This is a genomic window from Megasphaera sp. UBA4233, assembly GCF_002395615.1.
GTDB classification, from domain to species: domain Bacteria; phylum Bacillota; class Negativicutes; order Veillonellales; family Megasphaeraceae; genus Megasphaera; species Megasphaera hexanoica.
Window position 1 is genome coordinate 172,162 of the sequence record NZ_DGXL01000025.1, and the last position, 57,351, is coordinate 229,512.

Annotated in this window: 59 protein-coding genes and 1 pseudogene (1 of these 60 only partly in view); 59 read left to right on the plus strand and 1 reads right to left on the minus strand. The window is 50.9% G+C overall.

Annotated features, from left to right (window positions below; translation table 11 throughout):
* The 22 genes and pseudogenes from B2U90_RS09050 to B2U90_RS09155 all read left to right on the plus strand — a co-directional run.
* On the plus strand, positions 1 to 400 hold the final stretch of the coding sequence (locus B2U90_RS09050; RefSeq protein ID WP_075582488.1) for an aldehyde dehydrogenase family protein. The gene continues 1,127 nt to the left of window position 1, outside the view; only the last 400 of its 1,527 coding nucleotides appear in the window; its start codon lies off the left edge, out of view; it ends in the stop codon at positions 398 to 400.
* Positions 401 to 1,537 (plus strand): 1-propanol dehydrogenase PduQ, encoded by a 1,137-nt coding sequence (locus B2U90_RS09055; RefSeq protein WP_292017617.1) that lies wholly within the window; start codon positions 401 to 403, stop codon positions 1,535 to 1,537.
* Between the two features lie 23 nt (positions 1,538 to 1,560).
* Positions 1,561 to 4,125, plus strand: coding sequence for a choline trimethylamine-lyase (gene cutC / locus B2U90_RS09060; protein WP_059076807.1), 2,565 nt, complete (start codon positions 1,561 to 1,563; stop codon positions 4,123 to 4,125).
* A 94-nt stretch (positions 4,126 to 4,219) separates the two neighbouring features.
* The gene (gene cutD, locus B2U90_RS09065; RefSeq protein WP_292017618.1) at positions 4,220 to 5,179 is read left to right on the plus strand and encodes a choline TMA-lyase-activating enzyme; all 960 of its coding nucleotides are present in this window, start codon (positions 4,220 to 4,222) and stop codon (positions 5,177 to 5,179) included.
* A 20-nt stretch (positions 5,180 to 5,199) separates the two neighbouring features.
* A complete protein-coding gene (gene eutS, locus B2U90_RS09070; protein ID WP_059076749.1) occupies positions 5,200 to 5,550 on the plus strand; it encodes an ethanolamine utilization microcompartment protein EutS in 351 nt (116 codons plus the stop codon).
* A complete protein-coding gene (locus tag B2U90_RS09075; protein WP_059076750.1) occupies positions 5,547 to 5,990 on the plus strand; it encodes a EutP/PduV family microcompartment system protein in 444 nt (147 codons plus the stop codon). The genes eutS and B2U90_RS09075 overlap by 4 nt, the downstream gene beginning before the upstream one ends.
* A gap of 26 nt (positions 5,991 to 6,016) precedes the next feature.
* Positions 6,017 to 6,688, plus strand: a complete 672-nt coding sequence (locus tag B2U90_RS09080; RefSeq protein ID WP_075582004.1) for a hypothetical protein — start codon at positions 6,017 to 6,019, stop codon at positions 6,686 to 6,688.
* The gene (gene eutJ, locus B2U90_RS09085; RefSeq protein WP_059076752.1) at positions 6,685 to 7,527 is read left to right on the plus strand and encodes an ethanolamine utilization protein EutJ; all 843 of its coding nucleotides are present in this window, start codon (positions 6,685 to 6,687) and stop codon (positions 7,525 to 7,527) included. Before B2U90_RS09080 ends, eutJ begins: the two co-directional genes overlap by 4 nt.
* Before the next feature lie 10 nt (positions 7,528 to 7,537).
* Positions 7,538 to 7,846: a BMC domain-containing protein gene (locus B2U90_RS09090; RefSeq protein WP_059076753.1), complete on the plus strand. Its 309-nt coding sequence runs from the start codon at positions 7,538 to 7,540 to the stop codon at positions 7,844 to 7,846.
* Positions 7,843 to 8,103 carry a EutN/CcmL family microcompartment protein gene (locus tag B2U90_RS09095; protein WP_059076754.1) on the plus strand — a complete coding sequence of 87 codons (261 nt, stop codon included), beginning with the start codon at positions 7,843 to 7,845 and terminating at the stop codon, positions 8,101 to 8,103. Before B2U90_RS09090 ends, B2U90_RS09095 begins: the two co-directional genes overlap by 4 nt.
* Before the next feature lie 19 nt (positions 8,104 to 8,122).
* Positions 8,123 to 9,463 (plus strand): 4Fe-4S dicluster domain-containing protein, encoded by a 1,341-nt coding sequence (locus B2U90_RS09100; RefSeq protein ID WP_292017619.1) that lies wholly within the window; start codon positions 8,123 to 8,125, stop codon positions 9,461 to 9,463.
* The gene (locus tag B2U90_RS09105) at positions 9,456 to 10,004 is read left to right on the plus strand and encodes a BMC domain-containing protein (protein ID WP_059076756.1); all 549 of its coding nucleotides are present in this window, start codon (positions 9,456 to 9,458) and stop codon (positions 10,002 to 10,004) included. Before B2U90_RS09100 ends, B2U90_RS09105 begins: the two co-directional genes overlap by 8 nt.
* A gap of 30 nt (positions 10,005 to 10,034) precedes the next feature.
* Entirely contained in the window at positions 10,035 to 10,667 is a 633-nt protein-coding gene (locus tag B2U90_RS09110; RefSeq protein WP_292017620.1) for a cupin domain-containing protein, read from the plus strand.
* Between the two features lie 27 nt (positions 10,668 to 10,694).
* A pseudogene (locus B2U90_RS09115) lies at positions 10,695 to 10,961 on the plus strand (BMC domain-containing protein); the annotation flags it as partial.
* Between the two features lie 446 nt (positions 10,962 to 11,407).
* Positions 11,408 to 12,895: an acetaldehyde dehydrogenase (acetylating) gene (locus B2U90_RS09120; protein WP_059076759.1), complete on the plus strand. Its 1,488-nt coding sequence runs from the start codon at positions 11,408 to 11,410 to the stop codon at positions 12,893 to 12,895.
* Positions 12,895 to 13,533 carry a phosphate propanoyltransferase gene (locus B2U90_RS09125; RefSeq protein ID WP_292017621.1) on the plus strand — a complete coding sequence of 213 codons (639 nt, stop codon included), beginning with the start codon at positions 12,895 to 12,897 and terminating at the stop codon, positions 13,531 to 13,533. Before B2U90_RS09120 ends, B2U90_RS09125 begins: the two co-directional genes overlap by 1 nt.
* A 33-nt stretch (positions 13,534 to 13,566) precedes the next feature.
* Positions 13,567 to 13,863: an ethanolamine utilization microcompartment protein EutM gene (eutM, locus tag B2U90_RS09130; RefSeq protein ID WP_059076761.1), complete on the plus strand. Its 297-nt coding sequence runs from the start codon at positions 13,567 to 13,569 to the stop codon at positions 13,861 to 13,863.
* 198 nt (positions 13,864 to 14,061) lie between these two features.
* On the plus strand, positions 14,062 to 15,129 hold the full coding sequence (locus B2U90_RS09135; protein WP_292017622.1) for a hypothetical protein: 1,068 nt from the start codon (positions 14,062 to 14,064) through the stop codon (positions 15,127 to 15,129).
* A gap of 4 nt (positions 15,130 to 15,133) precedes the next feature.
* On the plus strand, positions 15,134 to 15,400 hold the full coding sequence (locus B2U90_RS09140) for a hypothetical protein (protein ID WP_059076763.1): 267 nt from the start codon (positions 15,134 to 15,136) through the stop codon (positions 15,398 to 15,400).
* A gap of 154 nt (positions 15,401 to 15,554) precedes the next feature.
* Entirely contained in the window at positions 15,555 to 17,975 is a 2,421-nt protein-coding gene (locus B2U90_RS09145) for a CehA/McbA family metallohydrolase (protein WP_170087617.1), read from the plus strand.
* Positions 17,976 to 18,158: 183 nt separating this feature from the next.
* Positions 18,159 to 19,442, plus strand: a complete 1,284-nt coding sequence (locus B2U90_RS09150; protein ID WP_075582010.1) for an O-antigen ligase family protein — start codon at positions 18,159 to 18,161, stop codon at positions 19,440 to 19,442.
* 84 nt (positions 19,443 to 19,526) lie between these two features.
* The gene (locus tag B2U90_RS09155) at positions 19,527 to 20,165 is read left to right on the plus strand and encodes a redox-sensing transcriptional repressor Rex (protein ID WP_059076766.1); all 639 of its coding nucleotides are present in this window, start codon (positions 19,527 to 19,529) and stop codon (positions 20,163 to 20,165) included.
* 182 nt (positions 20,166 to 20,347) lie between these two features.
* Here the strand turns inward: B2U90_RS09155 and B2U90_RS09160 are convergent, their stop codons facing one another.
* Complete coding sequence (locus B2U90_RS09160) at positions 20,348 to 21,124, minus strand: transglycosylase domain-containing protein (protein ID WP_059076767.1); 777 nt, start codon at positions 21,122 to 21,124, stop codon at positions 20,348 to 20,350.
* 216 nt (positions 21,125 to 21,340) lie between these two features.
* On the opposite strand from B2U90_RS09160, the gene B2U90_RS09165 reads away from it, so the two are divergent.
* From B2U90_RS09165 to B2U90_RS09345, 37 genes are all read left to right on the plus strand, one after another.
* Positions 21,341 to 22,573, plus strand: a complete 1,233-nt coding sequence (locus tag B2U90_RS09165) for an argininosuccinate synthase (RefSeq protein WP_059076768.1) — start codon at positions 21,341 to 21,343, stop codon at positions 22,571 to 22,573.
* A gap of 14 nt (positions 22,574 to 22,587) precedes the next feature.
* Positions 22,588 to 24,021, plus strand: a complete 1,434-nt coding sequence (argH, locus tag B2U90_RS09170; RefSeq protein ID WP_150824599.1) for an argininosuccinate lyase — start codon at positions 22,588 to 22,590, stop codon at positions 24,019 to 24,021.
* Positions 24,022 to 24,209: 188 nt separating this feature from the next.
* Positions 24,210 to 25,043 (plus strand): UDP-3-O-acyl-N-acetylglucosamine deacetylase, encoded by an 834-nt coding sequence (gene lpxC, locus B2U90_RS09175; protein WP_292017623.1) that lies wholly within the window; start codon positions 24,210 to 24,212, stop codon positions 25,041 to 25,043.
* A gap of 15 nt (positions 25,044 to 25,058) precedes the next feature.
* Positions 25,059 to 25,517 (plus strand): 3-hydroxyacyl-ACP dehydratase FabZ, encoded by a 459-nt coding sequence (gene fabZ / locus B2U90_RS09180; RefSeq protein WP_113855460.1) that lies wholly within the window; start codon positions 25,059 to 25,061, stop codon positions 25,515 to 25,517.
* Between the two features lie 175 nt (positions 25,518 to 25,692).
* Entirely contained in the window at positions 25,693 to 26,505 is an 813-nt protein-coding gene (lpxA, locus tag B2U90_RS09185) for an acyl-ACP--UDP-N-acetylglucosamine O-acyltransferase (protein WP_059076772.1), read from the plus strand.
* Positions 26,506 to 26,642: 137 nt separating this feature from the next.
* Positions 26,643 to 27,458, plus strand: a complete 816-nt coding sequence (locus B2U90_RS09190) for an LpxI family protein (RefSeq protein WP_113855461.1) — start codon at positions 26,643 to 26,645, stop codon at positions 27,456 to 27,458.
* 11 nt (positions 27,459 to 27,469) lie between these two features.
* Positions 27,470 to 28,612, plus strand: coding sequence for a lipid-A-disaccharide synthase (gene lpxB / locus B2U90_RS09195; RefSeq protein WP_292017624.1), 1,143 nt, complete (start codon positions 27,470 to 27,472; stop codon positions 28,610 to 28,612).
* Complete coding sequence (gene msbA / locus B2U90_RS09200; RefSeq protein WP_292017625.1) at positions 28,609 to 30,360, plus strand: lipid A export permease/ATP-binding protein MsbA; 1,752 nt, start codon at positions 28,609 to 28,611, stop codon at positions 30,358 to 30,360. The genes lpxB and msbA overlap by 4 nt, the downstream gene beginning before the upstream one ends.
* A 32-nt stretch (positions 30,361 to 30,392) precedes the next feature.
* Positions 30,393 to 31,706: a 3-deoxy-D-manno-octulosonic acid transferase gene (locus B2U90_RS09205; protein WP_059076808.1), complete on the plus strand. Its 1,314-nt coding sequence runs from the start codon at positions 30,393 to 30,395 to the stop codon at positions 31,704 to 31,706.
* Positions 31,707 to 31,710: 4 nt separating this feature from the next.
* The gene (gene lpxK, locus B2U90_RS09210) at positions 31,711 to 32,856 is read left to right on the plus strand and encodes a tetraacyldisaccharide 4'-kinase (protein WP_113855463.1); all 1,146 of its coding nucleotides are present in this window, start codon (positions 31,711 to 31,713) and stop codon (positions 32,854 to 32,856) included.
* Complete coding sequence (gene kdsB / locus B2U90_RS09215) at positions 32,853 to 33,593, plus strand: 3-deoxy-manno-octulosonate cytidylyltransferase (protein WP_059076777.1); 741 nt, start codon at positions 32,853 to 32,855, stop codon at positions 33,591 to 33,593. The genes lpxK and kdsB overlap by 4 nt, the downstream gene beginning before the upstream one ends.
* Positions 33,590 to 34,429 (plus strand): 3-deoxy-8-phosphooctulonate synthase, encoded by an 840-nt coding sequence (gene kdsA, locus B2U90_RS09220; protein WP_059076778.1) that lies wholly within the window; start codon positions 33,590 to 33,592, stop codon positions 34,427 to 34,429. The genes kdsB and kdsA overlap by 4 nt, the downstream gene beginning before the upstream one ends.
* 17 nt (positions 34,430 to 34,446) lie before the next feature.
* Entirely contained in the window at positions 34,447 to 35,418 is a 972-nt protein-coding gene (locus B2U90_RS09225) for a KpsF/GutQ family sugar-phosphate isomerase (RefSeq protein ID WP_059076779.1), read from the plus strand.
* Positions 35,418 to 35,951, plus strand: coding sequence for a KdsC family phosphatase (locus tag B2U90_RS09230; RefSeq protein WP_113855465.1), 534 nt, complete (start codon positions 35,418 to 35,420; stop codon positions 35,949 to 35,951). The genes B2U90_RS09225 and B2U90_RS09230 overlap by 1 nt, the downstream gene beginning before the upstream one ends.
* Before the next feature lie 19 nt (positions 35,952 to 35,970).
* A complete protein-coding gene (locus tag B2U90_RS09235) occupies positions 35,971 to 36,912 on the plus strand; it encodes a lysophospholipid acyltransferase family protein (RefSeq protein ID WP_072235730.1) in 942 nt (313 codons plus the stop codon).
* The gene (gene lptC / locus B2U90_RS09240; protein WP_234995341.1) at positions 36,881 to 37,441 is read left to right on the plus strand and encodes an LPS export ABC transporter periplasmic protein LptC; all 561 of its coding nucleotides are present in this window, start codon (positions 36,881 to 36,883) and stop codon (positions 37,439 to 37,441) included. The genes B2U90_RS09235 and lptC overlap by 32 nt, the downstream gene beginning before the upstream one ends.
* 3 nt (positions 37,442 to 37,444) lie before the next feature.
* A complete protein-coding gene (locus B2U90_RS09245) occupies positions 37,445 to 38,179 on the plus strand; it encodes an LptA/OstA family protein (RefSeq protein ID WP_059076781.1) in 735 nt (244 codons plus the stop codon).
* An 8-nt stretch (positions 38,180 to 38,187) separates the two neighbouring features.
* Entirely contained in the window at positions 38,188 to 38,907 is a 720-nt protein-coding gene (lptB, locus tag B2U90_RS09250) for an LPS export ABC transporter ATP-binding protein (RefSeq protein WP_059076782.1), read from the plus strand.
* A 12-nt stretch (positions 38,908 to 38,919) separates the two neighbouring features.
* Positions 38,920 to 40,008 (plus strand): LPS export ABC transporter permease LptG, encoded by a 1,089-nt coding sequence (lptG, locus tag B2U90_RS09255; RefSeq protein WP_059076783.1) that lies wholly within the window; start codon positions 38,920 to 38,922, stop codon positions 40,006 to 40,008.
* A gap of 137 nt (positions 40,009 to 40,145) precedes the next feature.
* On the plus strand, positions 40,146 to 41,387 hold the full coding sequence (locus B2U90_RS09260; RefSeq protein WP_059076784.1) for a DUF3084 domain-containing protein: 1,242 nt from the start codon (positions 40,146 to 40,148) through the stop codon (positions 41,385 to 41,387).
* 14 nt (positions 41,388 to 41,401) lie between these two features.
* On the plus strand, positions 41,402 to 41,818 hold the full coding sequence (locus tag B2U90_RS09265; protein WP_059076785.1) for a hypothetical protein: 417 nt from the start codon (positions 41,402 to 41,404) through the stop codon (positions 41,816 to 41,818).
* Positions 41,815 to 42,654, plus strand: coding sequence for a YitT family protein (locus tag B2U90_RS09270; RefSeq protein WP_292017627.1), 840 nt, complete (start codon positions 41,815 to 41,817; stop codon positions 42,652 to 42,654). Before B2U90_RS09265 ends, B2U90_RS09270 begins: the two co-directional genes overlap by 4 nt.
* Before the next feature lie 129 nt (positions 42,655 to 42,783).
* Positions 42,784 to 43,014: a YdbC family protein gene (locus tag B2U90_RS09275; RefSeq protein WP_059076787.1), complete on the plus strand. Its 231-nt coding sequence runs from the start codon at positions 42,784 to 42,786 to the stop codon at positions 43,012 to 43,014.
* Between the two features lie 147 nt (positions 43,015 to 43,161).
* Positions 43,162 to 43,704 (plus strand): transcription factor FapR, encoded by a 543-nt coding sequence (gene fapR, locus B2U90_RS09280; RefSeq protein WP_059076788.1) that lies wholly within the window; start codon positions 43,162 to 43,164, stop codon positions 43,702 to 43,704.
* A gap of 13 nt (positions 43,705 to 43,717) precedes the next feature.
* On the plus strand, positions 43,718 to 44,743 hold the full coding sequence (gene plsX, locus B2U90_RS09285) for a phosphate acyltransferase PlsX (protein WP_075582019.1): 1,026 nt from the start codon (positions 43,718 to 43,720) through the stop codon (positions 44,741 to 44,743).
* Entirely contained in the window at positions 44,727 to 45,719 is a 993-nt protein-coding gene (locus B2U90_RS09290) for a beta-ketoacyl-ACP synthase III (protein WP_059076790.1), read from the plus strand. Before plsX ends, B2U90_RS09290 begins: the two co-directional genes overlap by 17 nt.
* 21 nt (positions 45,720 to 45,740) lie before the next feature.
* The gene (fabD, locus tag B2U90_RS09295; RefSeq protein WP_059076791.1) at positions 45,741 to 46,682 is read left to right on the plus strand and encodes an ACP S-malonyltransferase; all 942 of its coding nucleotides are present in this window, start codon (positions 45,741 to 45,743) and stop codon (positions 46,680 to 46,682) included.
* Position 46,683: 1 nt separating this feature from the next.
* The gene (gene fabG / locus B2U90_RS09300; RefSeq protein WP_059076792.1) at positions 46,684 to 47,427 is read left to right on the plus strand and encodes a 3-oxoacyl-[acyl-carrier-protein] reductase; all 744 of its coding nucleotides are present in this window, start codon (positions 46,684 to 46,686) and stop codon (positions 47,425 to 47,427) included.
* Positions 47,428 to 47,466: 39 nt separating this feature from the next.
* Positions 47,467 to 47,712, plus strand: a complete 246-nt coding sequence (locus tag B2U90_RS09305) for an acyl carrier protein (RefSeq protein WP_059076793.1) — start codon at positions 47,467 to 47,469, stop codon at positions 47,710 to 47,712.
* 73 nt (positions 47,713 to 47,785) lie between these two features.
* The gene (locus B2U90_RS09310; RefSeq protein WP_172793345.1) at positions 47,786 to 48,742 is read left to right on the plus strand and encodes an NAD(P)H-dependent flavin oxidoreductase; all 957 of its coding nucleotides are present in this window, start codon (positions 47,786 to 47,788) and stop codon (positions 48,740 to 48,742) included.
* 31 nt (positions 48,743 to 48,773) lie between these two features.
* Complete coding sequence (gene fabF, locus B2U90_RS09315; protein ID WP_059076795.1) at positions 48,774 to 50,027, plus strand: beta-ketoacyl-ACP synthase II; 1,254 nt, start codon at positions 48,774 to 48,776, stop codon at positions 50,025 to 50,027.
* A gap of 14 nt (positions 50,028 to 50,041) precedes the next feature.
* Positions 50,042 to 50,755, plus strand: coding sequence for a ribonuclease III (gene rnc / locus B2U90_RS09320; protein ID WP_059076796.1), 714 nt, complete (start codon positions 50,042 to 50,044; stop codon positions 50,753 to 50,755).
* 45 nt (positions 50,756 to 50,800) lie between these two features.
* On the plus strand, positions 50,801 to 51,892 hold the full coding sequence (locus B2U90_RS09325; protein ID WP_292017628.1) for an elongator complex protein 3: 1,092 nt from the start codon (positions 50,801 to 50,803) through the stop codon (positions 51,890 to 51,892).
* 509 nt (positions 51,893 to 52,401) lie between these two features.
* Positions 52,402 to 53,736, plus strand: coding sequence for an MFS transporter (locus tag B2U90_RS09330; protein WP_075582020.1), 1,335 nt, complete (start codon positions 52,402 to 52,404; stop codon positions 53,734 to 53,736).
* 103 nt (positions 53,737 to 53,839) lie between these two features.
* The gene (locus B2U90_RS09335; protein ID WP_075582021.1) at positions 53,840 to 55,246 is read left to right on the plus strand and encodes an FAD-binding oxidoreductase; all 1,407 of its coding nucleotides are present in this window, start codon (positions 53,840 to 53,842) and stop codon (positions 55,244 to 55,246) included.
* A 154-nt stretch (positions 55,247 to 55,400) separates the two neighbouring features.
* The gene (locus B2U90_RS09340; RefSeq protein ID WP_059076799.1) at positions 55,401 to 56,174 is read left to right on the plus strand and encodes an IclR family transcriptional regulator; all 774 of its coding nucleotides are present in this window, start codon (positions 55,401 to 55,403) and stop codon (positions 56,172 to 56,174) included.
* A 163-nt stretch (positions 56,175 to 56,337) separates the two neighbouring features.
* Positions 56,338 to 57,351: 4-hydroxyphenylacetate 3-hydroxylase N-terminal domain-containing protein (locus tag B2U90_RS09345; protein WP_292017629.1), on the plus strand; the 1,014-nt coding region annotated here is incomplete at its 3' end.

Below are 57,351 nucleotides of genomic sequence, written 5' to 3' on the forward strand. Positions count from 1 at the left end.
CATTCATTCGCAGAATGAAGAAGTCATCCGGGAATTTGCCCTGAAAAAACCTGTTTCCCGCGTACTGGTCAATACGCCGGCAACGGTCGGCGGCATGGGAGCGACAACTAATCTGTTTCCTGCCTTTACTTTAGGACTGGGAGCGGCCGGCGGCACCATAACGTCGGATAACGTATCGCCCATGAATCTGATTAATATCCGAAAGGTTGGATATGGTGTCCGTAACCTGGGCGAACTGGTACAGGATATTACCGGAACCGGCCAGATGCAGCAGCGGACGAACCCGGCCCGGACAATGGACCGGATGAGGAATGAACAGGAAAAAGCAGCCGTTTCAGGCCTGATAGAAGAAATCGTGAGTGAATTGAAAAAACAAGGGATATATGGAGGCGATAGATAAATGAAAGAATTTGAGATCAAGCCCAGAATCTATTTCGACGAAGGCTCCCTCGAATATTTACGCGAAGTAAAGAGCAAGAATGCATTTATCCTGTCTGATGGCATCATGGAAAAATTAGGCTATCTGAAGCAGGCTGTTGATTTTCTTGAATCGGCCGGTGTCCAGTGTGATGTATATACCAATATCAAACCGGAACCGGACTTGTTGGCAGTCATGGATTCGCTGGAACATTACATGGTACATCAGGGGCATACGGTCATCGCCCTCGGCGGCGGGTCTGCCATGGATACAGCCAAGGCTATGATTTATTTTCTCCATCAGGCCGTGTCCAAGACCGGTAAATCCTTTAATAAACCTCAGTTCATAGCCATTCCGACGACGAGCGGTACCGGATCGGAAGTGACGGATTTTTCCGTTATTACTATTAATGGAAAGAAGACGGCATTGATTGATGATCTCATGGCACCGGATATTGCCATCCTCGATTCCACCTGCACGAGAAGCCTGCCGCCACAAGTCATTGCCGACACGGGACTGGATGCGCTGGTTCACGCAGTAGAAGCGTATGTATCCAATAAAGCAACGGACTGTACGGACGCTCTGGCTGAAAAGGCCGTTTATATCCTCTGCCATAACCTGGTCCGTTTTTATCGTAATTCAGAAGATAAGGATGCACGGGAATGCATCCAGCGTGCATCCTGTCTGGCCGGTATGGCTTTTACTAATGCCAATCTGGGAATTACCCACAGTATGGCCCACGCGTTCGGCGGCACATTCCACCTCTCCCACGGCCGTTCCAATGCTCTTTTGATGGAGAAAGTCATCGAATATAATGCCAATCTCAAAGATACATCGGATCAGCAGGTTGCGGCCAAGTACGGCCAGCTGGCACGGATCCTGGGACTTCCTGCCCGGACGACCCGCGAAGGGTATGTCAACTTTCTGCAGGCTGTACGCCAGCTGAAACGAGATTTGCATATTCCAGCGTCTATCAGAGCGGCGGGGATTCAGGAAGAGGAATTCATGGCTGCGACAGGGAAGATGGCGGAACAGGCCCTGGCAGACCGCTGCACGCCGTCGAATCCCCGTACACCTGCAAAGGAAGATATTATAGCTATTTATAAAGCGGCTTATTAAGAGAGAAAGTGAGGGAATATACATTGGACGAAAAAGAATTCTCCAGTAAATTTGCACAGGCGACGGCCCATTTGTCGCCCGAAGAAAAGAAAGCAGTTATGAAATTGTTTGCTGGTATCTCTGCGCAGCTTTCAGGCGGCAAAACCAGTGTGGCAGTCACGGCTCCGGCAACACAGACGTTCCATAATGCTGTCGATGACGATGAAGAAATTACCGGTCTGACACCACGACTGGAAAGGCTGAAAGCGGCCTATCTGAAAGTAAAGCCCAGCGTTTCCGTACAGCGTGCTGTCGTTACGACGGAAGTGTACCGGAACAATGCCGGCCTGCCGCTGAAGATGCTTCGCGCCCTGGCTTTTAAAAAAGCCTGCGAAACGGCACCGCTTCTCATTCAGCCTGATGAACTGATCATCGGTCATCCCTGTGGCCGTCCCCGCGCCGGCAGTGTTTCTCCGGAAATTGCATGGCGCTGGATCCGCGACGAACTGGATACCATGTCTACCCGGCCTCAGGATCCGTTCCAGATCAGCGAGGAAGATAAACGGACGCTGCGGGAAAAAGTATTTCCCTTCTGGGAAGGCCGCAGCCTCGATGAAATATGCCAGAAACAATATGAAGATGCCGGCGTATGGTCTTTTTCCGGCGAATCCTTCGTCAGCGATCTGTCTTATCATCAGGTAAATGGCGGTGGCGACACCTGCCCGGGTTATGATGTCATCCTGGTAAAAAAGGGTGTCAACGGCGTGCGGCAGGAAGCTGTTGAAAAGCTGAAGACGCTCAATATGGACCGGCCGAAAGACATTGATAAAATTTACTTCTATAAAGCCGAAATCATGGTCTGTGACGGTGTCCTTGCCTATGCTAAACGCCTTTCTGATTATGCCAAGCAGCTTGGCGATCAGGAAAGCAATCCCCAGCGCCGCCAGGAATTATACCAGTTGTCGGATATTATGGCCCATGTACCGGCCAATCCGCCCCGTACCTTCCATGAAGGGCTCCAGTCCGTATGGACCATGGAATCTCTGTTCAACATTGCTGAAAACCAGACGGGTATTTCCCTGGGCCGTCTCGACCAGTACTTATATCCCGTCTACAAAGCGGATCGTGAAGCCGGACGCATTACGAAAAAAGAAGCTTTTGAACTGTTATGCTGCTTCATCATCAAATGCTCGGAAGTCATGTGGCTTTCCAGCGAAGCAGCGGCAAAATATTTTGCCGGTTATCAGCCTTTCGTAAACTGCACCATAGGGGGTCAGAAACGAACTGGCGGAGATGCCTGCAACAATCTGACTTATCTCATCATGGATGCCGTCCGCTTCATTAAGATGTATCAGCCATCCCTGGCCTGCCGGATTCACAATCAGTCGCCGCAGAAATACATGAAGAAAATCGTCGATGTCGTCCGCGCCGGCATGGGCTTCCCGGCCTGCCATTTTGATGATACGCATATCAAGATGATGCTGGCAAAAGGGTTCTCCCTGGAAGACGCCCGCGATTACTGCCTCATGGGATGTGTTGAACCACAGAAATCAGGCCGCATTTATCAGTGGACCTCGACAGGCTACACCCAGTGGCCCATTGCCATTGAATTCGTATTTAATCACGGCGTCATGAGATGGCATGGTACGAAGCAGGGCCTTGACCTGGGCGATCTCAGTCAGTTCAAGACCTATGAGGATTTCGATAAAGCCGTAAAAAAACAAATTCAGCATATTATCCGCCTTTCGGCTATCGGCACGGTCATCAGCCAGCGGGTACACCGCGATTATGCGCCAAAGCCGTTCATGTCCAGCCTCGTCGAAGGATGCATGGAAAAAGGTCTGGATGTTACTGAAGGCGGCGCTATGGTCAACAGCGGCCCAGGTCTCATTTTCTCCGGCCTCAGCACGTACGCCGATTCTATGGCTGCCATTAAGAAGCTGGTATACGATGATAAAAAATATACACTGGAACAATTCAAGGAAGCACTGGATGCCAACTTTGAGGGCTTTGACCAGCTGAGGACAGACTGCATGAATGCACCGAAGTTCGGGAATGACGACAATTATGTCGATTCTATCGCCGCCGATATTGTCAACTGGACGGAAGATGAACATAATAAATTCGATATGCTCTATGCCAAGTTCAGTCATGGTACATTGTCTATTTCCAATAACACTCCTATTGGCGAGCTTACCGGTGCGACGCCGAACGGGCGCCTGGCCTGGACACCGCTTTCAGACGGTATCAGTCCGACACAGGGGGCGGATAAACTGGGGCCGACGGCTATCATCAAGTCGGTCAGCAAGATGAATTGTGACGCCATGACCATCGGCATGGTTCATAATTTCAAGCTTCTCAAAGGCATACTGGAAACGCCGGAAGGGGAAAATGGCCTGATTACGCTGTTGCGTACGGCGTCGATTCTCGGAAATGGACAGATGCAGTTTAGTTACGTCGATAATGAAGTGCTCAAGAAGGCGCAGAAAGAACCGGACAAGTACCGGGATCTGATTATCCGTGTTGCCGGCTACAGTGCGTACTTCGTCGAATTGTGTAAAGAAGTACAGGATGAAATTATCAGCCGTACCATGCTGGATCATTTCTAAACCTTACGACCGGAAGACTGGCGGTCCGGTTTTCTGGACCGGGCCGCAGGTTCCGGAATGTATGGCCGATAATTCCTGAAGGGAAAGTGTGAGTATGAGATTACAACAGTTCCGGAGGTTGGAACGAAAAGCAAGAATCTTCAACATGCAGAAATATTCCATCTATGACGGACCTGGCATACGCACCATCATATTTTTTAAAGGCTGCCCGCTGCGATGCCGCTGGTGTGCCAATCCGGAAGGGCTGGAGCGGAAGTATCAGGTCATGTTCCAGCAGGAATTGTGCATTCACTGCGGTAAATGTGTTCCCGGCTGCCCCGTCCAGATTCATTATTTAGATGAATCTGGTGACAGGCCGGAGCATAAATTACACCGCGATATAGACTGTATAGGCTGCCGGACTTGTGAAAGCGTTTGTCCCAGACAGGCTCTCAACGTAGTGGGCCGGGATCTGACTCTGACGGAGGTGTTGGATTTTATTCAGCAGGATGCCGCCTTTTACCGGAGTTCTGGTGGCGGTGTTACATTGAGCGGCGGTGAAGTATGTATGCAGCCAGCCTTTGCGGCCAATCTTCTCATGGAATGTAAAAAACTGGGCATTAATACGGCCATCGAAACCTGCGGGTATGCCGGGCTCGATGCTCTGCTGGAAATAGCCCGGTTCAATGATTTATTCTTATACGATATTAAAAATATTGATTCAGACCAGCATGAGATGCTGACCGGGGTGCGGAACGAAAGGATACTCCACAATCTGACAGAACTGATAAACCGGGGTTACCGGGTCAAAGTCCGCATGCCTATGATAAAAGGGCTGAACACGTCAGAAGATGTCATCCGCCGGGCCATGGAGTTTTTAAAACCTTTCCAGGGACGACCGAATTTTCTCGGTGTAGACCTCCTGCCCTATCATAAGCTGGGAGTCAACAAGTATAAACAGCTTGGCAAACCCTATGGCATTGAAGAAGACGTATCCATGACCAAAGAAGATCTGGACCGCATCGAAAGCTGGATTACAGAGTATGGTATGGATGCCAATATCATCAGGCATTAATGCCAGATGGAGGCGTGCCTATGACTAATGAATTTGAAAATAAGACGCGCATTATTCAGGAATATGTCCCCGGAAAACAGGTAACACTGGCCCACGTGATTGCCTCTCCGGTCGAAGATATTTACGAGCGGCTGGGCATTGAAGGAAAAGGGGCTATCGGTATTGCCACACTGACTCCCTGTGAGACAGCGATTATTGCGGCCGATATAGCGACTAAGGCGTCGGATGTGGAAATCGGTTTTCTGGACCGCTTCACGGGCTCGTTGGTGATTTCCGGAGATGTAGCCAGTGTGGAGACGGCCATGAAGGCCATAAATACGACACTGGAAACACTATTGGGATTCACACCTGCCAGGATTACACGGACATGAAGAAGCGCATCATGATTATAGGCGCAGGACAGTCGGGCAAATCGACACTGGCCAACTGGCTGAATCAGACGGACCGGCCGCTGCGCAAAACACAGGATGCCATTTATGGCAGACGCACCATTGATATACCCGGTGCGTATTTAGAAAATACCTGGATGTACAAATATATCATCGCCTTATCCCAGGGAGCGTCCCATATACTGATCCTGGTAGACCAGTCCCGACCTGTTGAAGTATATTCTCCCGGATTTGCCTGTATTTTTACCTGTCCTGTTACGGGCATAATCACGAAATGCGATGAACATCCGGAAAATTACGATATGTGTGTAAGACAGCTCCGGCGCTGTGGTATACAAGAAGTCATTCTTCCTATTTCCCTCAGGACGGGAGCTGGCCTTGCGGCGTTGGAACGACGGCTGGCTGCTACCCATGCCGGCTGACGAGATACATAAGAGGAGGTGATACATTGCGATATATAACGGAAATGGATTTACGGGATTTGTATCATGAAGAACCGTTTACGACGTATTACCTGGCAACAGACAACCGCCTGACACCGGGGGCCAGACAATTCCTGACAGACCGGCGCATTCCCTGTGAAACCGCATGGGGAGAAAGACAGGAGAGAAAAGCTGATGCAGTACCGGCTGCAGAAGAAACGGAGCCTGCGCCGTCGTGGCAGTTGATGAAACTGTGGCATACACTGGAGCATGCAGAATCACTCATCATGGTGACGGCAGAATGGTTTTCCCGCCATGGCGAACATCTGGCAGCGGAAGATTTTACCGCACTGGCCAGGACGCTGCAGCGGACCCGGCTGGCCTGTGAACAAGGAGAAATACCGCCAGCCCTTACCTTCTGGAATTGTACGGAAGGCGAACTTCGTGAAAAAGTAGATGATACGGTCATCCCCTTTAGTCTGGAAAAACTGCCGGAAGATGAAGGGCTGCGCGCCAAACTTCTAATGCTGAATCACCTCCGCACATATCTGCAGATGCTGGAACCGCTCGTTCTGGAAACACAGAGCCGCCATGGTGATGCCGGCCCGGGAGTATATGAAGGGCTGATACACATTCTCCATAGCCTGACCAATGTCCTTTGTATCATGATGGGAAAATATATGAGAGGTTCAGTATGAGTACTTTAAATTCAGATTTTACCTATTGCAATGAAATAATCAAAGAGTTTGAAAATGTGGTCAGAAAGCCGGTGACCAAACCGTCTTCTGTATACTATACAGGTGTCGATCTCGGCACGGCCTTTATTGTCGTCGCCGTCCTTGATGAGCATTTCCGCCCTATAGCCGGAGAGTACCGATATGCCAGTGTTGTCAAAGATGGCATGATTGTGGATTATCTGGGAGCTATCCGCATCGTCCGGGAAATGAAAGAAAACCTGGAAAAGAAACTGGGTACAGAACTGAAGTATGCCGCTGCGGCCTTGCCGCCGGGGACGTTTGATCTCGATTCCGGTGCTATCAAACACGTCGTAGAAGGTGCCGGGTTTGAAGTGACTAATCTGCTCGATGAACCGACGGCCGCTAATGCCGTCCTGAAAATCAAAAACGGCGCAATCGTCGATATTGGCGGCGGTACGACAGGAATTGCGATTTTTAAAGATGGCGAGGTCGTACATGTGGCCGATGAACCGACCGGGGGCACACATTTTTCCCTCGTCGTATCGGGAGCCTACAAGATGCCGTTTGAAGAAGCCGAATTATATAAGCGGGATCAGAAAAACCACCGTGAAATTCTGCCGATATTGCAACCAGTCATTGAAAAAGTATCTTCCATCATTACCCGCCACATCAAGGATTATGATGTGAAAGAGATTTATCTCGTAGGCGGTACGTGTTGTCTGACGGGAATTGAAAGCATCATTGAAAAGCGGACGGGACTTCCGACGCGCAAGCCACAGAATCCCATGTTTGCAACGCCGCTCGGTATTGCCCTTAATTGTAAACAGCTGGAAGAATAGAGGCGGTTCTATGGAATGGAAAATCATCAAGTCCCCTTCACCGGGAACGATAGATATCCTTATGCGGCGTAAGGGTTCTCCGGCTTCGCACGATATGAGCGATTTTGATGCCGTGGGACTCGTACAGGGAAGACTCATCGATATGGTCGTAGCAGCCGATATTGCAGAAAAAGCGGCCGGTGTCTTCGTCGAAGATATCCGGGGCAGCTGCCCGCAGAATCTCGTTATGATAGCCATATTTGGTGATACGGCAGCTGTAGAGGCGGCAATTTCCGATATATGCAGAGTCTTTCAGGAACATAGGCAGGTGACATTATGATAGCAGCCAGAGTGATTGACAACATTTGGTCCACGCGCAAGGCAGACTGCCTCGTCGGAATCAAATTTATGATAGTAGAAGTCATCGATGGCAAAGATGCAGGACGCCGTTTTATTGCTGCCGACCTGATTAATGCCGGTATCGGTGAAAATGTCATCGTCAGCCAGGGCAGTGCTGCCCGGCAGATGTTTCAACCGGATACACTGCCCATTGATGCGGCAATTATTGGAATCATTGATGAAGAATGTACGTTTTAAATTGTGGAGGTGAATCCGCTTGGACGTATTAAATCAAGTGCGGGAGGCCGGTGTCATCGGTGCCGGTGGTGCCGGATTTCCCACTCATGCCAAGCTGAATGCGACAGCGGAATACATATTACTGAACGGTGCTGAATGCGAGCCCCTTCTGAGAGTGGACCAGCAATTGCTAGCGTTGTATCCCGATGCCATTATTACCGGTTTTGCCGCTGCCGGCCATCAGGTACAGGCAAAGCGGGCCATTATCGGCATCAAGGGCAAGCATAAAGAGGTCATCGAAATTTTAAAAAAGCGTATCGAAGCCCTGGGCTTTTCTCCATTTGTACAGATTCATATCCTTCCGGATGTCTATCCTGCTGGTGATGAACAAGTACTGGTCTACGAACTGACAGGCCGTATCGTACCGGAATGTTCTATTCCTCTTTCCGTTGGCTGTGTCGTCGTCAATGCCGAAACAGCTTTCAATATCGCCCGTGCCCTAGAAGGTAAAAGCGTAACAGAAACGTATGTGACGCTCCAGGGCGATATTCCCAGACCGGTGACGCTTAAAGTGCCGGTAGGGATGCCGGTCCGCGAAGTCCTCATGAAAAGCGGGATTACCAGCCTGGATGATTATGGCGTCATTGATGGCGGTCCCATGATGGGCCGGATCATGAATTCCTACGATGGCTATGTTTCGAAAAAGAACAAGGGCTACATCATATTGAAGAAAGACCATTATCTCATCCGGAAAAAGAGCATGAACGAGCAGCAGGCACGCATTATTGGCCGTACGGCCTGCGAACAGTGCCGGATGTGTACCGATCTGTGTCCCCGCTATCTCCTGGGTCACAACATGCAGCCCCATAAAATCATGAGAACTATGAAGTACATGCCCGATAATCTGCAAAGTGCCCTTACGGCACAGCTCTGCAGCCAGTGCAATCTGTGTGAACTCTTTTCCTGTCCGGCCCATCTCAGCCCGCGTAACATCAACAGCTGGTATAAGGACCGGATGCGTACAGCCGGCATTAAATACACACCGGCAGAAAGAGATTATAAGCCCCGCGAAGCCCGTTCCTACCGGCTCGTTCCCAGTAAACGCCTTATTGCCCGGCTGGGCCTCAGCTCTTTTGATGGTCCGGCGCCGCTTACGGGAGTGGAATGGAATATCGATGAAATCGGTATCCTGCTCAGCCAGCACGTAGGTGCTCCGGCACAACCGGTCGTACAGGCCGGCGATGCGGTTACGGCCGGTCAGATGGTAGGTGCCATCCGTGAAGGGAGCCTCGGTGCTCCCGTCCATACGAGCATGGACGGCGTAGTCACAGAAGTTACCGATTCAGTCATTAAGATAAAGGTGGGGTCGATCCATGTATAATGCGATAGGTATGGTAGAGTTGAGCAGCATCGCCAGGGGAATTTATACGGCCGACCGGATGATCAAGACTGCTGCTGTAGAAGCCGTCAGCTGCACTGCCGTATGTCCCGGCAAGTACATTGTCCTGATCCAGGGTGATGTAGCTGCCGTAGAAAGTTCGGTCGATGCCGGCATCCAGTCGGCAGGAGAATATATTGTCGATCATTTCATTATTCCCAATGTTCATCCCGGTATCTTCCCGGCTATTTCTTCTACAACCCTGCCGGAACAGCGGGCGGCCCTGGGAATCATCGAATCGTTCTCTCTGGCGTCGATGATTCATTCTGCTGATGCGGCTCTCAAAGCGGCTGATATACAGGGCATTGAACTCCGACTTGGCAGCGGCCTCGGTGGCAAAGCGTATTTTACCTTCACCGGTGATGTAGCTGCTGTAGAAGCAGCTGCCGATGCAGGAAAAGCACTGGTGAGAGACAGCGGACTGCTGGTAGATATCGAGGTCATCCCGTCTCCGGCAGAACGGTTATGGGATACGTTGTTATAAATTATGCAGATGGAATCAGGAGGTGATACATTGAAACCATTGATTTGTGTCAGTCACGTAAAAGAAGCGGCTGCAGCCGGGAAGCATGAACTGTATGTAGAGCCCGGAGCCATTATTACGGCAGCGGCCAGCGACTATGCCCGTGACAAAGGGATTGCCTTTGTTGACAAGCAGACGGCTCCTGCCGCACCGGACGTACACAAACCGGCAGCAGGCAGTGTGAAAGGTCTGGATAAAGGTCTGGTAGCGGAAATTGTCCGTCAGGTGCTTTTAGCCCGTGGCCAGGCTGCACAGCCGTACAGGGAAGAAAAAGATGACAGCGGCCTCAAAGTAGTACGTGGTCATTCTGTGACCTATGAAGTCTTCGATACGGGTAATCCCGTAACAAAAGTCGGATACAGGGAAGTTATCAGTAAAACTGAATCTCATATGAGCTCAGGATTCCTGACCATCGATCACTCTTCCTTTACCTGGACACCGACGGGTTATGAAGAAACAGATATTATCCTGGAAGGAAGTCTCTCCATTACGATTAATGGTAAGACCTATTACGCCAGCCAGGGAGATGTGCTCTTCATTCCTAAAGATGCTACCGTCGTGTGGAATGCCGAAGATCATGTAAAATTGTTTTATTCGACCTATCCGGCAGACTGGGCAGGATGATATGAGCGTTAAAGGAGGTGGAAATCAATGGATGCCTTGGGAATGATAGAGACCAGAGGACTGGTAGCCGCTATAGAATGTGCCGATGTGATGCTCAAGGCAGCAGACGTGGTACTGAGTGGCAGGACCCTCGTTGGTGGCGGACTGGTGACAGTCTGTGTCAGCGGTGATGTAGGAGCAGTCAAAGCTTCCGTCGATGCAGGGGAAGCGGCTGTGCTTCATCTGGGTAAAGACCTTCTGATTTCACGTCACGTGATTCCCCGTCCTGATGCGGCCATAGCCGGGATCCTTCCCTCAAATGGCCCGGATAAACCAGATCCGCCAGACCCGGTTCCGTCTAAAGAAGGGCTGGCGCTGGCAGAAGAACGTATCGATGCATCCGGCGCAGAAACCGGTACTGGTGCAGTTGATACGGTGTCTCCTGAAACATGGCAGGGGACGGATACTACACCGAAAGAAGAAGCCCCTGAGGTTTCTTTTGAGGACATAGATTTTAAAAATTTCCACAAAGCTGAGGCTGACGCACTGGCCGTACAGCCCGGCGTGAATCTTGACGGGGTGTTCAGAAAGATGCCCGTCCCAGCTTTGCGGCGTCTCGTCCGGGAATATACGGATATCGGCCTGACCGGCCGTGCCGTGTCGCGGGCGAAGAAAGCTGTTTTGCTCCGCCTGCTTGCAGATTACTATAACGGAAGCAGGAAGCAGCTGGTTTAAAGGAAATCTGAAAGGGGAGATACTTTTTGGAAACATTTGATTATGATCTGCAGACCGTGCAGGAAGCCAGAAATCTGGCACGGCAGGCGCAGAAAGCGGAAGATGTATTCTGCAAGTTTACCAATGAACAGGTAGACCGCATTTTGCAGAATATGGTCCGCGTGGCAGAAGAAAACGCGGCCAAATTAGCCCGCATGGCCGTTGAAGAAACGGGCTTTGGCAAGGTAGAAGACAAAATCGTCAAAAATCAGGTAGCATCCCGCGATGTATACAATTACATCAAGGATATGAAGACTATCGGTGTCATTCACGAAGATACGGTCAACCGCATTACGGAAATCGGTGAACCCGTCGGCGTCGTACTGGGAATTATCCCCTCTACCAACCCGACCTCTACGGTCATCTACAATGCCATGATTGCTCTAAAAGCACGGAATACCATCGTATTTTCACCCCATCCGGCAGCATTGAAATGTACGATAGAAGCGGCCCGCCTCATGGCAGAAGCGGCAGAAACAGCTGGTGCACCGCTGGGGACAATCAGCACCATTATCCATCCATCCATGGGTGCTACTAATGAATTGATGCACAGTGAAGAAGTTAAGATGATCATTGCTACGGGCGGTTCGGCCATGGTAAAAGCAGCTTACAGCTGCGGCAAACCGGCTCTGGGCGTAGGCCCCGGCAATGGCCCGTCTTATATCGAACGGACGGCAGATGTCAAAAAGTCCGTTGAAGATATTATGCTCAGCAAGACCTTTGACTACGGCACTATCTGCGCTTCTGAACAGTCTATCGTCGTCGAAGAATGCAACCGGACACAGGTTGTGGAAGAGTTTAAACGCCAGGGCGGCTACTTCATGACGAAAGAAGAAACAGATAAAGTCTGCCAGCTTCTCTTCAAAAACGGGCACGCTATGAATGCCAAATTCGTAGGCCGTTCTCCCCAGGTCATTGCCGATGCGGCAGGAATCACAATCCCTGCCGGTACAAGGGTCCTCATCGGGGAACAGGACGGCGTAGGAAACGGCTATCCTCTTTCCTATGAAAAACTGACCAGCGTTCTCGGCTTCTATACGGTCCGTGATTGGCAGGATGCGTGCGACCTCTGTATCCGCCTTTTAAAGAATTGTGGTCTCGGCCACACCATGTCGATTCATACGGAAGATCCGGAAATTGTCCGCCGGTTCTATGAAAAACCGGTATTCCGCATCATTGTTAACACACCGGCTACTCAGGGGGGCACGGGTATCAGCACCGGACTGGCACCGGCCTTTACACTGGGATGTGGTACCTGGGGTGGAAGCGCTACGGCTGATAACGTTACGCCGCAGCATCTGATGAATATCAAACGCGTAGCCTATGGTATCCGCGAAGTCAAGCCGTCCGTACCGTATGCGGGCCAGGCAACGAGCTGTGGAACGGCTGCCGGAGCAGCGGATTCTGGTGATGACCAGCTCATCGCTGTCGTCAATGAAGTGCTCCAGCTGCTAAAACAGAAAGGTGAGTTTTAATGGGGAAATATGATGCTTTAGTCGATTTGCTGGTAGAAGCCGTCAGGAACAGCCATTTGAATCTACAGCCGGATACGATTCCCGTAGGAGTATCCAACCGGCATGTCCATTTGTCCCAGGCGGATCAGGATGCTCTTTTCGGACCGGGCAGCCAGCTGACAAAGATCAAAGATATTTCGCAGCCGGGACAGTTTGCCTGCAAGGAAACGGTAACCCTGGCAGGGCCGAAGGGCGTTCTGGAAAAAGTCCGCATCCTCGGTCCCGTCCGCAAAGAATCCCAGGTGGAATTACTCCGGTCCGATTGTTTTAAATTGGGGATCAAGGTGCCGCTGCGCATGTCCGGTGAACTGGAAGGTACGCCGGGCCTGACGCTCATCGGACCAAAAGGCAGTATCTGCCTTCCCCGCGGTGTCATCATTGCCAAACGCCATATCCATATGCTTCCTGAAGACGCGCAGCGTTTTGGCGTGACGAATGGCCAGGTCGTTTCCATCAATATCGATGGCGACCGTGGCGGTACTTTCGGTAATGTTGTTATCCGAGTGACAACAACATCGGCATTAGAATGCCATATCGACATGGAAGAAGCTAATGCTATGAATCTTAAAAATGGTTCCAGGATAACAATTATTAAATAATTCAATCTTATATATTATTAGGAGGAAAATAACATGAGTACAACAGAAGCTTTAGGTTTAATCGAAACAAAAGGTCTTGTAGGTTCTATTGAAGCAGCTGATGCAATGGTAAAAGCGGCAAACGTTTACCTCATTGGCAAAGTTCTCGTCGGCGGCGGTCTCGTAACGGTTATGGTACGCGGCGATGTCGGCGCTGTCAAGGCTGCTACCGATGCTGGTGCTGCTGCTGCACAGCGCGTTGGCGAACTCATTTCCGTGCACGTTATTCCACGTCCCCATACTGATGTGGAAATGATTCTCCCTCATGACAACCTCACAGTAAAAGAATAATCTATCACAGGGCGGGCTAAGGCTATTAGCACCTTAGCCCGCTGCATTTTATCCGGTATCATGCAAAATTCATATAATAAACATTTGTTTATGTACGAAAGAACTTTGAAAAAACAAAAGAATTCATTCTTTTTTATTGATACATGTGAAATATATAACAATAAATATATATATATCAAGTAAAGGAAGTGTGTGCGAATGGACAACAGAGCCTTGGCAGTCAAATTAAAGATAGACGCAGGGTTTAAGCGGCGTGGGATTACCTTTGCCATCTTTTCTGGGATTTTTTACGGTCTCTATACGGCTTTTCTGACCTTAGGCATGTCCAAGGGAATCTGGGGTAATGACTGGTATGGCGCCAATATGTCCGGCCTGAGCGCCTTTGCCATCACCTATTGCCTGGCAGCGCTGGGATCGGCTGTCAATGATACTATGAGCGGCATCTGGTCCCTTATCAATGTATCCATTAAAGGCGAACTGGGAGACTTTTTCCGCACGTTAAAAACAAAGCCGGGCCTGGTCATGATCGTTTGTGCCCTCATCGGCGGCCCGCTGGCTTCTACAGCTTATGTAGCAGCACTGCAGATGGGCGGTTCCATCATCGTGCCTATTTGTGCTCTCAATGCGTCTTTTGGGGCCATCATCGGCCATTTTGTATTCAAACAGGAAATCAATAAACGGATGGTCTGCGGTATCCTCCTCTGCCTTGTCGCTGCCGGTGTCATCGGCGGTACATCCTTCTCAGACGTGGGACCGACGGCGCTGATGGCCTGCGGCATTGCCCTGTTCTGCGCGCTGGGCTGGGGGATTGAAGGCGCCGTTGCCGGCTTTGGCACGACCCTCATCGATTATAATATCGGCATTACCATCCGTCAGTGCGTTTCCGGCCTTTCCAATATGCTCATCATGCTGCCCCTGTTGTGCATGATTGATGGCAGTGCCGGACTGGCTCCACGCCTTCTTTCCGGCGCCTGGAGCGACTGGTCGATCATCTTCTTTGTCATTTCCGGCTTCTGTGCCATGCCGGCATATTCCTTCTGGTATAAGGGCAATTCGATGTGCGGTGCCGCACTCGGCATGGTCTGCAATGGAGCGTATTCTTTCTGGGGGCCGTTCTTCTGCATGATCATCGTCGGTGTGTTTGATGGACAGCCGGGCTGGATGCTCACGCCGGTACAGTGGGCGGCTGCTATTGTCATGATCTGCGGCATTGCTCTCGTCGGAAATCTCAATCCGCTCCATGCATTCCGGAAAAAGGAGGCCTGATCGTATGAAACCGCTCTATTACGCAATCATGAAATATATGACGACCGTAGAAGAAGCATCTAATATGGATGTCATCCATGCCCTGAAAGGAGAATACGGAAGTTTTAAAATGCTTCGCCCCGATGCCGTACAGGAAGCATTGATGACGGCCAAGGCCAATGGGCTTCTCGATGAATCGCGGTTTGAACTGGATGATGCCGGTCAGTTACAGGTTTATTATAAAGTAAATGACTACGGCCGGCAGATGATCAACGCCTTTATTAGAGATTGATATAGTTGTGGTATTACCACTTTTTTACTAGTCTTTTACGAATTGCTGATACAGTCTATGTCATAATGAGATATTAATTGCATTATTTTCTGGCTCCAGCCCAATGCGTATCTGTTTAACCAGTACGTCTTTATCATAGAAAGGAGAATGATATATGAAATCAGGGAAAAAGAAAGTGTTAAAAATGTTAGTTATGTCTGCGCTGATGGCAGGTATATCGGCAACGGCGATGGCGGCTGTAGGAGTGGTGCAGGGCCCGACACCTATTGACCAGGGCATGGCTAATAAGGCAGAGGATTTCACTATCTACAATGACAAGATTGCTGCTTCCTTTGCCGTAGGTTCCAATAACTACTGGAATATGACGACGGGCAGCATCCTGGACATTGCCATGATGAAAGATGGGAAATTTGGGACGGATCTGACCAATGACATTGAATTCCTCAACGATTACTGGACAGCTACTGGTTCGTGGCATGGCGAAGACCTGCTGCATACGCCCGTAAAAGATATTACGTACAAGCTGGAAGGCGATAAAAAAGTCACTGTAACGGCGAAGACGAGATATTGGACAGAAGGTCATAAACTGCCTTTGAACGTGACGATTCAGTATACGTTGGAAGATGGCAAGAATTATATTGATATGAAGACAGTCGTCGAAAATCCGGCAGGGAATGATGCCTATCTGAATATGAACAGTGGCTATTCTATCAGTACCCTTGCCGTGAATATGTTCGGCCCCTTTGGCTTCTATCCTGATGTCAAGAGAACGGGCATACGTATCAATGAAGATCCCGAAGTCAATACGAAATACGGGGATTTCGTCGTTACGTACGGGAAAAATTACGCCGTAGCTGTTAATACCGATCATGCCAATGCCTACAAAGGTTCATCGGGCTATAAAGATGTCTATGTGAACCGCGACATCATGCCGGGCCAGTCGTATACGTATACGGGCGAAATCCTGGTTATTCCCAATGGGGAAACGGCTCCGGTCATCGAGCGGAAGATACAGAAAGATCCGTCTATCAAGGCTGGCGTCATTGAAGGTGTTGTCCGCGATCCCAATGGCAAACCGCTGCCCAATGCCTATGTCATCTTCAATAAGCCAGGATCTTATAAAAAGACGATAAAATCGGATGGTGTCGATCAGGTCATGAAAGATATCATGCAGCCTTTCGTCTGGAAGATTACCGATAAAGATGGCAAGTATAAAGTCACACTGCCGCAGGACAGCTACGACATTTATGTACAGAGCCAGGGAACGACACCGTCTGACGTGCAGCATGTCGATCTGAAAGGCAACACTGTGGCTGATTTCCAGGTAAAACCGGGTGCCAGAGCGGCGCTGACGGCTGTTGATGAAAACGGGAAACCTGTCGATTTTAAAGTGGTCGTCACCGGTATCAAATCGGATGTAAAAGGATTAGGAGGCTCGGTATATTTTACAGACCCGGCGACACACAAAGCGGATTTTGACGTATCGGCACCGGAAAATGAACTCACCTTTACGGCATATCATGGAGCCGATTATACATCGAAACCGGTTGAATTCAAGACCTTTGTCAAAGGCGGCCAGACAGTTCAGCATCAGTTCGTCATTCCTCAGCTCATTCATCCTGAAAAGGCGGGCTGGTATGGCAATGACAATCACCAGCATGCCGACCATGGCGATGGCGCGACGACTGTCCCGGAACTCTTTGCTGCACAGCTGGCAGCCGGCCTGGACCTGAATCTCGTACTCGATCACGACTACATCGGTAACATCAAGCCTATGCGGGAACTGGCCAATCAGTACAAAAGGCCTTTCATTCCCAACGTCGAAGTTTCTCCGGGATGGGGACACTGGGGCTTCCTGATGGTCAATGACAAGATGCCCTGTCCGGATCCGTCTCTGACACCGGGTGAAATCATCCAGCAGGGGCATGACCGGGATGCCCTGGTCGTCATGCATCATCCCTTCACCGACTATGGTTTCCTGACCAATCGTGCTGGCGTCAAGGGTGGCGATGACCCCAGTGCGGAAAACTTTGAATTCCTGGAACTGCAATCGACAATGGATTTGTCCAATGCCAAGAATATGGATAAACGGACTCTCGATGTGGCAGAAGGTTACTGGAACCGTGGCATCAAGAAATATCTGAGTGCCGGATCGGACCAGCATGATGCGACATCCAATCTGTATCCGGGTATCATCCGCATGTATTCCCACGTCGATGGCAAATTGACAGGCCGTAAGTTTGTCAATGCCATGGCAGAAGGCAAGGCTTATGTTACTATGGGGCCTATCTTCACCCCGGCAGAACAGTCCATGTTCGGCACGACCCAGCAGACAGCGGCCGATGGCACGTATACCTTTGAAACAAAGGTACAGGCTGTCAACGGCCTGAAAGAAGTACAGGTCGTAAGCGAAGGAAAACCGGTGGAAACGAAGGCATTCGACAATACGACTGATCCCGTTTCTGTACAAGTCAAAGTAAAACCGGAACACGACACCTGGGTCAACGTCATTGCAAAGGATGGCAAAGACCATTATGCCGTATCCAACCCTGTATGGGTTAAAGTAAAAAAATAAAAAGCACATGATATCCTGAATGGGTCATAGGAGTCTTTCCGCAGACAGCCCCGGCATGAAACGAAAATGCCGGGGCTGTTTCTGTTGTATGCCTGCCGGAGGTGTTTCTGCGTGCGCCCGGCAGGGGCTGTACTGGACTTTTCCCTGACAACTCCGTATAATTAAATTGGGAGGGTATGACATATGAAACTTACGACTCTATTGCCGACAGCCAGCAGTTCTCAGGAAAAAGCCCGCATACATGTAGTGTATGCGCTTTTGGGGACTGTTTTTTTTATGCCCCTTCAGATTATCGCCATGGAAGCCTGTTTTATCCTGGCACTGATTCTGGCAGCACGGTATGTATGGAAATATCCTATAGCCTCCTGGCATGATACGCCCCTTTTTAAACCAGCAGCACTGTTTGCTATCCTGGCTTTTGTATCTCTGGCCGGATCGCCCAGGCCGCTGTTTGGCGTTGCCTTTTACCTGTTTACAGTGCTGCAGTATTTTATTTTTTATAACCTCATAGTCGTCTTTGTCCGCGGCAGAGAAGAACGGCGCCTGTTTCTGCTCGTTTTTCTTGCCAGTGCAGCCATCGTCGTTCTATTTGGCCTGTACCAGTATGCCCACATGCTGACGCTCCATGAAGAAGAATGGGTCGATAATTCGGCCTTTCCCCTGTTACGGCGGCGCATGTATTCCACTTTATACAATCCCAATCTTCTTTCGGAATTCCTGCTCATGGCAATCAGTGCGGCCTTTTCCCTGCTCATCGTGAGAAAACGCGCTCCGAAGAAAATGGCAGCCCTGCTGGTTCTGCTGGCGGCGCTGGCTCTCTGCCTGATCCTGACCTATTCCCGCGGCGCCTGGCTGAGTGCATGCGCTCTTGTATTCTTCTTTGGCCTCGTATGGGATAAAAGGCTCTGGCTATCCTTTCTTTGCATTCCCTTCCTCCTGGCCTTCTATCATGGCGGCATCACCCACAGGCTTTTGTCTATTTTTTATCACAGCAGTGCCGATACGTCTGTATCCATGCGTATGGACATGTGGCTGGCGGCGTTGCAGATGGTGGCAGATCATCCGTTGCTGGGAATCGGCTGGGGGGCATTTAAATTCGTCTATCCTGTATACAATGAATTGATACAGCAGGCGGGTATTACCATTTTCCATGCCCACAACATGTACCTGAATATTCTGGCAGAAACAGGCATTGCCGGTTTCTGTGCGTTTGGCTGGCTCTTTTTTGGGGCGGGTGTCTGTGCGGTCCGCTTTTTACGCAAGCGTGGTGTACAGCCCCAGGACCGGGCTATGGCCCTGATGACGGCTGCGTCCATCCTGGCTGTAGCTATTAGCAGCTTCAGTGACTATGATTTATTTAGTACCCAGATATCACTTACTCTCTGGTTCCTCTTGGGCCTCTTTTCAAATATGCGTGAAGAATATGGGAAAAGAGAGAAAAAAAGTTTGCGAAATAATTCACAATAAGATATAATTAAACGTGAAGTGTTAGCACATTCATCTGATTTTATATCAGTGTGTAACGAGATAGAGAGTGGGGAGGTTCTGCCCATGAGACAGAAAAAGGCGATATCCGATGCAGTCATCGAACGGCTGCCGTTGTATTATCGGGATTTATTGTTGCTGCAGGATGCCGGTATAGATATCATTTCATCGGAAAAGCTTGGCGAACGGCTGGGAATTACACCGGAACAGATACGGAAAGATCTGACCTGTTTTGGCGCCTTTGGCAAGAAAGGTGTCGGCTATTATGTGAGCGAACTCTGTCAGCAGATTGTGGAAATCATCGGTCTGCAGCAGCATTGGAAAATCGGTATTGCCGGTATCGGTCATCTGGGCTGGGCTCTGGCGAATTACAAGACCTTTGGCCGTCTGGGATTTAGGACGATGGGGCTCTTTGATGTGGACCACCGCATTATCGGTCAGAATGTAGGCGGTGTCGTAGTCACGCCTATTTCAGAAATGGAAGAAGTCGTACGACGGGAAGGTATCCAGATCGGCATCATTACGACTCCTGCCGCTGTGGCACAGCAGGTAGCGGATCAGATGGTAGCTGCCGGCATCAAAGGCATCCTTTCCTTTGCCCCGCTGCGCCTGAACGTGCCGGACCGTATATTCGTATTCCGAGAAGATTTATCCATCGGCCTGAGCCGGATTTCCTATTATCTGACAAATAAGCCCCAGGAATGAGCATAACGGAATTATGCATACATAAACGGATCTGTCGTACAAGGCCAGATCCGTTTTAAGTTTGCAGTGGATGACTAAAAAATTAAAGTCATCTTCTATAAACTACAAGCTCCGTACTGCAAACTATGTAAAAAGAACCACGCATGATGGTAGAAAAAACTTCATGCGTGGTTCTTTTTATGTCATCGCTCCAGACGCAGGTTTTCTTTAAACGCATTCTGCGCCTGCTGGTCTGTAATATACCCTTGTTCGGCCATCAGCGTCAGAACGATTTTCTGGCGGTTGCGGGCCGCTTCGTAATTTTCCAGGGGATTGTAATAGCTCGGTGCCTGGAGAAGACCGGCCAGCAGGGAAGACTGGGCCAGCGTCAGGTATTCCGGTTTTTTATTGAAATAGATGCGGCTGGCCTGCTCGATTCCCGTCGCATTTGCGCCGAAGTACGCTGTGTTCAGATAGATTTCCAGTATTTCATCCTTGCTGTAATTCCGTTCCAGGAGGATGGACAGAATCAGTTCCTGTGCCTTGCGGGTCAGGGTGCGTTCCTGTGTGAGAAACGTGTTTTTGACGACCTGCTGGCTGATGGAGCTGCCTCCTTCCATTGTCCTGCCGGAGTTGAAATTCACTATGACTGCCCGGGCGATACCGATAGGGTCGATGGCCCCGTGTTCATAAAAGCGCCGGTCCTCTGTAGCGACGACGGCTTCTTTCAGACTTTTGGGCATGGCAGCGCTGGCGACATACACGGGAATTTTTTTCCGGTGTTCTTCCATGGCAGCGTGGAAATGCAGATAAGGATACAGCTTTTCGGTTATGCCCGTGTCAGGCAGGGATACGAAGCTGTGCTGTTCAGTTTTGCTGGCAGATGCCGGCTGTGCTGTCTTTGGCGTGTCGGCGATGATGTTCCAGGCAGCACAGATGATAAAGGCGATAATAAATATGAAAAGATATTTTTTTTTCATAGAGCCTCCTGATATAGTCATATTGTATCATACCCACAGGGGAAAATGCCAGTTTATTGCCTGTCCGGGCTTGTTTTACCTGCAGCCTGATTCCAGAAAAAACTCATTGAAAATTTTTTATACAAAATACTTGCATATTTTTGCGAATGGTTGTATACTATCACACGTAGACAGTTGAAAGACACAAATTGCTGATGTTTAGAGGAGGAACCGATTATGAGTGAAATTAAAAAAATCGTGTTAGCATATTCTGGTGGTTTGGATACATCCTGCATTATTCCCTGGCTGAAAGAAAATTATCCCGGTGCGGAAGTTATTGCAGCCTGTGCCGATGTAGGACAGCCTGACGACTTTGAAGCTATTGAAAAGAAAGCCATCAAATCGGGCGCATCCAAAGCTTATATTATGGATATTAAGAAAGAGTTTATGGAAGACTATGTATGGCCCTGCGTCAAAGCTGATGCCGTATATGAAGGAAAGTATCTCCTGGGCACTTCCTTTGCACGGCCGCTTATTTCCAAGAAGCTCGTCGAAATCGCTAAAAAAGAAGGCGCCGACGCTATTGCCCATGGTGCAACCGGCAAAGGCAACGACCAGGTACGGTTTGAACTGACCGTCAAGGCTCTGGCTCCGGAAATCAAACTGATTGCTCCCTGGAGAATCTGGGATCTCAAATCGCGGGAAGACGAAATCAAATATGCAGAAGCACATAACGTTCCTGTCGATTACAAATCGGAAGAAAATCCCTATCCGTACAGCATGGACTGGAATATCTGGCATCTGAGCCATGAAGGCGACGATCTGGAAAATCCGGCCAATGCCCCGAAAGATATGGTATACATGGTCACGACACAGCCGGAAAAAGCACCGGATACGCCGGAATACGTCGAACTCACTTTTGAAAAAGGGATTCCCGTAGCCGTCAACGGCAAAAAGATGGATGCTCTCGAACTGATCACGACCCTCAATGCCATCGGTGCCAAGAACGGCATCGGCATCGTAGACCTCGTAGAAAACCGTCTCGTAGGCCTGAAGAGCCGTGGCATTTATGAAAACCCGGGCGGTGCCATCATCATGTATGCCCACAGAGAATTGGAATATCTGACACTGGACAGAGCTACGTATCACTTCAAGGAACACGTTGCCAATAAATACGCTGAACTCGTATACGACGGCATGTGGTTCTCCCCGCTCCGCGAAGCACTGGCTGCGTTCGTCGATGAAACGCAGAAGACCTGTAGCGGCACGGTAAAATTGAAATTGTATAAAGGCAATATCATCAGTGCTGGTTCTTCGTCGCCCTATTCTCTCTACAGTGAAGAATATGTCACCTTCGGTGAAGACGATGTATACGACCAGAAAGATGCCGGCGGCTTCATCAACCTCTTTGGTCTGCCGCTGACCATGCGTGCTCTGATGATGCAGAAGAACGAAAAGAAGAACAAATAAGGAGCGATTTTCTGATGAAGTTATGGGGTGGCCGGTTTACGAAGGCAACAGATAAAAATGTAGAAGCATTCAATGCATCCATTCAGTTTGATTGCCGTATGTATGCAGAAGATATCTGCGGCAGCATCGCTCATGCGACGATGCTGGCCCGTCAGGGGATTATCTCTGATGCGGATAAAGATGCTATCGTAAACGGACTGAAACAGATATTTGAACAGATTGAGCATGATGAATTCGAATTTTCCATTGAGCTGGAAGATATTCACATGAATATAGAAAAGCGGCTGACTGATGCCATCGGCGAAGCAGGCAAGCGCCTGCATACCGGCCGCAGCCGCAATGACCAGGTAGCGCTCGATACGCATCTGTACCTGCGCCGGGAAATTGCCGATGTGGCAGGGCTGCTCATCCAGCTGCAGCAATCCATCGTGAAAGCGGCGGAAAAATATAGCGATGTCATCATGCCGGGGTACACGCATTTGCAGCGGGCTCAGCCGATCTTGTTCAGTCATCACCTCATGGCGTATTTTTCCATGCTGTCTCGTGATTTTGAGCATCTGCAGTTTGCCTGGAACATGGCCGACCGGATGCCTCTCGGGGCGGGGGCACTGGCAGGGACGACCTATCCCCTGGACCAGCCGTATGTTGCCGATGTACTCCATTTCGGTAAATTGTATGATAACAGTATGGATGCTGTCAGTGACCGCGATTATATCATTGCTTTCCTGGAATTTGCCGCTGTCCTCATGATGCACCTGAGCCGTCTTTCCGAAGAGTTCATTCTCTGGTCCAGCTCGGAATTCAAGTTCATCGAACTTGACGATTCCCATTGCACCGGTTCTTCTATCATGCCGCAGAAGAAGAATCCCGATATCTGTGAACTCGTCCGCGGCAAAACGGGCCGATTCTATGGCCATCTCATGGCAGTACTGACCATGATGAAAGGAATCCCCATGGCCTATGATAAGGATATGCAGGAAGATAAAGAAGGCGTTTTTGATGCCATTGATAATCTGAAGTTTGCCCTGACTATCTATGCGGCGATGATCGATAAGATGACTGTCAATGGCAAACACATGCGGGATGTCCTGGAAAAAGATTTTTCCAATGCAACCGATATGGCCGATTACCTGGCTAAGAAGGGACTGCCCTTCCGCGAAGCACATGCCGTCGTCGGCAAAGCCGTGCATTACTGCATTGAACACAGCAAGGTGCTGCAGCAGCTCAGCCTGGAAGAACTGCAGGCCATGAGCCCGCTCTTTGAACAGGATATTCATCATTATCTCGATATCGAAACCTGTGTGGCCCAGCGCCGTACCTACAACGGAACGGCACCGGAATCGGTGGCCCGTCAGATTGCTTCAGGAAAGGCCGTCGTAACAGGAGAAGAAGGACAGCTCCAATCATGGAATTCTGTGGTTTCCTCTGTCTATGAGTTAATCAAATAAACACAGCAACGAAAGACTGCCGTCCTCAACAGGGAACGGCAGTCTTTCGTTTTCTGCGGCAGGAACGGGATTCTTTTTAAAAGACGGCCGGGTGAAATTTTTACTAGTCACTATGACTGAAATAATGTATAATAGATAAGTATGAATAAAAAAGAAACATTTTGCATCCAGAAAGGAGGGGCGTAGGAATGACTAATGTGGTACAAACGACACTGGCCCAGCCGGTTTCATACAGTGGTATCGGCCTGCATGCTGCCAATGAAGTCCACATGGTATTGCGCCCGGCCCCGGCTGACACGGGGATTGTATTTGTCAGGACAGACCTGGCAGATAGGCCATCGGTACCTGCACAGTTAGCCTATGTGACCAATACCATGAGGGCGACGACACTGGAACGGGGAGAAGCCAAAGTATTTACGGTAGAACATCTGCTTTCGGCATTGCAGGGCATGGCTGTCGATAATTGTATTGTAGAAATGGATTCTGTTGAACCGCCTGTAGCGGACGGAAGCAGCATGACCTTTGTCAGACTGATTGAAAAGGCCGGTATACGGAATCTGGATACACCGCGGCATGTTCTGGCTGTGCGCCGGCAGCATCTCGTGCAGGAAGAAGATAAATTCATTGCCGTTCTTCCCTATGACGGATTCCGCATTACCTTTACTTCTATCAATCCCCATCCGATGCTGGGAGTACAGTTCAGCGATACAGAAATTACCAAGGAAAACTATATCCGCGATATAGCTTTTGCCCGTACTATTGCCTTTACCAGAGAATTGGATATGCTGAAAAAGCTGGGACTTGGAAAAGGCGGTACTCTGGAAAATACGATTGTTTATGATGATACAGCGTGCTTGTCCGTGTTGCGGAGCGACGACGAACTGGTCCGGCACAAAGTCCTGGATGTCATCGGGGACATGGCTCTCCTGGGCCGGCCTTTGAAAGGACATATCATCGCTGTCAAATCGAGTCATAAATTGAATAATATGCTGGCGCGACAGATCAGTGAAGAAATGAATTAAGGGAGGAATTTACAGATGGCAATCGAAAAAACATTAGAAGTAACGGATATCATGGAAATATTACCACACCGCTATCCGATGCTGCTCGTTGACCGTATTATTGAACTCGAACCGATGAAGTACGCTATTGGCATTAAAAATGCAACCTTTGACGAACTGTTTTTCCAGGGACATTTTCCGGGAAAACCGGTCATGCCCGGTGTACTTCTGGCAGAAGCCATGGCTCAGGTAGGCGGCGTAGCCCTCTTGTATCCGGAAGAAAACCGCGGGCTCATTCCTTTCTTTACAGGGATTGATAAACTCCGTTTCCGCCATCCCGTCCGTCCCGGCGATCAGATCGTCATGCGGGCGGATATCGTAAAAATCAAGGGCCGTATGGGAAAAGTCAAGGCCCAGTCCCACGTAGGGGACATTCTGTGCGCAGAAGGGGAATATCTCTTTGCCCTGATGCCGGGACAGGAACCGAGAAAATAAGAAATAGGCCGGATTAACGCAGAATTTGCAGAAAAAAAGTGGATAGAAGAGATAACACGATATAATCTTACTTTTTTTACGGTTACATTTTGTATGGCCTTTACAGATTTTATATTATATTACTATAATTTTTTATGCACCTGTCTGTCAGACAGGGTAGCAAGGAGTGACTCTAATGACCGAGGAAAAAGAAAACATGCCGCAGAGCATGATCCATCCAACGGCTATTATAGATCCACAAGCAGAAATCGGTCCTGGCGTGAAAATAGGTCCTTATGCTGTCATCGGCCCTCATGTAAAAATCGGGGCTGGTACGGAGGTCATGGCCCACGTTACCATTGATGGCTGGACGACGATAGGCGAAAACTGCCGTTTCTTCCCGAGCTGTTCTATTGGGTCGGAACCACAGGATTTAAAATATCATGGTGAAAAGAGTTATCTGATCATTGGTGACCGGTCTGTTTTCCGTGAATTTGTAACGGTCAGCACAGCGACTGGCGAAGGCGAAGAAACGCGCATCGGCAGTGACTGCCTTTTCCAGGCATGTACCCATGTAGCTCACAACTGCGTCGTAGGAAATCATGTCATCATGAGCAACTGTGCCGGTCTGGCCGGTCATGTCACTGTAGAAGACCGGGTTGTCATCGGCGGCATTGCTGGTGTCCACCAGTTCGTCAAAGTTGGCCGCAACAGCATGATTGGCGGTCTGGCAAAGGTCGTGCAGGATATTCCGCCTTTTGTCATCGCTGATGGCCAGCCTGCCCGCGTCATCGGGCTCAACAGCGTCGGCCTTTCCCGGGCTGGCATGTCTGATGATGTACGGCGTGAATTAAAAAAAGCTTTCCGCATCCTCTATCGTTCCGGACTGAATCTGGGACAGGCGATTGCCGAGATGGAACAAGAGCTGGATAGCTGCGAAGAAGTGGAACATCTGCTGCGCTTCCTGCGCAATGCCGAACGGGGTATTATGCGGGGAACCAAAGATTGAACATGTATGAGGGCAGGTAAGGCTCGGCCTTGCCGCCCTTTTTTTATGGTGTTTCTTCATCGTGATGACAGGATACGTGTTTTTTTGGTATAATATACTGATGAGTTTTGATTATGTAGAATAAGGATGAGATATACATGGAAAAAGTAGGGTTACTGGCCGGAATCGGCAATCTTCCCGTGGCGTTTATGCGGGCTGCACAGCAGAGCGGCCATGCCGTAGTCGTCATTGCCGTCGTGCCTGATGTAGCGCCGGAACTGGCAAAAGAAGCCGATGTTTACTACGAAATCAATGTAGCCAAGCTCAATAAGATCATAAAGACACTGCGCAGTCATGATGTAGATAAAGTCACGATGATAGGGAAAGTGACAAAGGAAATCCTCTTCAAAGGACTGAAGATGCCTGACATGCGGGCGTTGAAATTACTGGGACGCCTGCGCAACCGGAAAGACGATACGATTATGCTGGCTATCGTCGATGAACTGGCCAGAGATGGTATTGAAGTCGTTGATCAGACGCAGTATCTGAAGCCCCTTATGCCCTGTGCCGGCGTATTATCTAAACGGCCGCCGACGGAGGAAGAATCGGATGATATCCGCTTTGGCTTTGTCACGGCCAAAGCCATGGGCGGCATGGATATAGGACAGACGGTAGTCGTAAAGCACAAAGCCGTCATGGCCGTGGAAGCTATTGAAGGGACCGATGCCTGCATCCTCCGTGGAGGTGCGCTGGGCCGGGGCCATGCCGTCGTTGTCAAAGTAGCCAAGCCCAATCAGGACCTGCGCTTCGATGTGCCGGCCGTGGGGATGACGACGCTCCGTAGCATGATAGAGAGCGGTTGTACCGTTCTGGCTATTGAGGCGGGGCGTACGCTGTTTGTCGAACAGGAACAGGTCCTGGCGGAGGCAGACCGGCGGGGCATATGCATTTGTGCCGTTGATAAGACGTATTGACAGGAGTCTCTATGAAAATTATGTTTTCAGCCGGTGAAGCATCGGGGGATATGCACGGTGCCAACCTGGCCCGGGCACTGAAGGAGCTGGATCCGGAAGTGGAACTGCTGGGCATGGGCGGATCCCGCATGGCAGAAGCCGGCGTACGCATTGTATACGATATTAAAAATCTGGGATTTATCGGCGTGGGAGAAATTATCCGCAAGATTCCCTTTTTCTTCCGCCTGCGGGACTTTCTTCTCGAAACGATGAGGAAAGAAAAGCCCGATGTACTAGTCTGTATCGATTATCCTGGATTTAATATGCGCCTTATCAAGAAGGCGCGGGAAGCCGGCATTCGTGTTATCTATTATATTCTTCCGACTATCTGGGCCTGGCATAAAAGCCGGGGAAAAGTCATAGCCGAAAATACCGATCTGGCTATTTCACTGTTTCCCTTTGAAGCGCGGTTGTATGAACAAATCGGCACTCATGTGGCCTATGCCGGCCACCCGCTGATCGATATGGTGCATCCGTCTATGACGCGGGAAGAAGCCATCCGCACCTTTGGCCTGGATGAGTCGAAACGGACTATCCTTCTCATGCCGGGCAGCCGTCTTCAGGAAGTTCGGAGCCTGCTGCCGGTCATGCTCGTTGCGGCTGCCATCATAGCAGAACAAATACCGGACGTGCAGTTCCTGCTGCCGGAAGCTTCCACTATAGACCGGAGCCTTCTGGAAAGCCTGATTCCCCAGGACGGGCCGGCTGTCCACATCGCGGCAGAAGGCGTCTATGATATGATGCATATCAGTACGGCTGCCGTGGCCGCGTCGGGAACGGCTACGCTGGAGACGGCTCTCATGGGGCTTCCGACCCTGCTCATTTACCGTGTGGGGAATCTGACGTACTGGCTGTCGAAAGTACTCGTACACATTAAGAGCATCGGCCTGCCCAATATCATCATGGGACACCGTATCATGCCGGAACTCTGGCAGAATGAAGTGACGCCGGAAGCGATAGCCCGGGACATGATTCACCTGCTGACGGACGAACAGGCATGGCAGAAGCGTCATGAAGCCATGCTGGCTGTGCGTAGGGAAATGGGAGAGCCCGGGGCCGTCCGTCGCACGGCTGCTACTATTTTACAATTCGTTAAGGAGAATTCTACTGCATGAAGCAATATAATAGCTGGCAAAGCTATAAAAGACTGTTACGTTTCGTACTTCCCTATAAAAAAAGACTGGTTGTAGCCGTCATCTGCATGGCCTTTTCCGGCCTGAGCAACGTCGTCGTGCCCTGGCTGATCAAGGACGTCATCGATAAGGTACTGGCTAATAAAGATGTATTTACCCTTAACCTCATCGTCATCGGAATCCTGGCACTGTTCTTTGCCAGAGGCTTTTTCTATTTTGGCCAGCGATACCTCATGAGTTTTGTCGGACAGAAAATTGTCAACGATATCCGTGAGGCCTTGTACCGCCATTTACAGACACTGTCCCTGTCGTATTTCGACAAGCGCAAGACCGGCAATATCATGAGCAATCTGACCAACGACGTCACGGCACTGCAGACGGCCATTGCCGGCAACCTCATTTCCTTTGTTCAGGAAGCGGTCATCCTCGTAGGCTCCCTCGCTTCCATGCTGTACTTGTATTGGAAGCTGACCCTGCTGACGCTGGTTATCGTTCCCCTCGTTGTCTTTACCATCCGTTTCTTTGGCGGGCGGCTGCGCCAGGCCGGGCATAAAGTCCAGGGGAAAATGGCCGATATTACGGCCCTTCTGGAAGAAGCGATTTCCGGCATCCGCATTATCCGCTCTTTTAACCGGGAAGAGTTTGAAATCAAGCGCTTTGTCGTACAGAATGACAGCAATTTCTGGGCTCTCATGGCGACGACGCGGCTGACGGCTATGCTGACGCCCTTTATCCAGTTCTTTGCCGCCATCGCCGTGACCGGTATCATCTGGTACGGCGGCATGAGCGTCATCAACGGAGAAATGACGGCCGGCGCGCTCATCGCCTTCCTGATTTATGCCATCAACCTGGCAAATCCCGTACGCCGTATCAGTGAAATTTACGGTGATATCCAGAAATCACTGGCCGCTGCGGACCGTGTCTTTGAAACCCTCGATACGGAACCGGAAGTTAAGGAAAAAGACGATGCTGTCGAACTTCCGCGCGTAGAGGGCCATGTCTGCTTTCATCACGTGGACTTTGCCTATGATGCGGATCATCCGGCCCTGACGGATTTTAATCTGGAAATCCAGCCGGGCGAAGTCGTTGCCCTCGTCGGTCCCAGCGGGGCCGGCAAATCGACGGTGGCCAATCTCCTGCCACGGTTTTACGATGTGACCGGTGGTTCTCTGACTATCGACGGTACGGATGTACGCGATGTGACCTTCCAATCTCTGCGGCAGCAGATTGGCCTGGTCCCGCAGGAAACGATGTTGTTCAACGCTACCATCCGGGAAAATATCCTGTACGGCCGCCTCGACGCGACTGATGATGAAATCGTCCGGGCTGCCAAAGCGGCTAATGCCCACGAATTCATTTCACGACTGCCCGATGGCTATGACACTATCGTCGGTGACCGCGGCAATGCCCTTTCCGGTGGCCAGCGCCAGCGTATCGCCATTGCCCGTGCCATTTTGAAAGATCCGCGCATCCTCATCCTCGATGAAGCGACATCGGCTCTTGATACGGAATCAGAAAAAATTGTCCAGGCGGCACTGGAACGGCTCATGCAGGGCCGTACGTCCGTCGTCATTGCCCATCGCCTGAGCACCGTACGCGATGCCGACAAAATCGTCGTCATCGATCACGGACGAATCGTTGAAGAAGGAACGCATGCAGAGTTACTGGCCAGAGGCGGCCTGTACGCTCATTTGTATGCCGTGCAGTTTAAAGAAAAAGCGGAAGGTTGAAAACTATGTTAAATCGCCTGCGTGTCAAATCGATGTACTGGCTGTATAATATCCTGCTTCTCATGTATTGGGCGTCTCTCATTCCTGTGCTCATCTACCGCCTCATACATGAAGAAGGATTTTATCAGCGCATCAAACAAAGCATCGGTTTTCTGCCAGATGAGCTGAAGAAAAAAATATCAGACCGGCACGCCATCTGGGTCCATGCGGCTTCGGTCGGCGAAATCGTGGCAGCCAGCCCGATTGTGCGGGAAATGCGGAAAGAACATCCCCAGGAAGTCATCATCGTTTCTGTCGTCACGGCGACGGGATTCCGCATGGCGCATCAGATCATAGACGGGGCAGACGGCATCCTGTATTTTCCCCTGGATCTGCCTTACCTGACCGGCCGTATCCTTAATATCGTCAACCCCAAAATCATCGTTCTCGTGGAAACGGAAATCTGGCCGAATTTTCTGCGCATAGCCAACCGCAAGAAAATCCCCATCATGATGATGAATGGCCGTATCAGTCAGCGCAGTGTTTCCCGGTACCGGTTGATTACCTTTTTTACCCGTCATGTTTTGTCGTCCATCCGTATTTTCTGTATGCAGAGCCGGATTGACGCCCAGTATATCATCGACATCGGAGCCGATCCCAATAAGGTCATCGTGACGGGCAATACGAAATACGATCAGACTTATGGCATCGTGACACCGGAAGAAAAGAAGAAATTCCTGGCTGAGCTGGGATTTTCGGAAAGCGATTATCCTATTATGATTGCCGGCAGTACCCACAAGGGAGAAACGGGATCCGTCTACAAGGCCTTTTCTGCCATACGGGAAAAACATCCGAAGGCCCGTCTGATCATCGCCCCCCGCTACATTTACCAGTCTGACCTGGTGCGGGAAGAAGGACGGAAATATGGCATCACCATGGCCAAACGCAGTGAAATGAAAGCAGGAAAGAAGATGGACGGTCCCTATGAAGGCGTCATTCTCGATACCATTGGCGAACTGGGGCGGGTATACAGCCTGGGCGATCTGGTATTCGTCGGCGGCAGCCTGGCCCATATAGGAGGACATAATATACTTGAACCGGCAGCTCATGCCAAACCGATCGTCGTCGGCCCCAATATGTTCAATTTTGTGGAAATTTACGACCTGCTGAGCAGCCGCGGCGCCTGTATCATGGTCAAAAATGAAGAAGAATTCATCAGAACCTGTGTGCGCATCGTCGATGACCGGCAGATGGCCGAAAATATGAAACGTCACTGTATTGAAATCGTACAGGAAAATCAGGGGGCGACGCGCCGCAATCTGGCGGAACTGCAAAAAATACTGGATGACCTTCACGCCTGGAGATGATGTCATGTCTATCTACAGTAAAATAGCAGCCTATATGGGATATCTCATGGCAGATACCCCCCATAGCTGGAAAGACGGCCCTGTGCTGGCAATCCTTTCCGGTCTTTCGGTGCTCTATGGCTGGGGCGTACGGCGCCGGTACCAAGCTTATGTATCTCACCCGGAAAAGCAGGCCCATCTGTCAGTCCCGGTCATCAGTCTGGGGAATATCACTGCCGGCGGGACTGGAAAGACACCTACGGCGTGCTACCTGGCCAGATGGCTGTGCCGGAAGGGATATAAGCCGGCCCTTCTGAACAGGGGATACCGCTCTCAGGCTGAAAAAGGAGCGGCGGTCATGTCCGACGGTGAGCATATCCTGCTAAATGCCCGTGCTGGCGGCGATGAGGCCCTGCTCATGGCCCGCAGCCTTCCCGGCGTTCCCGTCCTGGTCGGAAGGGAACGGGCCCGTACAGGCCAGATGGCAGTCCGCATGCTGGGAGCGCAGGTGCTGCTCCTCGACGACGCCTTTCAGCACTGGCAGCTGGCCCGGGATCTGGATATCGTCCTCATCGACAGCACCAATCCTTTTGGTAACGGTCATCTCCTTCCCAGAGGAATCCTGCGGGAGCCGATGGAACATCTCCGGCGGGCCGGGTTCTTCATCCTGACCAAATCAGATTTATGCAGCCGCGAGGAAAAAGAGAAAATCTGCCAGACCCTGCGGAAATATAACGAGACGGCCCCTGTAGCCGAAGCGGTTCATCAGCCGGCCTGGTGTATTTCCTTCAAAGACTGGTATGAAGGCCGGAAAGACCGGCATGGCTGCAGCCAGCTTACGGTGGGGGCGACAGTAACTGCCGTATCGGCCCTGGGAAATCCCGCCTCCTTTGAAGCGACGGTCTGCGCCTGCGGATACCATCTGGGTGACCGTATCCGCTATGATGACCATCATCCCTATACCGCTGCGGATATACGGATGATGGAAGAAAAGGCCGCCCAATGCGGATCCGTACTGGTAACGACGGAAAAAGATGCCGTCAAACTGCCGGCATCGGATATACTGGAACGACAGGTCCCGCTATGGGTACTGGGTATAGAAATAGTGATCTGCAAAGGAGAAGAAGCTTTGCAGACCTGTATTCTCAATCATATAGGAGGAACGACATGAACTTTATCTGCATCATTCCCGCACGGTTTGCCTCGACGCGTCTTCCGGGCAAACCTCTGGCGGATATTGCTGGCAAACCGCTGATCCAGCGCGTATATGAACAGGCCGCAAAGGCCGGGAAAGTATCTTCCGTCGTAGTGGCTGTCGATAATCCCCGCGTATATGATACGGTCGTCACCTTTGGCGGCCATGCCGTCATGACCCGGGAAGACCATGCCAACGGTACGGATCGACTGGCAGAAGCGGTGGGGCATTACCCCGACGCCGATGTCATCGTGAACGTTCAGGGGGATGAACCGCTCATCACGCCAGAAGTCATCGATGCCCTGTGCCAGACCTTTGAAGAAGACGATTCTCTCATGATGGCGACGGTGGCGACGCCGCTCAAAGAAGACGAGTATGACGATCCCAGCGCGGTGAAAGTCGTCATGAACAAGCGGAACGAAGCCATGTATTTTTCCCGTTCCCTCATTCCTTATCCCCGTCATCCCTTCCATGATGCCGTACGGCCGTACAAGCATATCGGCATTTACGCATACCGCCGGGATTTCCTGCTGCAGTATGCTTCTATGGAACCGACGCCGGCAGAAGAAGTAGAATCGCTGGAACAGTTGCGCGTTTTGGAAAATGGCTATAAGATAAAAGTTATCACGACAGAGCAAGAATTTATCGGCATCGATACGCCGGAAGATCTGGAACATATCCGTGAATATTTTGCAAAGGAGTCCCAATCATGAAAGCAGTACAGGTAGGAAACAGGCAAATCGGCGGCGACGGCAGACTATTCGTCATGGCCGGTCCCTGCGTCATAGAGGACCCGGAACGGGTGCTGCGCATCGGCAGAGAAATGAAAGCCATCTGCAGCCGTCTCGGCCTTCCCTATATATTCAAAGCTTCTTTTGATAAAGCTAACCGTTCGAGCTGGAAATCGTTCCGCGGCCCGGGCCTTACAGAAGGGCTGAAAATCCTCAAAGCCGTCAAGGAAGAATTACAGATACCCGTTGTCAGTGACATCCACGATGCCAGCCAGGCAGAACCGGCGGCAGAAGTCCTCGATATCCTGCAGATACCGGCTTTCCTCTGCCGGCAGACTGATTTGCTGCAGGCAGCGGCCCGCACGGGAAAATGTATCAACGTCAAAAAAGGGCAGTTCATGGCGCCGTCGGATATGAAAAACGTGGCAGAAAAAATCAGTCACGAAGGCAATGAAAACATCATTCTGACCGAACGGGGCGTATCCCTTGGCTATCACAATCTCGTCGTAGATATGCGCAGCTTCCCCATCATGCGTGAATTCGGCTATCCTGTCGTCTTTGATGCTACCCACAGCGTCCAGCTGCCCGGCGGAGCCGGTACCCATTCTTCTGGCCAGCGCCAGTTCATTGGCAACCTGGCCAGAGCGGCGGCTGGTTCCGGCATCGACGGCGTATTCATGGAAGTACATGACAATCCGGAAGAAGCGCTTTGCGATGGTCCTAACATGCTCTATCTGACACAGGTAGAAGGGCTGCTGCGCGATATGATGGCTATCAAGGCCATTGCCGATAAAAGCGCGTCTACGGCCATGAAATAATAACAGAGGTGAAAGACATGGATATATTACAAGAAGCAAAAGATGTATTGCAGCAGGAAGCGAGAGGCATTGAAAACCTGATTCCCAAACTGGACCAGAATTTTGTCAATGCCATCAATCTGATTATGGAATCCAAAGGCCGCGTCGTCGTAACCGGCATGGGGAAATCCGGCCATATTGCCCGGAAGATTTCCGCCACCATGGCCAGCACGGGTACGCCGGCTATTTTCCTTCATCCCGGTGAAGCCATTCACGGCGATCTGGGGATGGTGACCGGCGACGATGTGGTCCTGGCCATTTCCAAGAGCGGTGAAACACGGGAAGTACTGAATATGCTGCCCAGTCTGAAGCGCATCGGTGCAAAGGTTATCGCCATCGTCGGCGAACACAACTCGACACTGGCAAAGAATTCCGACGTCATCCTTGACGCTTCCGTAGAAAAAGAAGCCTGCCCGCTGGGACTGGCTCCGACGACGAGCACGACCGTGGCCCTGGCCCTGGGCGATGCCCTGGCAGTCGTCCTCCTTTCGTGCCATCATTTTACGAAAGACCAGTTTGCCATTTTCCATCCCGGTGGATCTCTGGGCCGCAAGCTGCTCCTGACCGTAGAAAACGTCATGCATAAAGGTGAAGATAATCCGGTCATCAGCGAAGACAGCACCGTCCAGGATGCCCTGTTCATGATGACCGAAAAAGGACTCGGTGCCGTATCGGTCGTCGATGAAGATGGAGTCCTTATCGGCCTCGTGACCGATGGCGACGTACGGCGCGGGCTGGAAACGGGTTCCAATTTCCTGCAATGGCCTGTCGATGCTATGATGACCAAAAGTCCGCGCACCATTACCAATGACAAGCTGGCGGCCGAAGCCATGCACATCATGGAAAAGAATCAGCCCCGGCCTATTACGGTACTGCCCGTAGTAGATAAAGACCACAAGGCCGTCGGGATGATCCATCTGACCGATTTGCTGCGGCAGGGAGTGGTCTGATGAAATACCTGACACAGATAAAACTGCTGGCCCTCGATGTCGATGGCGTCCTGACCGACGGCATTATCTACTACAGCCCGGCGGGAGATGCCATGAAAGGCTTTTCTGCCCGCGATGGCATGGGAATTTCCCTGGCCCGTATGGCCGGGCTGAAAACGGCGTTGATTACAGGGCGCAGATCCCCTATGGTAGAACAGCGGGCCAAGGACCTGCATATCGACTATGTTATCCAGGATGCCCGGGATAAACTTCAGGCCCTGCGCCAGCTGTGCAGGGAAACGGGTATTGCCATGGAAGAAGTATCCTACATGGGCGATGACCTGAATGACATTTCTCTTATCCGCAACGTCGGTTTCGGTGCCGCTCCCTGTGACGGTTGTGAAGAAGCCTGCAAGGCAGCCGCCTTCGTTTCCAACTTCCGGGGCGGATACGGCGCGCTGCGTGAGCTGGTAGAGTATATTTTAAAAAACCAGGGCATCTGGGACGATATAGTGAATCATTTTCTGACCGGCACTGCCGAATTTAAACAGTAAGGAAAGGAGCGTCTGCATCGTGTTTTCGGAATGGCAGTATTACGTAATGCGGGCCATTGGCAGAGGAATCCGTCATCTGTCCTACCCGACAGTCATTTCATTAGGACGCAGGCTGGGTCCTTTAGTCAGCCGGATTATGAAAAAGCAATATGACAGAGCCATCTTTCAGGCTGTGCGGGGACTGGAATGCAGTGAAGAAGAGGCCCGCCGCATCGTAGATGAATTGTTTTGCAATCTGGGCCAGTCAGCATTGGAAATCCTCTATACGCCCAACCTGAATCCCGGCAATATTTCTGAATACGTCACCCTCGATCATCCGGAACGCCTCGATGAAGCCATGAAAGAAGATAAAGGCGTCATCATCCTTACCGGTCATATCGGCAACTGGGAATGGCTGGGAGCACTGGCCATGTATGGCTATCCGGCTTCGACTATCGTCAAGAACCAGGCCAACTCGTCCATTACGCGTCTTCTGAATGAAAACCGGGAAGGCATGGGCCTGGAAGTCTTCGCCCGCGGGGGAAATGAAATGATCATTGCCGCCCGGGCGCTGAAGCGGAAGAAACTGCTGGGGTTCCTGGCCGATCAGGACGGCGGCTTTCATGGCGTGCCCCAGCCATTCCTGGGAAAAATGAGTTCCACGCCGAAAGGGCCGGCCATGTTTGCCCAGAAATTTCATTCTCCCATCGTCCCTGTCTTTACCATTCATGATGAAAACCATCGCACTCATCTGGCAATCGGTGAAATCATGCATTTTGAAGATACGGGGAACAAGGAAGAAGATATTGCCAGCATGACGCGAAAAATGGCAGTACTGACGGAAAAATTCATTAAAGAACATCCTACGGAATGGCTCTGGTTCCAGCACCGCTGGAGCACGGAACCGGAAGATATCATTGCGCTGCAGAAAGAAGGAGCGGTGAAGGACAGTGAACATACGGCAGAAACTGATACAAAATAAAATAGCCATTCTCGTGGCAGTCGTTTTGATTTTATTTGCCGGCATGTTATACTGGTTCATGAAATCGGCGCCGACGCAGGTAGAAGATACGCCCCGCAGCGATGACCTGGTCGAATTCCAGGGTTCGGAAATCGAAGAAAAAGACGGGGACCGTCTGGTATGGCGGCTGTCATCAGAGAAAATCCAGGTCGATCCCAAAACACAGAAAATGTATTTTACCAGCCCAAAAGCCGAAATCTGGGAAAAAGACGGGACTGAGCTTACGGTGACAGCGAAACTGGGCATCGTAGACCGGGCCAAGAAAACCATTGAGCTGAAACAGCCTATTGAAGCTTCGACCGATAAAGGAGATACATTGCAGACTGAGGGCAGTGTGTATTATAATATGGATACACGGCTTATCAAAGGCGGCAAAGTGCTGCTGACGCGCCATGATAAAACGGCGGTAAGCGGTGATTCGTTTGAAACCAACGCATCCCTGGATCAGGTAACGGTGCAGGGCCATGCGAAGATAACCAAGGGAGAGTAGAGCATGAAACAGAAACGATGCATGAAAATCCTGGCAGCTGTCATGGTCAGCGCCATGCTCCTGCCCGCTGCCGTTACGATTGCCGCGGATAACCCTTCTGTATCGGTGACGGCAGATAAACTGGAATACAATGGCAAAACACAGATTGCCAAAGCGACGGGCAATGTCGTTATCATACGGGACCAGGCAACCCTCACGGGGAACGTGGCTACGTATAATCTGAAAACGGCAGAAGCCGATATGGAAGGCAACGTCACGGCCCAGCAGCCGGACATGCACATGACTGCCGACAAACTTCATTCGACGAACCGCAATTACCTCATCGCCACGGGCAATGTCAAAGGCGTGTATGGCGATAAAAAGGTAAATGGCGATCAGGTAGAATATTATCTCGACCAGGACCATGGCATCGTAACGGGCCATGGATATCTGGAAGCACAGGGCTCGCAGATGTGGGCCGACCATATCGAAGGCTGGTTCAAGGAAATCCGGGCAGTCGGTACGGGCAATGTCCATATCGAATCGCCGGCGGAAGAACTGACTGCCTATGGCGACAAGGCCGTGTATACACAGACGCCGGGACAGAATAATGGCGTCATCCACATGACCGGAAATGTATATGCTACCCAGAAGGGTAACCAGCTCAGCGGTAATGACGTAGAAGTGCACCTGGCAGATAATTCTGTAGAATCTAATGGCCGTTCTACCGTTGTATTCATACCGGGCAGTGAAGAATAGGGGAAACGATGTACATCCAGACCAATGATTTAATCAAAACGTATAAAGAACGCAATGTCGTCAACAGAGTCAGCATTCATGTAGACCAGGGGCAGATTGTCGGCCTTCTGGGACCGAATGGGGCAGGCAAGACGACGACATTTTATATGATAGTCGGCATCGAGCATCCCAGTGACGGGTCGATTTACATCGATGACCACGATATCACCGGGCTGCCTATCCATAAGCGGGCTGCCTATGGCATCGGCTATCTGCCCCAGGAAGCATCGATTTTCCGCAAGCTGACCGTAGAAGATAATCTGCTGGCCATGCTGGAAACGACGACTTTGTCGCGGAAAGAGCAGAAGGAAAAGGCCGAAGCGCTCATGGAAGAATTTACCATTACCAAGCTGCGCAACCGCCTGGGCATACAGTTGTCCGGCGGCGAACGGCGGCGTGTGGAAATCGCCCGCTGTCTGGTCATGGATCCGGCCTTTATCCTCCTCGACGAACCTTTTGCCGGCATCGACCCGTTGGCTGTCAATGATATCCAGGATATCATCAGTCATCTGAAGGACCGGGGAATTGGCGTTCTCATTACGGACCATAACGTCCGGGAAACGCTGAGCATCGTCGATAAGGCGTATATCCTCAACGAGGGGCAGATCCTCCTGGAAGGAAGTCCACAGATGATTGCCAACGATCCCGTAGCCAAGAAATTCTACTTAGGCGAAGAATTTACCATGTAACAGGGGGAAACGATGAGAATATTAGATAAGTATATATTAAAGGAATTCATCAGCCCGTTCCTGTTCGGTGTCTGCGCCTTTACGGCTGTTTTCATTGGTACGGGTACGCTCTATCGGATAGCCAATTTAATCAACAACTACGGAGCTTCCCTGTGGGATGCCTTTCGTGTCCTCGTCCTGGCCCTGCCCTCGATTATCGTCGTGACCTTTCCCATGTCGGTGCTCCTCGGCTCACTCATGGCCTTTGGACGCCTGTCCAGCAACAGCGAGCTCATTGTCATGCGTTCAGGAGGACAGAATTTTGTCCGCCTGGCCATGCCGATTTTTATCGCTGCCCTGATCATTTCTCTGGGGACGACAGCGTTCAACGAATTTGTCGTGCCGAAAGCCAACAATGCCTATAATACGATTATCAATCAGGAAATCAAACATCAGGTGGCCCCCAAGACGCAGGACCATATCATTCTCAAAGATGTCAAGGGTCATGATATCAACAGCCTGATGTACGCCCGGCAGTACGATTCAGACCTCAAACAATTCAAGGACATCACCGTCCAGGAATTTGAAAATGATACGCTCGTACGGGTGGAAAAAGCTGATTATGCCGACTGGAACGGCAGTAAATGGGTCATGCATGAAGGCCGTATTTACGATGTTTCGGTGGGGGAAACGGTAACCCGGACGATGACCTTCAAAAATCAGGAACTTCCTATTTCCCAGAAACCGAATAAAGTCAGTGCATCCCAGAAGAAGCCTGATGAAATGACCATACGGGAACTGCGGGAACAGATATCGCTCCTCGACCAGAATTCGGTCAATACGAATAAGATGAAAGTGGAAATGTACAACCGCTTTGCCATGCCGCTGGCCAGCTTGGTCTGCGCTATTGTCGGCGCACCGCTGGGCATGCAGAAACAGCGGGGCAGTTCTTCTATCGGTTTTGGCATCAGCGTCGTCGTCATTTTCATTTATTACACGATTATGACTCTGGGGAATGCCCTGGGGAACGGGGGCAAGATTCCTCCGTATATTGCCGCTTTTTTACCGGATATCGTCTGTGGCATTGCCGGTATATTTTTAGTATACCGCAAATCCAGATAATCAGACGGAGTGATTGGTATGCCTTGGGGCTGCCGGTCACTCTGCCTTTTTTTATATATTTCTGCAGAAATGATGCAAAATGCCATGACAGAATTCATATCATGGTATAATATAAAAAACAGGATGGAGGTGTGCCAATGGAATACGGATGGATTATGCTGCTGATTTTAGCCGTCATGGGCGGTGTCATAGCCTATCTGGGTGATAAAATCGGCTCCCGCGTAGGCAAAAGAAAAATAAAATTATTTGGCATGCGGCCAAAATACTCATCTATCCTGATTACAATTATTACCGGCGTCAGCATTGCCGCCGTTACCCTTGGCGTCATGTCGGTCCTTTCGCAGAATGTCCGCATCGCCCTGTTCGGGATGCACCAGCTGCAGCTGCAGAAGGCCGAACTGGAACAGCAGCGGGACCGGTTGCTGCAGCAGGCCCGGGAGTTGGGACTGGAAATGGAAGAAAAGAACAATCTCCTGGCAGCCAACGAAAACCTGCTCCGTCATCAGGAACAGCAGCTGGCCGATGCCAACGACCGCATACGGGTGACACAGCTGGATCTGGAGCAGACCCAGGCCGCCCGCGATGATGTGAGCCGTCAACTGACCATCGTTCAGGTGGCCCGCGATGAAATGATGGCCCGCAATACGCAGCTTAACACAGAAAATAAAGAACTGGAAGCGACGCAGGCACGCATGAATCACACCATCGGCCTGCTTGATGAACGCATAAAATTACTGAACGATAAAATGACCGATATACGGGAAGGGCAGGTACTGTTCCGCGTCGGTGAAGTCCTGGCCAGCAAAGTCGTCGATGCCAATGCCGATGAAAGCCAGATCCGGGCTTCTCTGGGAGAAATGCTGGCCCAGACCAATACCCGCATCCGGGAACAACTGGGCATCACCAATGAAAATGCCGTCGTGCTCTATATTTCGCAGGATGAAATCGACCAGACGGTCCAGACGCTGCATGCCGCTAGGGGCAGTAAATTGATCCGCCTTACGGCTGCGGGCAATATCATCCTCGGGGAACCGGCGCTGGTCCATCTGGAAACCTTCGATAACCAGCTCATTTATCATAAAAATGAAATCGTCTATGAAGAACATTTCCGCTCTTCCGATGTCAATGGCAGTGCCGAATACATCGTCTTCCGCTTCCTCCATGAAGTCAATCAGAAAGCCGTCGGCAAGGGCATCCTGCCCGACCCGCTGACAGGCAACGTGGGGTCGCTGACGGCAACGGAAATGTTCGATACGATCCAGCGGATTAAATCCTGTGGCGATGGCGATATCATCCTGCGGGCCGTAGCCCGTACGGATATTTACACGGCGGGGCCGATGAACATCGACATAGCCGTCCGGTCCTATGGGACACCGTGAGAGGAGCAGGATTCATGATTTTAGCAATCGATCCCGGATCAGAAAAGACGGGGACAGCGGTCCTTGGCACCGATGGCAGCCTGGTCTGCCGTCAGATCATACCTACCGGGGACCTTTCCTGTCATCTGCGGGAGATGTATAAAAAGTATGCTTTTACGCATATTGTCATGGGAAATGGTACGAACCACCGTCATCTTCAGCCCGTTGCCGAAGAATGGATACGCAAAGAAGCACCGGATGTGACCTTTTCCCTCATCGACGAAAAGTTTACTACTGTAGAGGGGCGAAAGCTGTACTGGCAGTATACGCCCCGCCATGGCTGGCGCCGTCTGGTCCCTCTGTCCCTGCAATATCCGCCGGAACCGGTCGATGACTTTGTGGCCTGGATCATCGGACAGCGGTATATAAAATCCCTGGGAGGTCTTTCATGATTGAATACGTACTACGCGCTATAGGACTGGCTTTTGGAGCCCTGGTATATAACTGCGGCCTTCACGTGTTCCTGGTACCCAATAATGTCATCGATGGTGGCGTCGTCGGGATTGCCCTCATGGCAGCCCATGTGACGGGCATATCCTTCAGTGTGTTTATCGTCGCCCTGAACATTCCCTTCTTCGTCATCGGTTACCGTAAAATCGGTTTGCGCTTTACCTTTTTTTCGCTCTATTCCGTCTTCTGCCTCTCGCTGTGGAGCAGTTTCCTCCATCTGTCCCCCATGACGGATGACCCCTTTTTATCGACTATTTTCGGCGGTATCATCATGGGGCTCGGCGTAGGGCTGATCATCCGCTGGGGCGGTTCTCTGGATGGCACGGAAATCATGGCCATCATCACTGAAAAGATTTCTCCCTTTTCCGTCGGGGAAATCGTCATGTTTTTCAACCTGTTCATCCTGGGATCGGCCATCTTTGTTTTTGGTGTGGACAGTGCCCTCTATTCGCTGGTAGCCTATTTCATTGCCTATAAGATGATCGATGTCGTCGTAAACGGTCTCGATGAAATGAAGGGACTGTTCATCGTTTCGGCAAAGCATGACGAAGTGGCCCGGGTCATCACCCAGGATATGGGACGGGCTGTAACGCTCCTGCACGGAGAAGGAGCGTATACGCGGAAGCAGACCTTGATTCTGTACTGCGTCGTCTCCCGTCTGGAAATCACCAAAATGCAGGACGTGGTAAAACGGATAGATCCGCGGGCGTTTATTACGATATTTGATATACGCGAGACCCAGGGCGGTCTGCTCAAAGGGAAAAAGAACCATGAGTAAAACGGTTTATGGGGGCACTTTTGGTTGACGAAACACAACAGATGCTATATCATATAAAATAATTGCATATATAGTTATATATTAATATAAGAAGCATGCAGGACAGCTTCTCGCACAGGAGGCAGAGAAATGGCACAATTGAATTTTAATATTGAAGATATTTGCGGGACCTTATCAGAAAATAAGGATGGCTGGCACAAACAGCTGACCTATATCAGTTGGAACAATCGGCCGCCCAAGTTCGACCTTCGCTCGTGGGATCCTGATTATCAGGCCATGACCAAAGGGATTACCCTGACAAAAGACGAATTGATTGAACTTCGTAATATTCTGGATAAGATGGATTTTGATAAATACTAAAGGGGTGTGAAGTATGCTTTCTCAGATTCAGTGCGGATAATGACGAAAGCATACTTTTATTTTGCTTGCAAAAGAAGAAGAAACATTATATAATCTCTGTTGTATGTACTATTAATACTTGGTCATAATTTACATAAAGGTGATGGAATGGTTCGTATAGCCAGAGAAAAAAGACACGCTCTCCTGTCCCGCCGCATTGAGGAAAATCCCTTCATCAATGACGAGGAACTGGCGGAAGAATTTTCTGTCAGCGTGGCGACTATCCGGCTGGACCGGATGGCCCTGGGGATACCAGAGCTTCGCATGCGCATAAAAAAGCGCGCCGAAGCAGCACAGGCCCAGCAACACCGAACAGATGTCATGGGGGACCTGATTGAATGCAATGTTGGTAAAGATGCGATATCCATTATGATGGCTACTGAAGACATGGTGGATGCAGCACATGTCGTACAGTCACGGTATTTATATGCCCAGGCGGATTCCCTTACGAAAGCCGTCCTGAATCTTCCGGTCTGTATCATCGCCGTTGCCAACTTAAAATATAAGCAGCCCGTAACTGTCGGGGACCGGCTCGTCGCACGGGCTGAAGTCATCCGTCAGAGAGATCAGAAATATTATGTATGGGTGAAGATACGCAAGAATGCCAAAGAAGTATTCCGGGCAAAGTTTATCGTAGAGTCTTTGGAATAACGGAGATAGAGTAATGAAAATAGCTGTAGACGCTATGGGCGGGGATTATGCGCCAGAAGAAATCGTTCTGGGAGCAATTCACGCCGTACGCGAATATAAATACGATGTAGTACTCGTCGGAGATGAACAGAAAATACGGAGGGTGCTGCAGCAATATGACGCGAAAGAAAGTGACCGCCTGTCTATTGTCCATGCCAGTGAAGTAATCGAAATGGGAGAACATCCCGTGCAGGCAGTCCGTAAAAAGAAAGATGCCTCTATTGTCGTGGCGACACGGCTCGTACGGGACGGACAGTGCGATGCCGTCGTAGCTCCGGGTAGTACGGGGGCGGCTGTCACGGCAGCCCTTCTGGGACTGGGGCGGATCGCCGGCATAGAACGGCCCTGTATCGCTACGCCGATTCCTTCCAAAAAGGGAATTACAGTGCTGCTCGATTCGGGAGCCAATTCCAACAGCAAGCCGAAACATCTCGTGGAAGCGGCTATCATGGGATCCCATTATGCCAAGTACATCCTGGGCATAGACAAGCCACAGGTCGGCCTGCTGAATATCGGCGAAGAAGTGACGAAAGGCAATGAATTATGCCAGCGCACCTATCCGCTGCTGGAAAAATTAAAGACTATTTCTTTCTATGGCAATGTCGAAGGACGGGATATCCCCAACGGCACGGTAGATGTCGTCGTCTGCGACGGGTTCGTCGGCAATGTCATACTGAAGTTTGGTGAAAGCATGGCTATGTTCATCTACCGGCTGGTCAAGCAGGCCATAAAGAATAGTGGGTTTATTGCAAAACTAGGTGCTCTGGCGATTTATCCTGCACTGAAATCGCTGAAGAAACGCCTGGATTTTACGGAATATGGAGGGGCTCCGCTTTTGGGAGTCAACGGCAGTTTTATTATCTGCCACGGCAGTTCCAAGGCAAAGGCTATTAAAAATGCCATCCGCGTTGCCGGTGAACTGGTACAGCAGGATGTGACAGGACATATCCGCAATAGTATAGAGGAAGAAGGAGTTCAGGAATATGATAGTGAAAGCTAATCCGGCAGGGATTCTCGGCACCGGGCATTGTGTGCCCGAACAGGTTTGGACGAATGAGTATTTGGAAACGTTTCTGGATACATCCGATGAATGGATCCGCAGCCGTACCGGTATCGGTGCCAGGCATGTAGCCCCCGAAGGGGTCAACACGTCAGATCTGGCAACGGGCGCGGCAAAAGAAGCGTTGGAAATGGCCGGAGTCAGTCCGGAAGATCTCGATTTGATCATCGTGTGCACCCTGACACCAGACAAGATGCTGCCTAGCACAGCCTGCATCGTCCAGGCCAATCTGGGAGCCGTTAATGCCGCCGCCTTCGATCTGGAAGCAGCCTGCTCCGGCTTTGCCTATGGATCGATTATTGCCTCCCAGATGATTGAAAACGGTATGTATGACCATATCCTGGTCATCGGCGCAGAAGTCCTGACACGGGTCATCAACTGGAAAGACCGCTCCTCCTGCGTCCTCTTTGGCGATGGTGCCGGAGCAGCCGTCATCGGCCGCGTTCCCTCGGGATACGGCATCCTCAGCGGCGCCATGGGTGCCGACGGTACCGGCGGCGATTTCCTGACCATCCGCAGTGGCATTGCCAACCCTGTTACGGATGCGCGCCGCGCCGACGGATCGGCTTATGCCGTCATGGATGGCAGGGAAGTCTATAAATTTGCAGTCAAAGCAATGCCTCATGCAGCCGAACTGGCACTGCAGCGGGCGGAACTGGAAAAGAAAGATATTGATGTCCTCGTACCTCACCAGGCCAACATGCGCATTATCGAATCGGCAGCAAAACGCCTGCATGTGCCTATGGAAAAGGTATACGTCAACATCGAAAAATATGCCAATACATCGGGTGCATCCATCCCTATCGCCCTGGACGAAGCCGTCCGCACGGGGATGGTGAAACGGGGAGACATTGTCTGCCTCGCCGGTTTTGGTGCCGGCCTGACCTGGGCCAGCGTCGTCATGAAATGGTACTAAAAAAGAATTGAGGTGATTCCTTTGAAAACTGCATTTGTATTTCCCGGACAAGGTGCCCAGAAAGTGGGCATGATCAAAGACTTATACGACAATTATGCCGTTGTAAAAGAACTGTTTGAAGAAGCTGATGATGCCCTGCATTTTTCGCTGACCAAGCTGATTTTTGAAGGTCCTGATGAAGAACTGATGAAGACCAGCAATACCCAGCCGGCTATCCTCACGGCCAGCACGGCCTGCTGCCGCGTCCTTCAGCAGGAAGGACTGACACCGGATATCGCTGCCGGCCACAGCCTCGGCGAATATTCCGCCCTCGTAGCAGCCGGCTCGCTGAGCTTTGCCGATGCCGTCCGCACCGTACGGCTGCGCGGCCAGTTCATGCAGGAAGCCGTTCCCCTCGGAGAAGGCGGCATGGCAGCTATCCTCGGCCTCGATGACGAAAAAATCAAGGAAATCTGTGCCCAGGTTTCTGCCCAGGGCGGCGTCGTCCAAGCGGTCAATTTCAACTGCCCGGGCCAGACGGTCATTGCCGGTTCTGCCAAAGCCGTAGAAACAGCGGCCGATGCCCTGAAAGCGGCCGGTGCCCGCCGCGCTGTCATGCTCCATGTCAGTGCCCCCTTCCACAGCACCCTCATGGAACCGGCTGCCCGGCGCCTGGCGGAAGTCCTCGATACGATTACCATCCGCGATGCACAGATTCCTGTCGTAGCCAATGTGAACGGACAGATGGAAACAAAGGCTGCCGATATTAAGGAAGCCCTGGTCAGACAGGCGGCTAGCCCGGTTCTGTGGATCGACTGCACGCACACCATGCAGCAGTTCGGCGCTGAAGCGTTCGTCGAAGTCGGCCCCGGCAAGACCATCTGCGGCTTCAATCGTAAGATTGACCGCAAAATCCATAGTGAAAACGTAGAAGATATCCCGTCCTTACAGAAAACACTTGAATTTTTCCAGGGGGTCAGATAAAATGCTTTTAACAGGTAAAACTGCGATTGTAACAGGCGGTTCCCGCGGCATCGGCCGTGCCGTCTCCCTGCTGCTGGCCCGGGAAGGTGCCAATGTGGCTATCGTCTACGCCGGCAATACGGCAGCTGCAGAAGAAACGAAGCAGCAGGCCGAAGCGTTGGGCGCAGCTGCTGCCGTGTTCCAGTGCGATGTAGCTGACGAACAGGCTGTGGCGGATATGGTCAAAGCCGTCAAGACCCAGTTTGGTTCCGTAGATATCCTGGTCAATAACGCCGGAATCACCCGTGACGGACTGCTCATGCGCATGAAAGAAGCGGATTGGCAGGCCGTCCTGGATACGAATCTGACCGGTGTCTATCATTGTACGAAAGCTGTTTCCAAGCTGATGATGAAACAGCGTCAGGGGGCCGTCATCAATCTGTCCTCTGTCGTCGGGGAAACGGGCAATGCCGGCCAGGCCAATTACGCCGCTGCCAAAGCAGGCATCATCGGCTTTACCAAGGCCGTTGCCAAAGAACTGGCATCGCGCAATATACGTGTCAATGCCGTAGCTCCCGGCTACGTAGAAACAGACATGACTGCCGGACTTCCCGATTCGGCCAAGGAAGACATGCTCCGCTCCATCCCGCTGGGCCGCCCGGCTACAGCCGATGATGTGGCGCAGGCCGTCTTATTCCTTGCATCTGATCAGGCTAAATACATTACAGGCCAGGTCCTCAACGTGGACGGCGGCATGGTAATGTAATATAATACAATTAGCACACTGAAAGGGGGTGAATTGGAAATGAGCGAAGAAGCTACTTTTGAAAAAGTAAAAAGCATCGTTGTTGAACAGTTAGGCGTTGACGAAAAAGAAGTCAAAATGGACGCTGCGTACATTGATGATTTAGGCGCTGATTCCTTGGACATTGTTGAATTGATCATGGCTTTCGAAGAAGAATTCAATATCGAAATCCCTGATGATGTGGCAGAAAAAATCAAAACTGTTAAAGATACAGTTGATTACATCGAAAAGGAAAAGAAAGCGTAAGTATGCAATAAGAGCCAGATGGGGAGAGGCGCAGGTCTTTCCCCGGATGGTATCTTGAATGGAGGAAACTATAGTGAAGCTGCCAGAATTACATATAGGTAAGCTTGTAGCCAAAGTGCCAATCGTCCAGGGCGGCATGGCAATACGTTTGTCTACTGCCCGCTTAGCGGCAGCTGTTGCAAATGAAGGCGGTATTGGCCTGATTGCCATCTCCGGCATGCCATATGATGAAATACGATATGAAATCCGGTTGGCCAGAAAACTTGCGCCAACGGGGATTATTGGTATAAATGCCATGGTTGCGGCCCGTGATTTCAAGGGCATCGTAATGACGGCTATTGAAGAAGGAATCGATCTAGTAGTAGCAGGGGCTGGCTTTTCCCGGGATATGTTTGCCTGGGGCCGCGCTTCGGGTACCCCGATTGTGCCAATTGTCTCCTCGGCTAAACTAGCTAAAATATCCCAGAACCTCGGCGCTGCCGCTGTCGTCGTAGAAGGCGCAGAAGCAGGCGGGCATCTGGGCACGAACCGTTCCAGCCGGCTCATCGTGCCGGAAGTACGCGCTGCCGTAGATATTCCGGTCATCGGTGCCGGCGGCGTTCTCCACGGCGAAGATATAGCAGAAATGCTCCGTCTCGGCGCCAATGGGGTACAGATGGGCAGCCGTTTTGCTGCCAGCGTTGAATCGAATGGTTCTGATGAATTGAAAAAAGTCTATCTCCGTGCGAACAACCCGGAAGATTTCATTCTCGTGCACAGCCCCGTGGGGCTGCCGGGTCAGGCTATCCGTACGCCTTTTTCGGAACGGGTGCTTCTGGGAACGGCTCCCAAGCCGGTTACGTGCGACCATTGCCTCAAGAAGTGCAGCCATAAGTACTGCATCATCCGCGCTCTGACGCGGGCTCAGCAGGGAGATGTCGAAACTGGTCTCGTATTTTCCGGCCGGCGCATGCAGGAAATCCACGATATCCTGCCGGTCAAGGAAATATTTGCATATCTGAAACGGGAAGTAGAAGCAATTCCCGATTAATCACGAACTTTTTATGGATGAGGTGAACACTTTGGAAAAACGTGTAGTAATTACCGGTCTGGGTGTCGTATCCCCGGTGGGCATCGGCAAAGATACTTTTTGGGACGCCCTCTTATCCGGCAAGAACGGTATTGGCCCGATTACACATTTTGATGCGACGGAATACGCGGCCCGCATTGCCGGTGAAGTCAAAGATTTTGACCCGGCAGACTACAACATTGATCGCAAAGAAGCACGGCACATGGACATTTCTACCCAATTTGCCGTTGCAGCAGCCAAACTGGCTATCGATGATTCCGGCGTCGATCTGGATAAAGAAGACCGGGACCGTATCGGTACGATTGTCGGTACCGGCATTGGCGGCATGGAAACGCTGCATAATCTCTACAAGGGATTATTTGCCAAAGGTCCGTCACGGGTCAACCCGTTCGTCGTACCCAAGATGATTGGCAATATGGCATCTGGCCAGGTATCCATCATCTTCGGTCTCCAGGGCCATTGCGCCAGCGTCGTCACCGCCTGTGCAACGGGGACGAATTCCATCGGCGCGGCATACCGCATGATCCAGCGCGGCGAACTCGACGCAGCTGTAGCCGGTGGCACGGAAGCTGCCGTATCCCCCGGTGCCGTAGCTGGTTTTGCGGCCATGAAGGCTCTCAGTACCCGCAATGATGACCCGGCACACGCTTCCCGCCCCTTCGATAAAGACCGCGATGGTTTCGTCATGGGCGAAGGAGCCGGCATCGTATTCCTGGAAGAACTGGAACACGCTAAAAAACGGGGTGCTCATATTTACTGTGAAATTGGCGGCTATGGCAGCAATGCCGACGCCTATCATATTACGGCTCCGGCTCCGGAAGGCATCCAGCAGTCCAAATGCATGGCTCTCGCCGTCAAGGATGCCGGCCTTACTCCGGACGATGTAGACTATGTCAATGCCCACGGTACGTCCACGCATCTCAATGACCTCAATGAATCCAAGGCCATCGCCCGTCTCTTCGGCGACCATGCCAGGGACATGCTGGTCAGCTCGACGAAATCCATGACAGGGCATCTCCTGGGCGCTGCCGGTGCTGTCGAAGCCATTGCCTGCGCACTGACCATTGCTACCGGTCACGTACATCCCACAATCAACCTCATCGAACCGGAAGATGAACTGAAAGAACTCGGTCTCAATTACGTACCGGGTCAGGCTGTAGATGCCGATGTCAAGGTGGCTATTTCCAATTCCTTCGGATTTGGCGGCCACAATGCTACCCTTCTGTTCAAGAAGTATGCAGAATAAGAGATGCATTCGTAATGAAACCGGAACGAAAAGCACAACTTGAGAAATGTATCGCCGTCCTGGGGCTGCCTGCCTTCCGCAACCTGCAGCTCCTCGATGCGGCATTGACTCATTCTTCCTATGCCAATGAAAATAAGAACCGCCATGTCCACTTTAACGAACGCCTGGAATTTCTCGGTGATGCCATTCTGGACCTGGTCATTGGCGAATACCTGTTCATGCATTATCCTCACATGCCGGAAGGGGAACTTTCCAAAGCCAGGGCCAGTGTAGTCAGTGAAATGCCTCTGGCTTCCGTATTTGGCTCGTATCATATGGGCGACTACATGCTCATGGGACGGGGCGAACAGCTCTCCGGCGGCCGGACGCGGACCAGTATCCTGGCCGATGCCTTCGAAGCCGTCGTCGGCGCCGTATATATCGATCATTCCTATGGTGAGGCCCGTGCCTTTATCCTTCACCAGCTGAAAGGATATCTCGATCTGGTAAAAAGTGGCAATTATGGCAAAGACTATAAAACACTGTTTCAGGAATTCGTTCAGCGTGATGGTGAGCAGCATATCGTCTATGAACTCTGCCGTGAAGAAGGGCCGGATCACGATAAGACCTTCTATATGGAAGTCACGGTGAACGGTACGGTTCTGGGCGAAGGAAAAGGAAAAACCAAGAAAGATGCCGAACAGCATGCGGCTCATGAAGCATTGAAAAAATTAGGTGGTATAAAGTAAAATGTGGCTTTCGGGCCACATTTTTTTTATAAGAACAGGAGCATCATGATGGAAAAAGAAAGACTGCGTACATCGATCATCCCCATTTTTATTCCTCATATCGGTTGTCCCTACCGGTGCGTATTTTGCAATCAGTGGCGGATAACGGGACATGAGGGAGTACCCGATGCCAGCGAAGTCAGCAATCTTATCGATACATATACCCGGGGTGTAGAAAAACGTCACTGGGAAGCCGCCTTTTATGGTGGAAGTTTTACGGCTATTCCCGGCTCCTTGCAAGAAAGCCTGCTGGAACCGGCTTATGAAGCACTGCAGGAAGGCCGTATCGATGCCATTCGCTGTTCGACCCGGCCCGACTGCATTACCGGACCTATCCTGGAGAGGCTGCAGCGCTATGGCATGACGACGGTCGAACTGGGCGTACAGTCTATGGATGATGTCGTACTTGAACGGGCCAGACGCGGGCATACGGCGGCGCAGGTAAAAGACGCTACGGCGCTCCTGCGCCAGTATGGGTTCACCGTAGGACATCAGCTCATGCCGGGCCTTCCTGGTGAGGACTGGCAGAGCCTGATCCGGACGACCGATGCCATCTGCCGGTTGAAGCCGGATATAGCCCGCATTTATCCCGTAGTAGTCATTGCTGGTACGGAACTGGCAGACAGCTGGCAGAACGGGGAATACCAGGCGCTGACTATCCATGAAGGAGTGCAGCGCGCGGCCTATATGAAGCAGCAGTTCCTTTCTAAGGGTATTCAAGTTATTCGTACAGGACTGCAGGCAACGGAAAATCTCGATGACCCGGCCCAGGTACTGGCCGGAGCCTATACGCCGGCCATGGGGGAAATGGTCGATACCAGGCGGTATCAGCTGCAGCTGTTCCGTGTACTGGATCAGATTCTGCCAGCTTGTCCCGGACAAACTTGTGTCATTTCCTATAATCGCCGCGATACGAGCCGCGTACGGGGCATCCGAAATGTTACGGTACACCGTTCGCGCCTGCGCTATGGACGTGAATTTCTCTGGAAAGAAGACGACGCGGTCCCCCTGTATCATATCCAGGTGAAGACGGATGGGGGAACGTGGCTCATCGATACGAATCGGGGCCGGTGTTCTATCATAGAAATAAACGATTAACGTAACGTTATAGTGTAAGACGAGGACGGATACACAGCAAATAGTTGTGTATCCGTCCTCGTTTTCGTATGATATTTTCATTATGTGAAAAAGATAAGGGATGTTTTATTATGGTAAATGATGAAAATAACAAGGAATAACTATATGAAAACTTTATCATATTTTAAAATAAGCGAAAAAATATTAATTAAATTAAGAGCAATAATACTCGTATGTCAAAATAGAAAGAATTACTAAATAAAATTTAAAAAATGAAGAAATGTCATTGACAGGGCAGTTGACCCGTGCTAGAATACAAGCATAGAAAATGTTCCAAATAAAGAAAGGAGTTCAATAATATGAACTCCTAATAAAATATTCGAAATACAGAATTAAGTTCGTAATAAAGAACAGGCTAGCACTAACGGGGTTCCAGAGTCCGGACAGGGGAAACCGTTAGAAAGATAAAGGCAGATAGTATGAAAGAATCTGTCATGTATAGCAACTTTAATTGTGAAAGGGGTTTTATTATGGCAACGCTTGATTCTAAGACAGGAGTTCTCGTTGAGAAGCCGACGAACGTACGTTGGCAGGTGTTTATTGCAATTTTCATTCTCTGTTCCATCAACTATGTTGACCGTGCTGTCATTTCCGTCCTCATGCCGGCTATCCAGTCAGATCTGGGCTTTTCACCGGAAATGGTCGGTGTCATCCTCAGTGCTTTCTTCTGGGGCTACGTCTTAATGCAGATACCATGCGGCTGGCTGTGCGATAAAATCCAGCCGGGGAAAGTTATCGTCGGTACAGGCGTGTTATGGGGGATTTTCCAGATTATTACCGGCTTCATCACCAGCAGTTCGCTGTTCATCGCTATCCGCGCACTCCTCGGTATTTCCGAAGCTCCGATTTATCCGGCCGGCGGTAAATTACAGTCCGTATGGCTGACAAAAAATGAACGTGGCAAAGGTTCGGCTCTTCTCGATTCCGGATCGGCTGTAGGCAATGCTATCGGCGCTCCTCTTTGTGCTGTATTTGTAGCTTTCCTCGATGGCTGGCGCGGCGCCCTCATGGCAGCCGGGGTTCTCACCATTCTGGTCGTCCTGGCCTGCAAACCGCTCATGTCCCACACTCCGGAAAACAGCCCGCGCTGCAACGAAGCTGAACGGGAATACCTCCGCAAAGCATTTGAAGAAGAAGATGCTGAATCTCTTTCCGCTATGCAGGCTGAAACGGGTAATACCTCTACGGGCAGCACGCTCAGCAAATACATGACATCCCGCAGCTTCTGGAGTCTGTGCCTCGGTTTCGGTGCGTATGACTCCTTCTGGTATGGCCTGATGACCTGGGGCGCTCTGTACCTTCACGCTACACACGGCCTCGATATCAAAGGTCTTGGCTGGGCTATCTTCGTTATCTACATGGTAGGTGTTGTCGGCGAAATCGTCGGTGGTACCCTGACTGATAAATGGCGTAAAAATTCGGCAGACAGCAATAAAATCATGCGCCGTCTGTTTCCGGTCCTCGGCATCTGCATCGCCATTCCCATGTATCTCCTTTCGGCCGCAACGGATGTATACATTGCTGTAGCCTTCCTTTCCGTTGCTATGTTCTTTGAAAAATGGTGCGGCTGCCTCTACTGGTCTCTGCCGGCACTGTGCACAGACCGCAAACACAGCGGTGCTGTTGGCGGTGCAATGAACATGTTTGGTAACCTCGGTGGCGCTATCGTCCCAATCGTCGTCGGTCTTATCGTTGGTGCAACGGGCAGCTATTACTGGGCACTGATGCTCTTCGTGGCACTGGCTGTTGCTCTCGGTGTCCTGCCAGCTCTTATCAACTACAATAAGAAAATTGGTATGGAATAATCTAGTATACACTGTGTGTATGCAATAGAATCTAAAAAGAGGCATGCCGCTTCAGAAATACAGTCGGAACAGGCATGCCTCTTTACCACATAGGAGGACTATCATGGCTCGTTATAACAAAGTTTCAAAGGAATTACTCGATGAATTATTAGTTCTTCTGGGCAAACACAATATGACTACCGATCCGGAAAAACTCGATGCCTACAAGACCGATGAGGAGTCGAACCCCATTTATTTCCATACACCGGAAGTCGTTGTATTCCCGGAAACGACCGAACAGGTAGCAGCTATCATGAAGCTGGCCAATAAGTACATGGTTCCGGTTACACCCCGTGGCGGCGGCAGCAGCCTGGCCTGCGGTGCCGTTCCCGTATACAATGGCATCGTATTGTGCCTGGAAAAGATGAATAAAATCATTGAAGTCAATAAAGATGCCCTGTACATGATTACCGAAGCCGGCGCTATCACGACGGCTGTACAGGCAGCGGCTAAAGAAGCCGGCCTCTACTATGCCGGTGACCCCAGCTCCAAAGCATCCAGTGAAATCGGTGGCAACATTGCTACCAACGCTGGTGGCAGCCGCGTCGTCAAATACGGCACGACCCGCGACCAGGTATACTGGCTGGAAATCGTCACCCCGACTGGCGAAATCACCCGCGTGGGCAAACGGCTACAGAAGAACACGACCGGTTATGCTCTGGAAAAACTCATCTGTGGCAGTGAAGGCACGCTGGGCGTCGTCACGAAAATCTGTCTGAAACTGCGTCCGATTGCACCGTTCCATTTCGATCTGGTAGGTATTTTCAAGGATGTCAACGATGCCCTGGCCGTACCGAACCAGCTGCAGAAAGCGGGTGTACAGCCGACGGCTATCGAATTTCTCGATACCAATGCCATCCAGAGTGCCGAACGGTTCCTGAAAATGGATCTGCCGTACTCCAAAGAAAACGGCAACTATATCATCGTCACCGTCGATTCCTATGACCAGGATGACCTCGATAACCGTGTAGCCACAGCCGATGAAATCTGCCAGAACAACCACGCCGCAGAAACGCTGGTTGCTGACGACCGTATCTGGAACGCCCGCTATTGCAACGGTGAAGCTGCCCGTAACGACAGCCTCGTCTTCCTGGCAGAAGATATCGTCGTACCCGTGGACAAGATTCCCGACCTCATGGCTAAACTGCCGGAAATCGAAAAACAGTACAACATCGCAACGACGGTCGCGGCCCACATTGGCGACGGCAATATCCATGTCAACGCCCTGAAGATGGATATGTCCTTAGAAAAATGGAACGAAGTAATCCCGCAGTACCATAATACGCTGTACAGTTTCGTCTACAGTCTGGGCGGCTGCCTCTCGGGCGAACATGGCATCGGCCTGCGGAAGTTAGCTGAAATGAAGAAGTTTACTGATCCTGTCGAACTGGGCATGATGGAAGCCATCAAAAAAGCACTGGATCCGAACCTCATCCTCAATCCGGCCAAGATTTTCGATTTTGGTGACTAACGATTCATTTTTCCACCTGTAGTGAGGCCATGTACACCTTTTGTTTTCCCGTTGTATTGCCACTCGTTATTTGACAAGAAAAATAGAGCGATGATACAATGTCCCCTAAGGGGATGTTCGATATATTGAACTTCATTAAGGAAGAAGGTTATATATGGTTAAATCAGGCAATAGTACCATCGTACGTTCCGCTGCCCGGGCGCTGGATGTGCTGGAAATCGTCGTACAGGCTGAAAAAGCCCCGACGTTTACTATGATACAGAAGGCATCGGGGATTCCCAAGAGTTCCTTATCCTACCTGATGCAGGAACTGATGCAGAAACGATACGTCCAATACGATCCGGAATCGAAGGTGTATTATCCAGGGCTGGCCCTGCTGGCGCTCTCTGCAGAGTGTATGAGTACGACGAATTTTTCCGTCGAACTGACGAGGGGCATAAAGTCGCTCCAGGAAGAGACGGGAGAAACGACCCACGCCGTCATCCGCGAAGGACGGTTTGCTATCTTTATCGGCAAACAGGCGTCGGCCAAGGCAGTCAGCTCTGTCCTCAATATCGGCTTTAAACTGGGTGCCCATGCGACGGGATGCGGCCTGGTCATGCTGGCATCTCTTCCCGATGACGAACTGCACGCACTCATCGATCCCGTTACACTGGAACAGTATACACCGTACACAATTACCGATAAAAAACGGCTCTACCGGGAAATCCGCCGGGTACGGCGCTATGGATACGCCTTTGATGATCAGGGCAATATCCTCGGAGGTTGTTGTATTGCAGCTCCCGTTTACAACCGGGAAAAGGAAGTCGTCGCGGCCATCAGTATCAGTGTCCTGGCCAGCAAGGCAACCATTTCCTACCTGCGGTTCCTTCGCCGCAAAGTCAAGGAAAAAGCACAGGAAATCAGCATGCGTCTTGGGTATTTATAATAAAACAACAATCAGAAGCAGACAGACGCGGCTTGCAGTGCGAAGCAAACCGCCTGCCTGCTTCTAAATGCACAAAATATGGAACAAAGTTCTTTATTAAGAATTATAAACGTATATTCGTATAACAAATATTTGTAATTTTTTTTGTTAGGAGGTTATACTCATGGCATTAATGACTGGTGAACAGTATATCGAAAGCATGCGCAAGCTCAACCTGCAGGTGTACATGTTCGGCAAAAAAATCGACAACGTCGTCGATGACCCCATCCTGCGTCCGTCCCTGAACTCGGTCCGCATGACCTACGATCTGGCCCAGATGCCGGAATATGAAGATCTCATGACGGCTACGTCGTCCCTGACCGGTGAAAAGATTAACCGTTTCACCCATATCCACCAGAGCACCCAGGACCTCATCAACAAAGTCCGGATGCAGCGTCTCCTCGGCCAGAAGACGGCAGCCTGTTTCCAGCGCTGCGTCGGCATGGATGCATCCAACGCCGTATTCTCCACGACCTATGAAATCGACCAGAAATACGGCACTCATTATCATGAAAACTTCAAGAAATTCCTCACCCGGGTACAGCAGAATGACTTTACCGTCGATGGCGCCATGACCGACCCGAAAGGCGACCGCGGCAAGGCTCCTCATGCCCAGGATGATCCCGATTTGTATCTCCACGTCGTCGAACGCCGTCCCGACGGTGTCGTCGTACGCGGTGCCAAAGCCCATCAGACAGGCTTCATCAACTCCCACGAAGTCATCGTCATGCCGACTATCGCCATGCGGGAAGATGACAAGGATTACGCTATTTCCTTCTGCTGTCCGACCGATGCCGAAGGCATTTTCATGATCGTCGGCCGTCAGTCCTGCGATACGCGGAAACTGGAAGGAGCTCCCATGGATACGGGCAACCCCGAATTCGGCGGCACGGAAGCACTGGTTATCTTCGATAACGTATTTATCCCCAATGACCAGATCTTCCTCAACGGCGAAGTGGAATTTGCCGGCATGATGGTCGAACGCTTTGCCGGATATCACCGTCAGTCCTATGGCGGCTGCAAAGTCGGCGTAGGCGACGTCCTCATCGGGGCTGCGGCCCTGGCAGCCGATTATAACGGTTGTGCCAAGGCATCGCACATCAAAGACAAGATTATCGAAATGCAGCACCTGAACGAA

What these genes read in the sequence shown, in the direction of transcription:
- B2U90_RS09155 (WP_059076766.1), top strand. Translation starts at nt 19,527, where the DNA reads ATGAGACAGAAAAAGGCGATATCCGATGCAGTCATCGAACGGCTGCCG.
- B2U90_RS09140 (WP_059076763.1), top strand. Translation starts at nt 15,134, where the DNA reads ATGAAACCGCTCTATTACGCAATCATGAAATATATGACGACCGTAGAA.
- B2U90_RS09135 (WP_292017622.1), top strand. Translation starts at nt 14,062, where the DNA reads ATGGACAACAGAGCCTTGGCAGTCAAATTAAAGATAGACGCAGGGTTT.
- rnc (WP_059076796.1), top strand. Translation starts at nt 50,042, where the DNA reads ATGAAACCGGAACGAAAAGCACAACTTGAGAAATGTATCGCCGTCCTG.
- B2U90_RS09205 (WP_059076808.1), top strand. Translation starts at nt 30,393, where the DNA reads ATGTACTGGCTGTATAATATCCTGCTTCTCATGTATTGGGCGTCTCTC.
- fapR (WP_059076788.1), top strand. Translation starts at nt 43,162, where the DNA reads ATGGTTCGTATAGCCAGAGAAAAAAGACACGCTCTCCTGTCCCGCCGC.
- kdsB (WP_059076777.1), top strand. Translation starts at nt 32,853, where the DNA reads ATGAACTTTATCTGCATCATTCCCGCACGGTTTGCCTCGACGCGTCTT.
- cutD (WP_292017618.1), top strand. Translation starts at nt 4,220, where the DNA reads ATGAGATTACAACAGTTCCGGAGGTTGGAACGAAAAGCAAGAATCTTC.
- lpxA (WP_059076772.1), top strand. Translation starts at nt 25,693, where the DNA reads ATGACCGAGGAAAAAGAAAACATGCCGCAGAGCATGATCCATCCAACG.
- B2U90_RS09160 (WP_059076767.1), bottom strand. Translation starts at nt 21,124, where the DNA reads ATGAAAAAAAAATATCTTTTCATATTTATTATCGCCTTTATCATCTGT.
- lpxB (WP_292017624.1), top strand. Translation starts at nt 27,470, where the DNA reads ATGAAAATTATGTTTTCAGCCGGTGAAGCATCGGGGGATATGCACGGT.
- B2U90_RS09290 (WP_059076790.1), top strand. Translation starts at nt 44,727, where the DNA reads ATGATAGTGAAAGCTAATCCGGCAGGGATTCTCGGCACCGGGCATTGT.
- kdsA (WP_059076778.1), top strand. Translation starts at nt 33,590, where the DNA reads ATGAAAGCAGTACAGGTAGGAAACAGGCAAATCGGCGGCGACGGCAGA.
- B2U90_RS09340 (WP_059076799.1), top strand. Translation starts at nt 55,401, where the DNA reads ATGGTTAAATCAGGCAATAGTACCATCGTACGTTCCGCTGCCCGGGCG.
- lptB (WP_059076782.1), top strand. Translation starts at nt 38,188, where the DNA reads ATGTACATCCAGACCAATGATTTAATCAAAACGTATAAAGAACGCAAT.
- B2U90_RS09325 (WP_292017628.1), top strand. Translation starts at nt 50,801, where the DNA reads ATGATGGAAAAAGAAAGACTGCGTACATCGATCATCCCCATTTTTATT.
- B2U90_RS09095 (WP_059076754.1), top strand. Translation starts at nt 7,843, where the DNA reads ATGATAGCAGCCAGAGTGATTGACAACATTTGGTCCACGCGCAAGGCA.
- B2U90_RS09165 (WP_059076768.1), top strand. Translation starts at nt 21,341, where the DNA reads ATGAGTGAAATTAAAAAAATCGTGTTAGCATATTCTGGTGGTTTGGAT.
- B2U90_RS09270 (WP_292017627.1), top strand. Translation starts at nt 41,815, where the DNA reads ATGATTGAATACGTACTACGCGCTATAGGACTGGCTTTTGGAGCCCTG.
- eutS (WP_059076749.1), top strand. Translation starts at nt 5,200, where the DNA reads ATGACTAATGAATTTGAAAATAAGACGCGCATTATTCAGGAATATGTC.
- plsX (WP_075582019.1), top strand. Translation starts at nt 43,718, where the DNA reads ATGAAAATAGCTGTAGACGCTATGGGCGGGGATTATGCGCCAGAAGAA.
- B2U90_RS09260 (WP_059076784.1), top strand. Translation starts at nt 40,146, where the DNA reads ATGGAATACGGATGGATTATGCTGCTGATTTTAGCCGTCATGGGCGGT.
- eutJ (WP_059076752.1), top strand. Translation starts at nt 6,685, where the DNA reads ATGAGTACTTTAAATTCAGATTTTACCTATTGCAATGAAATAATCAAA.
- B2U90_RS09055 (WP_292017617.1), top strand. Translation starts at nt 401, where the DNA reads ATGAAAGAATTTGAGATCAAGCCCAGAATCTATTTCGACGAAGGCTCC.
- B2U90_RS09125 (WP_292017621.1), top strand. Translation starts at nt 12,895, where the DNA reads ATGGGGAAATATGATGCTTTAGTCGATTTGCTGGTAGAAGCCGTCAGG.
- B2U90_RS09145 (WP_170087617.1), top strand. Translation starts at nt 15,555, where the DNA reads ATGAAATCAGGGAAAAAGAAAGTGTTAAAAATGTTAGTTATGTCTGCG.
- lpxK (WP_113855463.1), top strand. Translation starts at nt 31,711, where the DNA reads ATGTCTATCTACAGTAAAATAGCAGCCTATATGGGATATCTCATGGCA.
- B2U90_RS09330 (WP_075582020.1), top strand. Translation starts at nt 52,402, where the DNA reads ATGGCAACGCTTGATTCTAAGACAGGAGTTCTCGTTGAGAAGCCGACG.
- msbA (WP_292017625.1), top strand. Translation starts at nt 28,609, where the DNA reads ATGAAGCAATATAATAGCTGGCAAAGCTATAAAAGACTGTTACGTTTC.
- B2U90_RS09150 (WP_075582010.1), top strand. Translation starts at nt 18,159, where the DNA reads ATGAAACTTACGACTCTATTGCCGACAGCCAGCAGTTCTCAGGAAAAA.
- B2U90_RS09225 (WP_059076779.1), top strand. Translation starts at nt 34,447, where the DNA reads ATGGATATATTACAAGAAGCAAAAGATGTATTGCAGCAGGAAGCGAGA.
- B2U90_RS09105 (WP_059076756.1), top strand. Translation starts at nt 9,456, where the DNA reads ATGTATAATGCGATAGGTATGGTAGAGTTGAGCAGCATCGCCAGGGGA.
- B2U90_RS09090 (WP_059076753.1), top strand. Translation starts at nt 7,538, where the DNA reads ATGGAATGGAAAATCATCAAGTCCCCTTCACCGGGAACGATAGATATC.
- eutM (WP_059076761.1), top strand. Translation starts at nt 13,567, where the DNA reads ATGAGTACAACAGAAGCTTTAGGTTTAATCGAAACAAAAGGTCTTGTA.
- B2U90_RS09265 (WP_059076785.1), top strand. Translation starts at nt 41,402, where the DNA reads ATGATTTTAGCAATCGATCCCGGATCAGAAAAGACGGGGACAGCGGTC.
- B2U90_RS09245 (WP_059076781.1), top strand. Translation starts at nt 37,445, where the DNA reads ATGAAACAGAAACGATGCATGAAAATCCTGGCAGCTGTCATGGTCAGC.
- B2U90_RS09075 (WP_059076750.1), top strand. Translation starts at nt 5,547, where the DNA reads ATGAAGAAGCGCATCATGATTATAGGCGCAGGACAGTCGGGCAAATCG.
- lpxC (WP_292017623.1), top strand. Translation starts at nt 24,210, where the DNA reads ATGACTAATGTGGTACAAACGACACTGGCCCAGCCGGTTTCATACAGT.
- B2U90_RS09275 (WP_059076787.1), top strand. Translation starts at nt 42,784, where the DNA reads ATGGCACAATTGAATTTTAATATTGAAGATATTTGCGGGACCTTATCA.
- fabG (WP_059076792.1), top strand. Translation starts at nt 46,684, where the DNA reads ATGCTTTTAACAGGTAAAACTGCGATTGTAACAGGCGGTTCCCGCGGC.
- B2U90_RS09230 (WP_113855465.1), top strand. Translation starts at nt 35,418, where the DNA reads ATGAAATACCTGACACAGATAAAACTGCTGGCCCTCGATGTCGATGGC.
- B2U90_RS09335 (WP_075582021.1), top strand. Translation starts at nt 53,840, where the DNA reads ATGGCTCGTTATAACAAAGTTTCAAAGGAATTACTCGATGAATTATTA.
- argH (WP_150824599.1), top strand. Translation starts at nt 22,588, where the DNA reads ATGAAGTTATGGGGTGGCCGGTTTACGAAGGCAACAGATAAAAATGTA.
- lptG (WP_059076783.1), top strand. Translation starts at nt 38,920, where the DNA reads ATGAGAATATTAGATAAGTATATATTAAAGGAATTCATCAGCCCGTTC.
- fabZ (WP_113855460.1), top strand. Translation starts at nt 25,059, where the DNA reads ATGGCAATCGAAAAAACATTAGAAGTAACGGATATCATGGAAATATTA.
- B2U90_RS09305 (WP_059076793.1), top strand. Translation starts at nt 47,467, where the DNA reads ATGAGCGAAGAAGCTACTTTTGAAAAAGTAAAAAGCATCGTTGTTGAA.
- B2U90_RS09190 (WP_113855461.1), top strand. Translation starts at nt 26,643, where the DNA reads ATGGAAAAAGTAGGGTTACTGGCCGGAATCGGCAATCTTCCCGTGGCG.